Genomic DNA, 57671 nt, shown 5'->3' with positions numbered 1-57671 from the left:
CACCTTCAGAAATGGGTTCCAGTTGCTCACCGGATTTTTTGTAGAACGTATGTTCGGCGGGTTTTACATCCTCAAAATTCTTGGGGTTTCTTTTGGCCGAGTAGCGGGCCAGGTAGGTTTGGGAATTGTTTTTGCCGGATCGGAATTCAAAAGTGATCAGCAAAGCCTCTGATTGCAAGTTGAGCATGCTGTTTTTCTCACCACGGTCGGAAAGTCGCTCAGTACTGCCATAGAGGGCTAGGAGTATGGCTTCCAAAATAGAAGATTTACCACTGCCTACGGCGCCAAAAATTCCGAATAGACCCGCAGCAGTCAACTGGGTAAAATCTATCGTTTGTTTTTCCTTGTAAGAGTATAGGCCTTCTATGTCTAGTCGGAGGGGGATCATGATTTAACTTTTAAAAATGTGGTTGATGATTTTGATAGGTTTTGGCTTTTTGAGATTGATATTAATAGATATTGAGATATTAGGATATTGTTTTACATTATTAATCGCAATTTTTCTAGAGGGTAAATTCAGGTAAGGTCATGTGCTCTTCCTGAATAAATATCTATTAATATCCAATATCAACCAATATCAATTTCTTTCAGTTGACATTCTTAATTTGATTTCTGGGTTTTCCCATTGATTTATTCCTGACTGATGACTTCTTTGAAGAGATTGAGCAATTCCGGATTGGGTTCCAGCCCCTTTTCGCTTTGGTAGTACATCTTGAATAGGCTGAGCATGTCCTTTTCCAGGTCTTCGACTTTGAGACTAAGGTTTTCCTGTCCAAGAGGATTTTTGATCTGGGGGATCAGGTTGACTATTCCGTCATGGGCTTTCACCAGGGCTTTTCTGATGGAGGCATCGATGGCACTTTCAGTGACGTAGGTCAGTTCCACAAAGCAGTAAGGATTTTCTCCTAGCCATTCCAAAGCAGATTCCAGATTGTGGAAAGTTTTTCTGTAAAGCGGTCTTCCTTTCTTAAGTGCGATGGGGCGATAGTTCACAGCTTTTCCGGGTAGGGCTTCATTCAGTACTACTTGCTTTTCCTGGTCTGCTTCGCTAAAGGAGTAGGCAAGGGGAGAGGAGGAATAGACAATTGGGCAGGGTTCTTTTGCCACAGCATGGTAGCGGTGGAGGTGGCCCAAGGCTGCATATTGGATCTGTGAAGGGATATTTTGGGTATAAAGTGCTTGTGTGCCTCCGACATGAAGGATGGGCCTTTCGGATTCGGGTTCCACCTCTAATGCTTCGCCTTCTTTCGCAAAAAAGAAATGCCCGACAAAGAGGTTGACACCCTTGTCATCACAGTATTTGTTGGCGAGTAATTGCCATTTTGTAGCCAGGAGCTGCCTGAACTCCTGTTCCCGGTCTCCTTCTCCCAGGTAGGTTTTGAGCAGGAGTTCGTTGGCATAGGGTGCCAAAAGTATTCTCACAGGAAACTCATATTTGGGAAGTTTCAGCTCAACAAATCCAGTTTCGCTCTGCAGGATTTGTATGCCATTGTCAAGCCGTCCTGTTGGTATCAGGCTGTCATATTTTGAGTAGAAGAAAATGCCCATTTCCTTTGCCAGCGGGTCGGGGGCTTCGATAAACTGGGTGGAGTCATGGTTACCTGAAATGACAATAATTGGTCGCTGCCCATTGTTGGACAGTTTTTTGAGGGTTTTGTACAGGAGTTCGACCGCTTCATGGTTGGGGTTGAAGCTGTCAAAAATATCCCCTGCAAGAAGGACGAGGTCCACGTCTTCCTTTTCAGCAATATCCACGATTTCCTGGAGGACTTCCTTTTGTTCTTCCAATCGGGAATATTCCTGAAGTCTTTTGCCTAAGTGCCAGTCTGCGGTATGGAGTATTTTCATGTTTTAAAAATAAGTGTTTTTGATGGTTTAGCCACAAAGGCACGAAGGTATTATGTTTGAAAAATAGGCATAAGCTAGATTTCATATATTAAAGGAAGAATTTCAACCTTAACCTTTAAAATAAGAACGCTTATGCCATCTACTAAAGTTAGTAAAGATTCATTTAAGGGACAATCTATCTACATTGGTATTGATTGTCACCACAAAAGTTGGAAGGTAACATTACTCACCGACAAGTTTGAACTTAAGACGATGTCAAGGGATCCGGATCCTGCATCTCTGGTAACATATCTGGAAAATCATTATCCCGGAGCTGAATATAAGGCTGTCTATGAATCAGGATTCAATGGCTTTACTGTATGTAGAAAGTTAAGAAACCTTGGTGTTGACTGTCAAGTAGTCCATGCAATGGATGTGCCTTCCAGTCATAAGGACAGGCAGCAAAAATCTGATAAATCTGATAGCAGAAAGCTGGCCCAACTTCTCCGTTCCCATGGGTTTGAAGGAATAGACGTTCCGCCAATTCACATTGAAGTGGACAGAAAGCTTCTAAGACAGCATTTTTCCGTAACAAGAATGTTGACATCTGAAAAAAACAGAGTTAAAGCGACTCTTTTTCAGTTTGGTATTGAGATTCCTGAACGGTTTAGTAGCAGTCAGTCTCGTAGCTGGTCAAAAGTATTCATTGAATGGCTAAGATCAATACCTGAAATAGAGCCGAAACTGCAAAGTAGTATCAATAACCATATTGAAACAGGTTTATTGCTCAGGAAGCAGTTGTTAGAGATAACTAAACAGCTGAGAAGCCTTTCACAAACAGAGGAATATAAAGATGACTTCAGTCTTTTGACATCAGTACCTGGCATTGGTCCACTGGGAGCTATGAAAATCCTTCTTCAGGTATATAATATGAAAAGGTTTCAGACTATGGACAAACTATGTTGCTATGTAGGGCTAATTCCCAAAATGTATGGGTCAGGAGAAAAAATGATTACTGGTAAGTTGTCAAAAAGAGGAAGAAAAGATATTAAGATCATGCTTATTGAAGCTTCGTGGGTGGCGGTCAGGAAAGATCCGGCACTTACCGCAAGATTCAATAAACTGACAGAGCGGATGAACAAAAACAAGGCAATAATCAGGATAGCTAAAAACTTATTGAATAGAATCAGACACATCCTTACCCATAAAATCGAATATGAAATTGGGGTGGTAAGCTAGAATCTGAAATAAAGTCCTAAAGGAACTAAAACCTTGAAAATTTGGAGGGGGACAAAACGTTAGCTTGCGACTGCAGCACCTGAATAGGAAGACTGTTCCGCGAAGATTGCGTCCCCATCCTCTTTAAAATGAAAGATACATTGCGGCAAGCTATAAGTTTGACCGTTGATAGGAGATTGATTAAAGAGGTTACTGAATTGAATTAGGCATTATTAAAGTTGACGATAAACTAAACTGATTCTTTTCCCTTTTAAACACAAAGATAGTTTTGACCGCCCTGTAGTAAAGGCTAAAATGAACTTCGCTTCGCTACGGCCTTGACAACAGGACTATCAAAACTGGGATTGCATTTAAGAGGAAAAAGTACCAGAATGGAATAGTTATGTGAAATTTTAGCTCATTAGCTTGCTTTTCAACATAGGAGACGCTAAGGAACGGAGTCGAAAAGTTTTATGGAATTTTGGCCACAAAGCCAGGAAGGCACAAAGAGATTTTCAATTTAAATGCTTTTTTCTTCAAGGATTGATCTTAATGTTTCTTCTTCATTGAAATCTTCGGGGAATTTAATTTTTCTTGGTTTATTGCCTTCATTGTATTTTTGGTAATGACTATTTTTCAATGATATATCTTGTTGATTAAAAAAAACTTAGTGAAAACTTGCTTTTTAATTTCGGGGGGGGGTAAATTTAGTCTGAAAAGTTAAGGTATTCCGGATATAATACTCCCCAAAATTGAGACCAGAGGTTAAGTTAAAAAAAACTGTTTAAATTTAACCTTATGAACAAGCAAACAAGACGAAAGTTTTCTCCTGAGTTCAAGGCAAAAGTAGCCCTTGAAGCAATCAAGAATCAGTTTACATTGGCTGAATTGTCCAAGAAGTTCGATGTTAGCCCTGTGATTATATCCAAGTGGAAGGGTGAGTTTTTGGATAATATGTCAGCTGTATTTGAAAAGGAGCATTCAAAGAAAAAGGAAGAAGGCCCTGCCCTTGAGCAGCTCTATGCCCAGATCGGAGAGCTAAAAGTAGAGAATGACTTTTTAAAAAAAAGCTGCAAGAAACTGGGGATATGAAAGATCGGGCGACATTGATTTGTTCTGATTATAAGGGGCTGTCTATAAGGAGACAGTGTGAAGTATTGGAGGTTCCCCGAAGCAGTCTATATTACAAACCAAAAGGGGAAAACGAGGTCAATCTGAAACTTATGGGAATCATGGACAGGCATCTTACCGATCACCCTACTGAAGGCGTTGTGTCGATGGTCTATCTGTTGACAGGACTGGGCTTCGTTGTCGGCCCAAAGCGCATCAGGAGGCTTTTCAGGCTGATGGGCAGGGAAACCCTTTACAGGAGGAAGAACCTTACCAAATCCGGTTTGCGTGAATATATCAGGCCTTATCTTCTCAGGAACTTAAAGATTGAAAGACCCAACCAAGTGTGGGTAACCGATATCACCTACATTCCGATGCAGAAGGGGTTTATGTTCCTGACCGCAGTCATGGATGTTTACAGCAGAAGGATACTGTCATGGGGTATATCCAACAGTCAGGACGCCAAATGGTGTAAGCAGGTAATCGAAGAGGCCATCAGAGAATATGGTAAGCCAGAGATAGTCAATTCCGATCAGGGAAGCCAGTACACATCAGCCTTATGGATCAATTACCTTGAAGGGCTGGATATCAAAGTATCAATGGACGGAAAGGGAAGGGCTTTGGACAATGTATATATTGAAAGGTTCTGGAAGTCGATCAAGTATGATTACATCTATCTGAACCCAAGCGAGGACGGTTATGACCTGCTCAAAGGTGTCAAAAAGTATATTGAATATTACAACCAAAAGGTCCATCATACCACCAGGGAGAAGCCCGGGGAAAGGTATTTTGGGGCAACCCAAAAAGCAGCATAAAGCAAAAGTTAGTTGTCTTATTTCCCAAGGGTCCCCTTGGGAAATAGGACAACTAAGGATATATTAACAAATAAATAAATTAACTTAGCAACTGATACTTTTGGTCCAACAAATGGGGAGTATTATAGGAAGCATTACTTTTTGGGGAATGTGATCCTGCCCTGCATAGTGTGAAAGAGGGGAATTAATATTAAGAATTATGAAAAAATTATTTGCTATTATTGGTCTTTTAGGCATGACCTTTATGGTAGTTCCCAATTCATTAGACGCCTGTCAAGCAACGCATCGATGTGGTAATGGACAAACTATCACATGTAACGGAGATAGACGATGCTCCTCAGGTCCAGGGTATGTTAACTGTTACAATAACGATGGTTCTTTCAGTTCATCGACTTGTGGCTCAATTCATTAATCAAGTGTAATCAGGATTGGATTATTCCAATCCTGAGTTTTCATTGAATTCAAAATAATTTAGAAAAATTTTATGAGAAAGGTTTTTCTTCCGATTTTAATAGGATTATTTATACTTTCCTCTTGTGGGAATAAAGAAAAAAGTGAAAAACACCAAATTGAATATTTAAATCTAACTCCTATTGGGTTTTTTGATGAATTAAAACATGATATTTTTTTAACAGAAACTAAAATTACGGCTGATTCTACTGACTTGTTTTTATCTGTAGGACATCAAGGGCTATTGATTAGGACTGACTCTTTACTAAATCTCGTATCCCTTATAAGCGGGAAAGATAAATATCCTGATTTTGAATTTCCATCCAATATGATAATAAAGGGTGATACTATTATTGTTGAAGAACTGGCCTATCAGAGGTTGTTTTTATTAGATAAAAATGATTTTGATCTTATAGATATGATTAAATTCCCTTTTTTTAGTTTAGGTATTGGAATTGATATTTCCAATAATAATAATTTCCTAAAATCCGCAGGATTTTAGTTTGGAGATTTGAATCTGCTTGTTTGTGTTCATTTTTGGTCTAGTTCGGGAATTTCTTCCCTTTGATTGAAGAGTGTTCATAGTTTTGAGACAATGGATTTTAGGTTTGAGGATAAAATGGACGGTTTTTTTCCTCAATTTTAATGGAAAAGGCATACCTCTTCCCTGTAAATCTTTATTTTTTGAGCTCCTGAGGGGTTTTTATCTGAATTTAGTTCAAAATCGGCTTGTAATCCTTACTCGTGAACAGTTTGAGCACTTCTCTTCTTCCCGTTCTTATCCACTTGGCTGAAACAGTGATAAATCTGAAGATAAACTTCTTGAGCCTGTCGGTAGGCTTAAGCCAATCAACTTTTCTGGAATACTCTCCAATGATATAGGTGTAAAAATTGGCATACATAGCCGTCATAAGCATAAAGGAGGTATTCTCTGCAAGGAACGAACAGGGCAACTTAGACCAGCCAAAGTCATTGTTGAGTACATCAAACAAGCGTTCGCTTGCACCCCGGGCGTTATAAAACCTTACAACAGCTTCATTGGACGATGTATGTTCATTGGTCAGAATAGCCCTGTAAGTAAATGCATCTCCACTAAACACATCTGCCTGCCCGTCTTTACGCCTGATTCTGGTAATGACCAGCCTGTAAGACCTGTCTTTACCGAAAGGTTTGTAGTCGGATAGGTCAGTAACTTCCATTTCCTGTACACCCAAACGTATTTTCTGCCACTTCTCAGGGGCTATACTTCCAAGGATATTATCCAGTTTGGCACATCTGTTTGCCCGTATATAAAAGCTTTCGGTATGTGCTTCCAGTGTGCGGAGAACTTCTTCCTGATAGGATGCTGAATCGGCTCTGAACCTTCCGATACGGATATTTTCATTGGTAAGCTGCCCAAACATGCGTGTAAGTGTATCAGCCTGCAAATATTTGGCCTGACTGTTGCCATTTCTGCCCTCTACGTACACAGGAATGGCCTGTGAAAATTCAGGATGTGCTATGGAAGCTACACCTGGCTGATATCCATAGACGTGTTTATATGTCTTTTTTGAATCGTACTTTTCAGTTGGAATGACGGTGTTGTCATAATCGAGGTCGTAAGCAACACCTGACTTGAGTAATCCGGTCTTACAAGCTGATTTTAACAACAAGCTGTTGAGTTTTCCATTGATATTAAATTCATGGCTTACTCCACTGGACGGATTTATAAAGAGTTCTGTATCAACAGCAAGCTCTTTGATACCTCTCAGAATTGTATCGGCACTGCATACTGAAAATGAAGGGACCTGTTCAAGTGCGTCTCTCAAGTGAACATTGATATCTTCAGTACAGTCGCCACCATTAAAGAAAATAGCCATATGATTGGCGAAAATGTCACTGTATGAAAACCCTCCCCTTAAGGCTCTAACCCCCAATTGATTATCAATGAGTTCTGGGAGACCAGAATTTTTGAAAGAGTTAAAAACAAAATTAAAACCTCCGAAAGGTGTGATTTTTTCTGTCGAATTCGTAATTTTCATACCGCTTATCTAGTTTGAGTGGTATCATCTAAATAAGTGAAAAAAAACGAGCCGGAAAAGCCTGAATTGAATAAATTCAGCCACTTTTTCGGCTTTTTTTAAATCCGCCCTGCGGATTTAAGGAATTTACTCTATTCTTTTTTTCCGGAAAAAGACAAAACCGGATTAGCTTGGATAAATTTGAGAAATGGGCATGTAAAAACTAGTAAGGATTTTATTTCTCAAAAGAATAAATTTAGAATACATGACCAAATAAAGTTAGGTTGTTTTTGTGGAAACAATTCTCTTTGGTCTTTGGGTAGGTTTCTTCCAATTTTGGAAAAAATAGATGACCAAGGGTATGTGAAATATAGTTATGATTTGTTGAAATATGAGCCCTTAAAAAGGGCATATGATTCTCTTATGGTCAAAAGAGAAAAGATGCCCGATTTTGAGTCAAGTAATATATCTCAAAACATAATTACCAGTCTGGACTGCTTTGGTAATAAAATACTGGTAGGGTTTACTGATCTTATAGGTGAAAATAGGGTGAATGTTAGACATTTACTCCTTTTTTCTTCCGATAATAACGGAATTAACCTTGAAAAAATATTAAGTTTGAGGACAGGAAATGAAGATGAGAAGTTTCATTTTCAATCCGTGAAATACAATCCAAAGACCTCACTTTTATATGCTCAAGGTTTTGAATTGAATAGGGTTTATGTTTTTAAGGTAAAACTATAGAAGGCTTTATGACTTTTATTGATATTCAATAAGCTTTGAATATTATTTTTCACTTAGGAGACAAATAGTAAGTCAAGGCTATTCAAATTCAGACTTTTTCTTGAGGTTTTACTTCTTGTTTCCAACTAATTATACCGATCATTTTTACCGATCAATTCTTCCGATGCTATTGCAGGTATTGAAGGATCCATTAAATAAATTTTTCTTGCCTGATCAGTCTAATTTTATTGGAAATGACTAATTCAAAAAAGCTTAGTGAAAACTTGCTTTTTAATTTCGGGGGGGGGTAAATTTAGTCTAAAAGTTAAGGTACTCCGGAAGCTTTACTTTTTAGGGAAGGAATCCCCGCCCTATATGGTGTGAAAGGGGGGATTAAATTTTATAAATTATGAAAAAATTAATGAGTTTATTGATGGTTCTGTTTTTGGCGATTTCAGCTCCATTTTTCGCCTTTGCCTCTGGTGGTTGCAATGTAAATGTATGCCCTGGAGGTAGGGATATGTGCTGTACAGAAAAAAAATCAATTCTGTGGGGAGCTTATGAGTGGGAAGTAACTCACTATACAAACAGGAGCATACCTACGCAATAATTTTAGATTTTAACCACAAATGGCTGTCCCTGGGTTTCAGGGACAGTCGTTATTTAATTTGATCTAATATGGTTGGTAAAATTTATGTCTTTTTGGTTTGTTTTGTGGTTTTCATTCTAGCTTGTAGCAGAAAAGAGATTGATCCAAACAATTACCCTATAAATATTCAGAATGAAGATCTTATAGTCTTAAAAGAAAGGGATTTTCTTGATACCCTTAAACTAATTAACAGTTTTGTTTTCTTTGGGGAGCCTTTGGGTTTTTCAGTTGAAAGAGGAGAGATCTATGTTTTGGAACTTTTTTCAAAGGACTTTTATCGGCTTTCAGCCAATGGCGAGATTCTTGCAAAATATCCTATTGGAAATGGGGAGGGGCCTCATGAACTTATGAATCCTATTTATTTTTCTCATCAAAATGGTCAACTGGATATTTTGGATGCGGGTAACCTTACTGTAAAAAAATATCGGTTTGAAGACCAAAGTTTTAAATGGTTGGAAAATATAAGAGTAAAAAACAGGATTAATAAATTCTTGAAAATGGATGATGATGAATACTTGTATATAACAGATGGAAAAGAAGGTATAGAATTCCGTTCATTGGATAGGAATGAAAAAACAAAAAGTCTCGAATTTATCAATGATTTATTTTTTCCCATTGAAGTTGCCGGAATGCATTACGATGGGCGGATCAAAGCTTTTGATGATAAGGTTTATTATTTTCTGATGGGAAATTCCAAATTCCTATGTTTTACGAAGGAGAATCTGGATTTTATCGGTGAAATGATTCACAAGGTACCTAGAAGAAACATTCAGACGACTGGGAATATGTCAAGGGTGGTATCTTTTGAAACAGCCGTATTCGATTTTGATGTAGACAGTAAATATATTTATCTGCTTTCGGGGGTCCCGTATAAAAACTTGGGGAAAGATTCGTTTTCCTTGGATTTATATGACGCGACTAACGGTAAGTACCTTCATTCATATCATTAGCCATTCCATTCTGAGTCAGATGAGTATTTGCCCCAAGGAATACAAGTTGATGGAGAAATGATTTATGTACAATTTGAAGAAGGCGCCTTTGCTGTATTTGAAAAACCAAAGCATTAAGTCATGAGAATACCTTTTTTTTAGTAATAGTTTATCTGATAAGTTGTGAAGGTAAATTGCCAAACTATGTTGATGTTCAGGAGGATATAAAAAAGAGAAGTTTTGATTTTGGCGCTACGGGCTTATCTTCTCATACGATTTGGCCCCCCACTTATTATAATTTTGGTGATCACCATGTGATTGTTTACAACCCTTACCGGCATGGTCTTGATACCTTGAAAAAGGGAAAAGATTTTTTTTATTTGGTGAGAGGGATTGATTTGGAAAAAGAAGGACCTGGGGCAATTAATGATTTTGAGAGCTTTTTTTCTACGGATACTCATCAAGTATTTGTTTCAAACAATGCAGTGATTACAAAAAATGAAGGATCAAATCTTGCTTATTATAATATTCCAAAGATGATTGGACCATTAGTAAGTGGGCCTTTTGTCATTGGTCGGTTAACTGATAATTTGTTTGGAAGGATTCACAGCAGTTTTGATCAAGGAAATGACCTGTTATATTTTTTTGTATTTGATGGCGCGGATAATATACTGCTTTTATGTAAGCTCGATCTAACTATTGGAGTACTTGAACTGATTCCCCATCCGGTAGATGTCCAGGAACTTAAAAAATTTCAAATTTTAATTGACGATCAAGGAACTTACATCGCCAATCAAAGGCTCCCGTACATTCATGTAATCGACCAAGAATTGATTATTTCATTCAATTATTCCGCTGACTTTTACATTTTGAACAGCAATACAGGCAAATATGAGAAAATCAGTAACAGATCAGAATTGTTTCCAAGCAGCAAAACGGTTGACGTTCGTCTTGAAAATAATCCTGATATTTTGAAAGTTATGGAAGCTATGGATGAAATTTCAGCAGATGTAGAGTTTGGGGCAATTCAAAAATTTGGTAGTGAAGGTGGGTTTTGTAGGTTAGTGAGAGGTCCAGTAATCAATCAAGACTATTCCAATGCAGACTTTTTTCTTGAGATTTTTGATTCCAAATTACTGTCGTCCGAGAACTGAGGCAATATAAAAAATAAAATCCTAGAATAGTACAAAAATCAAAGATGGGCAGCCCTTTTGGAGCTTACCCATCTTTTTCATATTGTTGTTTCGACCAAGAACCAACAACGTGACACAATTTAAGCATAAATTTTTGTCTGGGCATCCTATTATCGCTCAACTCCTCTCTCTTATTCCCAAAGAGCTATTGAATCAGGTCGTTGAGGAAGAAAACTCGGATAGGTACTACAAGAAACTCAAAACAAGTGATCACTTCATCTGCATGTTTTATGCGGTGTTGACCAGAAACAGCAGTCTTAGAGAGGTCTGCAAAAACATCGGCCTGATCATAACCAAGCTTATTCCTTTTGGAATGAAGCAGCTACCTGCCAGGAGTACCCTTTCTGATGCAAACCGTAAACGCAGTTATCGTGTTTTTGAACAACTATACAAAGGGCTGTATTCATACTATAGGGCATCTTTGGTAGGAAATTGGCTCGATATCGGTGGAGAGGTCGACCTCAGCCGTGTTGAGGTTTTTGATTCCTCAACGGTCACGCTGTTCAAGGAAATCCTCAGAGGGGCCGGACGCAATCCCCTGAACGGAAAGAAAAAAGGTGGTGCCAAGATATTTGCCAAAATGAATCTGGCAGAAGGCGTTCCCAACTTCATATGTATCCGTTCTGCGGCCACAAATGAAAATATGTTTTTAAAAGTGATGGATCTGCCTGAGCACGGGATAGCTGTTTTCGACAAAGGATATAACCGCTATTCCTGCTTTGAAAAGTGGGACAGTTCAAACAGATATTTTGTGACCAGAAAAAAAGACAATGCAAGATATGAAGTGGTCAGTGAGTTTGACTGTACGCATGCCTTGGACATCATCAAGGACCAGATTATCTCACTGAGCTACAGGGAGAAGGGAGTTTCTCGGACAGTTGAAGCCAGACTGGTGGTTTATGCTGACCCTGAAAGCGGTGAAACGCTGGAGTTTATCACCAATCTTAAGGGATTGGATGCCCTAACCATAGCTCTTCTCTATAAGAACAGGTGGGTTATCGAAGTGCTTTTCAAGCAGATCAAGCAGAATTTTGAACTCAGATATTTTTTGTCGGACAGCGAGAACGGGATCAAAATCCAGATTTGGGTGGCATTGATACTCAACCTCCTGTTTACAGTTCTACATAAGCGGATAAAAGAGGCTGAAGACTTCTCGACCATGGTCATGGTAGCCGCAAAAAATCTTTGCTCCTACGTCAGTCTTGAAAAGTTCCTACTTTTTCCTGAAGCTTACTTTAAAAGTATATTTCAAAAAGACATCCAAAATGTACAAACCCAATTATTCCTTTCCGGATAGGGGGTGCTTTTTGACTTTCAACAAAAAACACCTCTAAAACTTCATTAGAGGACTTTATTTTAAATTTCTTATTTTAGTCGGACGACAGTAATTCCAAATGCAAAAAAATCCAAGAAATCCATTTAAACAGGTTGGCGCCTGATATGAGTCCTTTTTTTATCTCATTTCCTGATGGTTTATTTATCAAATCAAAAAACCAATCCAATGAAGAAAAATTGGATTATTATTTCATTCCTTCAGATATTTTGCGGGCTGATGATTTTTGATTTTGATTAAAAAAACTTAGTGGAAACTTGTTTTTAAATATGGTGTTTAGAAATCTTAATGTGCCAAGCCAGAGCAATCTACCTCATTCTTTTTTGTATACCTCAAAAAACATCTTGATTGACGATTTTTTCTGATTCATTTACAATTTAATAAATCCATAGTTTTTTCACTTGCTTTTTAATTTCGGGGGGGGGTAAATTTAGTCTGAAAAGTTAAGGTATTCCGGAAGCATTACTTTTTAGGGAATGTGATCCTGCCCTGCATGGTGCGAAAGGGGAGAATTAAATTTCAAAAATTATGAATAAATTATTTGTAGTCTTAGGGATAATGTTGGTGTTATTATTTTTACAATTTATAGTGCCTACAACCTCTGCTCAAAGTGACCAAAATAGAACTCCACAGACGGTTTATTGCCCAGAAACTGGAACTATGGTTACTGTATGTGTTGCCCATCAATGGCATGGATGTGGAAGTGTAAGAGGTTGTGTAGGAAGAAATACTTGATAAAATATTGAAGCCTTTCGAAGATAAATTATTATTAGTTTACCTTTGAAAGGTTTCTTTCTAAAATAAGAAAAGCCATGGAAAACATAAATGATGAAAAATTGATTGTTGAGTTTCCATTAAGTTGGAAATTTAAAAAAGCATTACTATTCATAATAGTTATTGTAGCCATGCTTATGGGTTGTAAGCAAAATAAAACAGGTATCCATGAAGAGGTTCGCAACATAGATTTAGATATCAGTTATAAGGGAAAATTATCCAAATTTTATGATGATATTGATTATTTTCTAATCAAGTCCTCACCTAATTTCCCCCTAATTAACCCTTATAAAACCATTGTTACGGATGCTCATTTTTTATTTTTGGATATATTTCAGAATTTTATTTTTATTTACAATAAAAATGGTGAAATCTCTGCTATCATAAAAGATTTAGGGGAAGGGCCGGATCAATTCCGAAGCATTGATGATTTTCAGGTAAAAGAGGAGTCCATATGGATAAAAGATGCAATTGGAAGAAAAACACTTGTTTATGATTTCGCCGGAAACCTCCTTGATGTAAAGAAAAATGATTTATTGCTAAGTGATATTTTTATTGGTAATGGTTTTGAATTGTATTATTCCCACAATGATCCGGAATTTGATGGTCGAATAATAAAAAATAAAAATGGAAAATATGAAGCATATGTTTCTATGGAAACATGGATGCAAAAAACTTTAATAAAGAGCCTAACAGGATTTATTAGTCACCCTAGGACTGGTACTGTTAGTTACCTCCTTCCGATGAGCTATCAATTAGTAGAATTTGATCCAAATGGTGATTTGGAGAATATGTACCGTTTTGATTTTGGCCAATATACTTTCAAACCTGAGCAACGAGAATTGCTGACTGATTTTGAAGAAAGGTCAAGATTTTTACAATCAACATCAATTGTTGATAATATTTTTTCAATACATCCTTTTGGAGATGGCTATATGATGTATGTGATGCAACAGTCTGGAGAAAAGCACTTCATTTGGTTAGATGAAAATAAAGAGCCTATTGCCCAATATAGGGAATTAGAAAATGATATAGACGGTCTTTTATTGAATATTCCTCCTTGGACATATTCTTCTACAGGAACTTATTTTCTTTTTTATCCCGGTAAATTTCTTGAGGCTTACAATTCATCCTTAATTAAAGGACAAATAGTCCAAAACTCAAATTTGCAAAATTTTGTAGAGAAAAACATGGGTGAATTGAAAGATGAAAATTTTGTTCTTGTAAGGCTTAGTCATGGAAAAAATTGAAATTGGTTTATTTAAGGAGAAAACACTTTTAGGTGGCAAGAAGATTCTTTCCCACTAGTGTCCGAGAAACGCTTTTAAAATAAGGGTAGATTCAATTGCTTGAACCTACCCTGTTTTGTGTACTTTGTGTTTACGACAACATAAATTATACATGGGTAAAAGGACACATTTCCGCCTCGGCGGACAAGTTATTTGGACAGCCGACTTCAAATGGAGGTTATCAAAAGGCTGTCTACATTCTAATAATGGAAGTTGTACGAAAGACTATTAAAAGAAAGTGGGTATTCTACAAGACGGTGGCTTTGTTCAGGATTAATAAGATCAGTTATTTTCATCTGATCAACTTCCTCAACGATCCTGAAAAAGAGTTAAAAGAAAGCATAAAAAATCAAGGTCAAACCTCTCTGTACCCAACGTAGGGGCTTACTTTTCAATCCAATCAGAAAAAGTGCTTATGTTTTTTCAATTCAAACAATTTTCACTAATTGCCGACTTTAGTCGGATGCTAGTGGACTTAATAAATGGAAACCATGAAAATGAAATCTTTGCTAATCATACTGTCTGTTTGTTATTTTATTTTCAGTTGTAGGTCCAGCGATGAGGGGATGGAGGTAGTGAATCCTGAAAAATCATTGAACCTTTCAGATTTGAATCTTGGGATTTCCTTTGTCCCATTGGATTTCGGAATACTGGGGGGTATTGGTGAAGTTACTAAGTTTTATTTCATCGATGAATTACTTTTTGTACTTGATTCCGAATTTACCAAAGGTATCCATGTTTTTGATCTTAATGGAAATTTGATCCGTTCCATTCAGTCCATTGAAAAGCTGACCATTTGGGATTTTATTGTGGATGAATCAAACAGGGAATTGGTTTTATTTACTCTGGGGAATAAGTTTGAAAGATTTACACTTGACGGCAATTTTATTAAATCATGGAAATCGGAAATGCCCATTAGCAAGATGATGAAATTGGAGGATGATAAACTTTTTTGTGATACGGGGATGGAATCCAATGCCAGGGACAAGATTTTTAACCTGGTGATTTTGGATCCATCAAATTTTAAAATCAAAGATTTTTTACTTCCCTTGGATGAGGAACCAATACTGGCCCAGGATAGGGTTAAAAATTATGCCTTGATTAATAACTCTGATTTTCTTTTCATCCCTCCCTTTGACTCAAAGATCTACCGGGTCGAAAAAGAAGGCAGTATCGAACCCTTCTTGTACTTTGATTTCATAGACAAGTTGATGAGCATACAAGAATTTAACCGTTTTTTGGGAGATCTTCCGGGTGACGTGACGACAGGAATTGATGGATTGGTATATTCAAATGATAAATTGTTTTTCCATTACCATTCAAATGGAGTCCCTAATTTCAGATTCTTTGATCTAAAAAGTCAAAACTTATATCAGTTGGAAGCTCCAAATGATTTTCCATCATTGTTTTTTCAGTTTTTCCTTATGGGCTATGTTTTGGAAAAAAATGATGGATTGTATGCTGTTATTGATTTGGACCATTTTAGGCCATTTTTGGACCAATCCACTGTGGAAATTCCTGATGATTTGAGAAAAATGCTTGAATCAGGCATTCTTTTTTCTTTGGTAAAAATAACTGTAGGTTAAAATGAAGTTGTTTTTAATTCTTTGCTTGTTTCAGATAAATGAATTGATTCATGGGCTAGTCAAAGACAAAGAAGGTAATCCCATTCCCAGTGTTTTGATCCAATCGGGAGGTAATTATTCTGTAAGCAACAACGCGGGAGAATTTAAAATTGAATTGTCTGAAGATAAACAGATTAATTTCCAATGTTTGGGTTTCCAGTCAAGATCAATTTTTGTAGAATCTTCTGTCGGTTTTTTAGATGTCGTTTTAACTACGGCAACATACCTACTTCCGGAAGTAGAAGTAGTTTATCTTAAACCGGAAGAAATATTTCAAAAAGCCAGGGATTTACTTTTCATTCAGTACCATGGATCTCCATCCTTAAGCAGGTATGAATTAGGGAATAGGGTGAAAATTTCAACACCTTCTGGCTCTTATTACTCAGACAGGTTTATCTTGTTTGATAGGTATTCGCCCCATGTCCGAAGATTGCCTGAATTCAGGATACTGGAATCTAAGGTATCAGAGCCGGAATTCTGGCAAGATCATCAGGAATTTATTTCAACTAATTTTTTTAGCTATGTCAATAGGTTTTTTTTCGAAGGAAGTCACTGGCCTGATTTCTTCTTGGATTGGAATTTTAGAAAATATAGCTATGAATTAATAGATGAAGATGAAAGACACTATCTGATACAAGTCACATCCAAAGGTAAAAAACTTCATGAAGATGGTAAACTTTGGATTGAAAAAGAAACCTTCCTAATAAATAAATGTAGCATTTGGTTGAACCAGTATGGGCATAAGGCTTACTATGCCAACTCAAATCTCAAAACCAAACCCACTATTGGTTTTTCAGCTCATCTTTTGTCCCAAGAACTTTTATTTGAGTTGGAACACTTGAACGGAAAACAAGTGATAAAAAATGTGGACTATTTTGTCCAAACCAAGTTGAATTTCAAGGATGACTCAGAATTTATCACCAACCAAACCACAAAATTGATTCTCAATAGGGTCCTGTCTCCGGAAACTTACAAAGAAGGAGATTTTCTAAAAGATTCAGAAGTACGTAATATTGACTCATTATTCTTTCAAAAAAATGCTAATCATTCTTTTCAAATAGAACTGAATAGGGATTGAGGGCAAAATGGTTTCCGGAATTTTAAAGATTTCAGATGAAATAGCCTTCCTTATGATAATAATTTGAAGGTTCATTTTTGGTTTTTATGTTACTTATTGCGCAATGGCAAATAAAGTCAATAAAAAATAAAAAAACTTAGTGAAAACTTGTTTTTTAATTTCGGGGGGGGGTAAATTTAGTCTGAAAAGTTAAGGTATTCCGGAAGCATTACTTTTTAGGGAATGTGATCCTGCCCTGCTTGGTGCGAAATGGAAAATAAATTTTTGAAATGATGAAAAAATTGGCAATGATAGTATTAGTAGTAGGGCTGAACTTTACATTAAGTTTCTTCTATTCAAAGAGTGGTGAGAAATTAGTTGCTCAAACAAATTATTCGAAGATGCCGACTCCTAAATGGTGTCCTGAGGCTTTAATGTATGCAACTGAGTGTTCAGCTTCTGGAATGGGATGTCAGATAGTTAGGTGCAAAAAAGCAGACACATGAAATCAACTTTTTGTGGTTTAGGAAAGGGAAATTACAGATCAAATATTTTTACGAAGTATCTGTTGTTAACACTGATTGTAATTTTTTTTCAAGGGTGTTATGGGAAGAGGTATGAAGATCGAAAAGATAAAAATTCGGAACCTATACCTAAATATATTGTAAATGTCCATGAAGAATATCCCATTGAAAGTTTATTTGAATTAAAGGAAATTATACCAATAAACATAGAAGAGAAAAATTTTCTTGTTGACATCTACAGGCTTCAAGTTTCAGAGGAAAATTTTTATTTATTGGACAAGGAATTTGGAACGTTGATAAAAACGTCAAATGATGGTTATCAAATTGCAAAAATAGGAAAATTTGGAAGTGGGCCTGATGAGTTGCCCGATATAGCTGATTTTTCATTAAGTGAAGCAAGTGGGGAATTGCTTCTGATTAGTATTGAAGAACGAAGCTTGGCATTTTTTGATTTGGAAGGAAATTTTAAAAGAAAAATTAAACTTAAAAATCAATCTGATATGCTTTCTGTTGATGGAAAGGGGAAAATCGGTATGTCTATAACCTACTTTAATGAAGAATTTTCAAATTTTGAGCTGTTGGATAGTGCAGGGAAAAGCATAAAGAGACTTTTTCCTTTTCCAAAAGATGTGTTTCCAATAATCCTCAAAAATATTTCAGGTCATATTACTAAGGGCTATGAGGGAGGGATTTTGTATCAAGAACCTGCAAATTCAGTGATTTACGAGATAAATCAGGATGAACATTTTCCCAAGTATCAATTCCTAAGTTCTCAACCAATTTGGCCACAAGATAAAAAACATCAATTAAATAGCTTTTTCGAAACCTTAGCCACTGGAGAACTTTCATTTCCAACTCGGTTTTTTGAGGAATCAGAAAACCATCTTTATTTTGGGTGGAACAAGAAAAAAAATAAAAATTCACAAAAAATAGTTGATTTCAGGGTAGGGGTTTTTGATAAACAAAATAACAGAACTTATCTAACAAGGGAAAGCCCTCTAACTTCTTTTTTATCCGGTCCCATGGCTGTGGAAGGCAATTCTGTTTATTTTATTATTCCATTATTTAAACTGCTCGATTTATCTGATGAGCCTGTATTAGAGAGTTACAAGACTGAAATAATCCAGTTAAAAAATAAATTTCAAGACATGGATTTTCCTATATTCAAGTCATAAATGCAACACTAAGGGTTTAAGGGAAGGAACCTAGGTTCCTTCCCTTAGGCTGAAAATATTAATTTAGTGTTGTCATGAATAAATTTAAACATCTCAGCCAGGAACAAAGGTACCAAATAGAGGCTTTATTTAGAAACGGAACTTCCCAGACCAAAATCGCTGCGATTATCGGTGTCAACAAAAGTACTGTATCCAGAGAACTTCAAAGAAATACCGGCAAGAGGGGCCGTTATAGCGGTGAATATAAGGCTGCAGTTGCCCAGAACCGTACAGACGAAAGACATAGACTCAAGAGAAAGCGAATCAAATTTACCGAGTCCCTTAAAGAAGAGGCCCGCAAATTCCTTGTTGTTGACAAATTGAGCCCAGAGCTAATATCGGTCACCTGGAAGAAACAAGGTAAAGAAGGGGTTTGTCATGAGACACTCTACAACTGGATATTTACTGCCAAAAAAAGTAGCCATTGGAGATACCGAAGGGACAGGGAGCTTTACAAGAATCTCCGGCATGGTAAAAGAAAGCGTAAGAGAGGTAATTACAGGCATACCAGAGGAATTATCAGGGAGAGAGTTCCAATTGACCAAAGGCCTCCTGTAGTTGAAAAAAGACAAAGGATAGGAGATATTGAAGTAGACCTTATGATGGGGAAAAACCACAAATCAGCTCTTTTGGTACTGGTGGACAGGGCAACCTTGGTTACTACCATAGAGAAACTTGATGGTAAAAATGCAGATATCATTGAACAGAAAATAGCAAAGAGAATACAGAGAATTGGTGCTTCGTTCTTCAAATCAATCACTTTCGATAATGATATGGCATTCGCAAACCATTATAAAATCAGAGATAAATTCAATATCCCAACATTCTTTACAAGACCATACACTTCACAGGATAAAGGAACAGTGGAAAACAGAATCGGACTTATCAGGGCTTTCCTGCCAAAGGGTACTGACCTCAATCAAATCTCTCGGGAACAGATCCAAAATATAGAAACCAAAATCAATAACAGGCCAATAAGAAAGTTTAATTATCTTAGTCCTATCGAATGTCTAATGAAAAAATTAGGCGTTGCATTTATGACTTGAACATGGCTTTCCAGTTATTTTAAAAATGAACCTAAAGATTCTATTGGAATCAGATTAGGGTTTTTTAGTTTAAAACTAAAAAGATTTTAGAAAAAGATTATTGATAATTGAATTCTAGTTAGTTAAATAAAAAATTATGAAAAGGATCAGTGTAATTTTGACAATTTGTGCTTTGAGTTTTACCTTAGGATTATCTAGTTCGAGGAGCTCAAATCTGGTCGTGGCTAGTAATTTTCTAAAAATGGCTGAGGCAAGGTTGTGTTTTGGAGACTTACGGTACTATACTCATTGTACTGGATGGGGGGCAGGATGCAATCCACACCGATGCGATGAAGGCAATCAATAAAAAAGGATAGATTTTTGTCAAATCTCTTAAATTAGATTCCGAAGATTTCATTTTGCCGATTTTCAAATAGAAACTTAGAAAATATGTTTTTGTATCTTTTAATTATTGCTTTATTTCTTAAGATGGGATTTTAGGTAACAAATAATAATTTTTAAATAAATGAATTGATTAATCAGTTGAAAAAGAGGTGGTTTAGGTTTTAATGTATGGTTTTATATCCCATTTATTTTCACTATCTTCAAACTTCTAATAAGCTTGATGGATTGTTAAAATTCATTAAATCCCGTAAACGGATTGTTTTTGGTACGTGAATTGCTTTTTCGTATGTTATGAAATTAATTGCACTGATATTAGTTGTAGTTGTTCAATTTGCCGCTTTTGCGGGAAGTAATGATTCTTTGCCGCCTGTGGAAGAACGTTTGAAAATCCAGGAAGGTGTAGCGAGTTTTTATGGCCGTAAGTTCCATTTAAGAAAAACAGCTAGCGGTGAAGTGTACAATATGGAAGAGTTGACCGCTGCGCATAAATACCTACCATTTGGGACCATGTTGAAAGTGACTAACCTTAAAAATGGGAAAGAAGTATGGTTGAAAGTCAATGACCGGCTTCCCCAGTCTTCCAAAAGGATTATCGATCTTTCCAAGGCTGCTGCGCAGGAACTGGATATGGTCAGAGACGGCATAGTCAAGGTGAGGGTGGAAGTTCCGGATGAAGAAACCATCATTTCCCTGATGGAACACTTTCAGGATGAAAAACCGGAAGACCTTAGACTTAGGCTTTATGAAAATCTAATAGTTTTCGAGAGGCCCTGTATTTTTTCTTTGAGTCCGAATTTCAGCTTGGAACCGACTCTACTGGCAATGAATTAAAAAAAATAATCACATAGTTTTTATATGATCATGGTAATTAAAGAAAAAACCTGGCTGTCTTTACAACCAGGTTTTTTTGATTTAATTGCCTTTTGATTTATCTGCCAAAAGCATAGCGGATGTTCAATCCAAATCCACCTGGCCTAAAATCAGTAACCTCCACAATGTCAACTCTTGGCCTCCAATCAAGACCTAGTACCAAAGGCACTTCTCTGAATTTGTATTCTAAACCAATTTCACCACTGACACCAAATATGAAGGGGTCTCCGATCAACAAGGAAGGACCCACACCTACATACCAGTGGAAAGCCTCAGCTCCCAAAGGCCTGTAAATAAAGTTCCAAAGTGCCTCCATACCTACACCTCTGTTGCCAAAAGCCAAATCAGCATGCACCCTGCTGTATTTGCCCAAGGCAAAAATACCGTCGATGGCTACATTGTTACCTAAAACATCTCCGAATCTCAAACCAACTTCCTGTGCCTTTGCCTGGTTCAAAGACATCATGATCAAAAAGAGAAGGGGTAATACCAATAGTTTTTTCATAGTTTCAAGTTTAAATTTTACAAAATCTGCTCAAAATTAAAATATTTATCCGAAATCAAATACGCAAAGTGTGTGCCGATTTTCCTTCTTTTTTTGTTGGAAATTTTCAAGAATAAAAATTGGACATCAGGTTGATGATTCCATATTCCTGCAAAAGTCATCCAAAAAAAATTAGTTTTGAAGATTTTTCATCAACTGCATTTGAATTTTAGTTAAAAACTTAGTTATTTAAGGATTCAAAACTTTGCTATAATGAAGACTCATAGATTTCAGTTTTTTTTGGCGATTGCCGCTTTGGTTTTTATTTCCTGTAAAGAAGAAGAAGGTAAAAGTCAGGATCAACCTTTGGAGTCCTTCCGCGCGGAAGTATCTGCCACTCCTGTGCGGGTGGCACAGGCGGAGCGGAAATCTTTTGATTACCTGATCAATGCTACAGGGAAAATGGAAGCCTTGGAGCAAATAAAAATCAATGCAGAGCGCTCCGGGATATTGGAACTGATGACGTTAAAGGAGGGAGATTTTGTGGAGAAAGGGAAAACTTTGGCCAGATTGGACCTCAGGGAAAGTCAGCTTAAGCTTGAAAAAGCAAAAATAGCCCTTAAAAATGCAGAGGTCAATTACCAATCCGAAGCGCTCAGTTTTTCGGAAGTATTTGAGGGAAATGACGAAAAACGGAAAAAAGAAATTGAAGATTATCTAAAAGTAAAAAGTGGGTTATATGCTGCAGAACTTGATCTCAGGGAAGCCGTAATGGACCTGGAGAAATCCACCATAAAAGCCCCTATTTCTGGAAGAATCGCCGATATAAAAGTTAAATCCGGTACTTTGGTGAATGCTGGGGACGAATTGTTTGAAATCATCAATACCGGACAGCTGGAAATCAAAGTGAAGGTTCTGGAATCTGATATCAACCTGATTTCAATCGGTCAAAAAGCTGAAATCTATCCGGTTGGAGGTGGTTTTCCGGATTTGACAGGTACAGTGAGAAGTATTAATCCCAAGGTGGATGAAAACGGCCTCGTACAAGTTTCGATTTTAATGAGTGCCACCAAAGGTCTGCTTCCCGGCATGAATGCACGTGCCATTATCCGTGCTCCCCAGAACAATTCCTTGGTTGTGCCCAAAGAAGCCCTCGTGTACCGTTCCAACCGTCCGGTTGTTTTCACCATAGAAAACAATGAATCCAAATGGAATTATGTGGAAGTAGGAAAGGACAATGGAAGGGAAGTGGAAGTACTTTCAGGAATTGAAGCGGGCATGATTGTTATTACCTCCAATAATCTGCAATTGGCCCATCAGGCACCTGTACAAATTATCAAAGAGTAATTGCCATGGTGAGATTTTTATTAGCCAGACCGATTGCTGTTTTTATGACCTTTTTGGCCTTGATGGTCTTCTCGGTAATTGTTTTCCGAACATTGCCTATTTCCCTTTTACCTCCCATTGATGTTCCACAAATCGTCATCAAGGTCAATTATCCCAATGCCTCTCCTGAAGCGATTGAGCAGAATGTGCTTTCCCCCATTCGGGAGAGCCTGATGACACTCAATGGCTTGGAGGATATGGACAGCAAGGCGGGTGCTGAAGTAGGGTCTGTACGCTTGGTTTTTGACTATGATACGCCCATGGACCTGGCTTACATAGAGGTCAACGAAAAAATTGACAGGCTCACCAATAGCTTGCCTTCCGATCTCAGCCGGCCCCAGGTCATTCGGGTAAATACCAATGATATTCCCGTTGTGCGTGTACAGGTCACTCCCAAAGCGGGTTTTGACTTCACAGAAGTCAGTCTTTTGACCGAAAATGTGCTCAAAAAGAGATTGGAGCAATTGGAGGGGGTGTCCTTGGTGGACATCAACGGCAAAAAAGAGCGGATCATCACAGTCAGCCCCGATAAAGCTGCCCTAAGGGCCTTGGGCATGTCAGAAGACCATGTGATCAATGCCATCCAATTTGGCAATGAAGAACTGCCGGGAATTTCTGTAGAAGATGGACAGTTCCGCTACTACCTTCGTCTGGCAACAAGGGTAGATAATCCTGCGGACATCATGAAGTTGCCGGTGACTGCCCCGGACGGTGTAACTGTTGATTTGGGCAGGGTAGCCAAGGTGCAATATGAGGTCAATGAAGTGATGGGGTATCACCTGTTTGGGAAAGAAGAAGGCTTGGTGATAACCGTGCACAAGCAGGCGGCGGCGAAGATGAATGAATTGTTGCCCAAGGTGTATGAAGCCATAGACATCTTTCGGGAGGATTACCCGCAGGTGGATTTTGCGCTGACACAGGACCAGTCGGTTCTCCTCAATGCAGGCATCAGTAACCTGCAGACTTCTTTGTTGTTTGGGGGGATTTTTGCTTTCGGGGTCCTGTTTATTTTCATGGGCAATTACCGGACGCCCATCATCATCGGTATTTCCCTACCTTCTTCCCTTCTGATCAGTTTCCTGGTATTTTATTTCTTTGGCTTATCCATCAATGTGATTTCACTTTCCGGCCTGGCCTTAGGTTTGGGGATGCTGATTGATAATTCCATCATAGTATTGGACAACATTACCCGAAAGAGAAAGGAGGGGTTGGCGCTCTTTGATGCTTGTGTTGAGGGGGTAAATGAAGTGATGTCCGCTTTGATCAGTTCGGTGTTGACCACCCTTGCCGTATTCGTGCCATTGGTTTTTTTGAGCGGAATTTCAGGGGCTTTGTTTTTTGACCAGGCAGTTTCGGTCGCGGCCTTCTTAGGTGTGTCCCTATTGGTGGCTTTTATTTTGCTGCCCATGTTGTATCATTTTTTCTTCCGAAAGCGGTCGGATGATGGATTGCCAGAAGAAGACAGTCGTTTTTTCAAAGCCGTATTGAAAGGATACAAAGGCCTTTATGTAAAGATATTTGCCAAAAGGGGTTTCAGTTTAGGGGTCTTTCTTGTTTTGATTCCGGCTGGTCTAGCATTGGCTTACTTACTTCAGATTCAGGGATTGCCTCCCATTGAGAAATTTGATGCAGTAGTGAAGATAGACTGGAATGAGCCTATTGGTGTAGCGCAGAACAAAAACCGGGTTTTGGCCCTCTTGGAAAGTATGCAAGGGGCTTATGAAAAGGCAGAGGCAGATATTGGAGTTAGACAGTTTATCCTTTTTGATGGGGAGAGCTCCTTGCAGGAAGCACATCTGTATTTCTTGTTTGAAACACAGGCAGCCAAAACTGAAGCAATGGCGCACTTGCAATCCATGCTCAGAACAGGTTATCCCAATGCCCGCATAGAAATTTCTGACGCTCCGAATGCTTTTGATCAGCTTTTTGCCTCCAATTTGCCCTTTTATGAAGTGAGATGGAAGGATTTGACGACAAAAAGACCGGTGGAAGAAGACCGAATGGATGCCTGGTTATTGGAATTTCCTGTCCCTGACATTGAACGGGGACCAAGCCTGCAAAAGGAGGCCTCTGTGGTATTCCGCTTGGATCCCTCCCGAATGGCTTTATATGGTATTCAGGCCAATGACCTTTTGGAGCAGGTCAAAAGGTTGTTCGGAGCATATACCATCACCGATATCAAAAGGTTTGGGGAAATCACGCCCATCAAACTCAGTGCGGAGCGCAGGGATTTTGAAGCGATCTTGAGGAATAATTCCATCAAGGGTAAAGATGGGACAGAATATGTGCTGAATAACTTTGTCCGTTTTGACTACGAAAATCAGTACAAGTTTGTCACAGCAGACAAAGGGGGCGTTTATCAGTCAGTCCTACTGACTTCTGCTGAACCCACAAAATACAATTCAGCTATTTTCAATTGGGGAGCAGACAGGAATTTGAGCGTATCCTTTTTCGGGCAGTTTTTCAAGGACAGAGAGACTATCCGTGAATTGATAGGGGTTTTGTTGGTGGCTGTATTGTTGTTGTACTTTATCCTTTCAGCCCAGTTTGAAAGTTTTGTACAGCCTTTGATTGTGATTTTCACCCTTCCCTTGGGTATAGCCGGGGCCTTTTTGGTGCTTTTGCTCACAGGAACAAGTTTGAATGTCATGTCGGCGATTGGTTTGGTAGTGATGTTGGGCATCATGGTCAATGATGCCATCTTAAAAATAGATACCATCAACCGGTTGAGAATCAAATATGCCTCTACACTCTCCGGTAAGGAGGCCTTGGACAGGGCCTTGTTTGAAGCGGGGGAAATCAGGTTGAAACCTATCTTGATGACTTCTGTAACAACTATTCTGGCTTTGTTGCCCGTGGTGTTCAGTTCAGGATTAGGAGCGGATTTGCAGCGGCCACTGGTTTTTTCAGTCATCGGTGGTCTGACGATAGGTACCTTTACGGCATTGTACTTTGTGCCTTTGGCGTATTGGTTTTTAGTTAGACACAAGAAATTAGACACAAGACTCAAGACATGATACATTGAAGTGCCATGTACTAAATACAATGTGCCAAGCAGGGAGATTTTAGGAGTTTTTGAAACATTGAGAAATTGAAGGATTTGAAGGATTTATTTAGATAGGTTGAAGTTGGCAGTCTGAAATCGAAATAAGTCTTATTTCTTGCTTCTTGTCTCTTGATTCTAACTTCTCGCCTCTCGCTTCTAATAGTCAAAAACAAAAATGTCACCATTCAGGATCATCATAGCGTTCATTGTACTCAGCATCATCGGCTTTGCCTTGGTGCCAAGGCTTTCTGTGGATCTTAATCCACGGGAGCGGGAACCGGTATTGACGGTGAGTTATGCTGTGCCAAGGTCCAGCCCTGAATTGGTGGAAAAACTGGCCACTTCCCCTTTGGAAGGGGCACTTTCCCAATTGGCTGACCTCAAAAAGATCAACTCTGTATCCAATTATGACAGGGGGGCCATAACCCTGCGTTTTGATAAAAAAACGGATATGGATTTCAAGAAATTTGAGGTGGCTTCCATCATCCGTCAAGTGTACCCCTCCTTGGATTCCAAGGTTTCCTACCCCTTGGTAACCCAGTCGGAGGAAAGGAGGACTGATCAGAAAACGCCTATCCTGACCTATTCAGTCAATGGTCCTTTTGCTTCTTTTGAGATCAAAAAAATTGCAGAGGATGTGCTCAAATCCACGCTCAACCGTTTTGAAGAAATCGAAGAAGTGACCATCCGCGGCGCCAATGATTTGCAGCTATTTGTCACCTATGACATTAAAAAGTTGCAGGCGCTTAAGATGAACAAACAGGACTTAGAGTCTGCCATAAGGGGAGCCTTTGGTAGGTCTTATCCCGGGGCAGTGCTGACCAATAGGGAAGAAACCCTCTTCATTCAGGTGGACCGTTCCCTGAATACCCTCAGCCAATTGGAAAACCTTCTCGTCACCACCCGTGATGGAAAGGAAGTTTTTTTGAAAGATATAGCCCAACTGACCTTGGAAGAGGCAGAAGCCACGTCTTACTACCGCATCAATGGCAATAATTCCGTTACCCTTTCCATTATCAACCGTGATGGGGTCAATAAGGTCCTCTTGGCCAAAAATATTAAAGCTGCCGTGGAACAGGCCAAGGACCTGCTGCCTGCAGGATTTGAGGTGCGTCTGGAAAATGACGATACGGAATTTCTGGAGAAGGAACTCAATAAGATTTACAAAAGATCCGGTCTTTCTATCCTGATTCTGATTGTGTTTATCTTTTTGATGAACAGGAACCTGCGTTACCTGAGTATTCTTTTCCTAGGTATAGTGGTGAATCTGAGTATTACCGGGATCATTTTATACTTGCTTCAAGTAGATATCCACCTGTATTCTTTGGCAGGATTGACCATTTCTTTTGGATTGATCGTGGATAATGCCATCATCATGATCGATCACCTCCATAAGCACAAAAACAGGAAGGTATTTCTTGCCTTGTTGGCTGCTTCTTTGACGACGATTGCGGCTTTGATGATCGTGTTTTTCTTGCCGGAGGAAGACCGTAAAAACCTCACTGAATTTTCTGTGGTAGTGGCCGTGATGCTGGCAGTATCTTTATTGGTAGCCTTGCTTTTTACCCCGGCCATGTACCAGTTGCTCTTTGGAGAGAAAGCTAAAAAAGGCAGGGTGCTTACCGTTCCTCAACTCAGAAAAAGGGTAAGAGGATTCCGTGCTTTCCAAAACGGAATTGGTTTTATTGCCAATTTCAGAAAGTCTTTTATTGTCCTGCTGATTTTGCTTTTTGGAACTCCCATATTCTTCTTGCCTAATAAATGGGAGGGTCAGGAATGGTACAATAAGACCATTGGCAGCACCTTGTATCAGGAAGATATCCGGCCTCATGTGGACAGGTACCTGGGCGGTTCTTTGAGGATGTTTGTCCGTGGAGTGTTTGAAAAATCTTCCTACCGGGAAGCGGAGAAAACCCGCTTATATGTCACTGCCAGGTTGCCTTTTGGCAATACCCTGGATCAGATGGATTTTATCATGCGGGAATTTGAGGGTTTCCTCAAAGGAGTTGAGGGTATTGATCAGTTTGTGACCTGGGTACAATCCGGGCAGTATGCCCAGATTGTGATTACTTTCAAAGAAGCCTATGAAAAATCAGCCTTACCTTACCAGTTGAAAGGAAGGCTATCGGTCAAGTCCACGGATTGGTCCGGCGCCAGATGGACGATTTTTGGGGTAGGGCAAGGTTTTTTTACCGGGGCTGGGGGAGAGGGAATTCCATCTTTCAGGGTCACGATGAAAGGGTATAATTATGATGAACTGGAAAGGCAATCTGAGATTTTGGCGGAAAAACTTTTGCGGCACCGAAGGATTCAGGAAGTCAATACCAATGAGCGGTTGAGTTGGAATGAACAAAAGACAGAGGAATATGTCCTTCGATTGGATCAGGGTAGTATGGCACTTGGGGGTACAAATCAATACCAGGTAATATCGGCCCTAAATGATGTTTCCAAGCCAACTTCGCCATCGGTGTATTTGACCATGGATGATAAAAACTTTGCCCTGGTAGTAAGAGAAAAGGATTCTGAAAAATACTCTAAATATGACCTCGAATCCAACAGTTTGATCACAGGAGAGGACCGTATTTTCAAAGTCAGTAATTTTGGTTCTTTGAGTAAGGAATCCACTACCAATGCCTTACATAAAGAAGACAGGCAATACATCCGGTTGGTTGCATTCGAATATATGGGGTCCGCCAAATTCGGCAATGAATACCTGGACGAGGTCCTGGAAGAAATGAAGGCCACGATGCCTATAGGTTACTCAGCCTCCAAGGAAACCTGGTCCTGGAATTGGGAAAAAGCCAAAAGGCAATACAGCTTGATTTTGGTGTTGATAGTAGGGATCTTCTTTATAACCTCGGTATTGTTTGAAAATCTCAAACAGCCTTTTTACATCATTTTGATAATCCCTATTTCCTTTATTGGACTGTTTTTGATTTTTTCCCTTTTTGATTTCTATTTTGATCAGGGCGGTTATGCTGCCTTCGTAATGTTGGGAGGCTTAGCGGTAAATGCAGCTATCTTTATTGTCAATGACCTGAATAACCGAAGGCAAGGGCTGTACAACAGGAATATACTCAAAGCAGTAGCGGGAAAGGCAGTTCCCATCATGTTGACGATATTATCTACCTGCTTTGGACTGATCCCTTTTATCATGGAAGGGCAGAATGAGATTTTTTGGTTTTCTTTGGCTATCGGAACTATCGGTGGATTGGTATTTAGTGTTGTAGGGGTGTTTTTGGCTTTGCCGGTGTTTTTGTGGAAGAAAAGGAGATGAGCGTTTTTTTTTTGATGGTGTTAGATTTATCTATTCTCGAAATTGCAAATTTCGAGAAGCGGGTTTATGAAATTAGGATTGTAATTCCATTTTAAATCTTCCTGAAATTGCAAATTTCGAGAAGCTGGGGAGCCCTTTCTAAACTTCGCTTTTTCCATTCTCCCTTCAATGCTGTCCTAAATAATTTACAAGACAGATGTTTAGCTGTGTTTCTGCAATTTCTATTGTGATTTTATCTGTAATCCGGAAATAGAACCCCCTGTTGGCTTTTTTGAGGAGGTTTTTCATGGTCTTCAAAGGGTTTGTCCAGCCACTTTTGCAGCTCTATTTTAACGAATATGTTCAGTCTGATAAATGCAACCAGATTGGACAGATGCCATCCGAATTTAGCGGTTGCCTTCATCACTTTTAGGAGCAGAATGGTGATCAGCGCGGTCCATATCTGGATCATCACGGCATTTTTCGATGTTCCGATAAAGGTTTTGATATGGAGTAACTGCTTGATGTCCCTGAAGAAGATCTCAATCTCCCATCGGCACCGGTAAAGATCACCGATTGTCTTTGCTGACCATTTGAAGTTATTGGTAATCAGTTCGACGGTCTGTCGGTTTTTTTCGTCCCATACAGCCACTCTTCTGAGTTTTCCGGGGTACTTCACTTTTGACTGCGGGTTTACCAGTTCAATTTCTTCGTCTATCAGTACTTCCTGTGCAGTATTTTCAGGGAGTCGACGTTCATTGATTGTGCTGAACTTAAGGTTATCCTTGTGCCTTATGACGAAAAAGACCCCCTTGCTGTCCCAAATGTTGAGCATCGGAAAGTCATTGTAATAGCGGTCCGCCACTATAACGGATCCTTTCTCCAAAGGAATATCATAAGCGCCTTTATTGTCTGCCATACTTCCTTCTGTAATATTCACATAAACAGGGAGTTTCCCGTCATAGTCCAGAAGCGTATGCATCTTTACAGCACCCTTTTTGGTCCTGAAGGTTGCCCAGTCAAACATCGAAAGGCAAAGACTTACCACCGTGGAGTCGAGCAGATAGACGGGAGCCTTGATCCGTAGTTTTACCCTGCTCAGGGACGCCTGCTGTCCTAAATGCTTCAGAAGCCCGTAATACAGCTCCTTGAACAGGTCAGAGTCCCTGCGCTTGTTCTGATAACTGATACTGGACTTGGATGGTGCCTTGGCAATCCCCAGATGGTTGAGGTTCCCCGTGGCCGAACGCAGGCCGTTTGAAATATCCCTTACAGAAGTACTTTTGGCAAAATGGCAAAAAAGCATGGAAACCAAATGCGTCCAGCTGTCAAAGCCTTTGCAGCCCTTGTCCGTTTGCTTCTCTTCAACCAGTTTCTTGAAAATTGAACGCTCGATTTTTTTAATAATCTGAGAAAACAATGTAATATTACTCATGGGAGGTTTATGTTTTTTGGTGCAAACCCAAAATAGCTATTTTGGGCAAAAAACCAGACCTCTCATATTTTATTTAGGACGGTATTGTTCTCCCTTTTTTGAAATTGGGATAAATTTCTCAACTCTTTATTTATATTTTGAAAATTCCTTACCTTTGCAGTCCGTTCGGGTGAACGGGGGTCCTGGCTTGAAAATCAGGGACTTTATTATTCACTAAAAAACCTCAATCCGATGACCCTAGGATTGTTGAAAATCAGGGTTAATCAATATTATGTCAAAACAAAAAGAGTTTAACTGGGACGATTTCGACACCAGAGGATTTGGTGAAGGCTATTCCAAAGACAAAAGAGCTGAAATGGAGGCTCTTTATGCAGGAACTTTGAATGAAATCACTGAAAAAGAAGTGATCAAAGGTACTGTTGTGGGAATCAATGATAAAGACGTTATCATCAACATCGGTTTCAAGTCTGATGGATTAGTTCCTGCCTCAGAATTCCGTGACCTTCCTGACCTTAAAATCGGAGATGAAGTTGAAGTCTTCATCGAAGAGCAGGAAAATGCATTGGGCCAGTTGGTGCTTTCCAGAAAGAAAGCCAGAATGGTACGTGCGTGGAGTGATATCGAAGACGCCCTGGCTAATGATAAAGTAATCGAAGGTCTGGTGAAAAGAAGAACCAAAGGTGGTCTTATCGTGGACATCTATGGTGTGGAAGCTTTCTTGCCGGGTTCTCAGATTGACGTGAAGCCTATCAGAGACTTTGATGTCTATGTAGGTAAAAAGATGGAAGTGAAAGTGGTAAAAATCAACCATACCAACGATAACGTAGTAGTTTCTCACAAAGTCTTGATCGAGAAGGATCTTGAGAAGCAAAAAGCTGAGATCCTGAATAACCTTGAGAAAGGTCAGGTATTGGAAGGCGTGATCAAAAACATGACCAATTTCGGTGTATTCATCGATTTGGGTGGTGTAGATGGTCTATTGCACATCACTGATATTTCTTGGGGTAGAATCAACCATCCTGAAGAGGTACTTCATCTGGATGATAAAGTTCAAGTTGTTGTGCTTGACTTTGATGACGACAAGAAGAGAATTTCTTTGGGTATGAAGCAGCTTACGCCTCATCCTTGGGATGCTCTTTCTGCTGAATTGGAAGTGGGATCTAGGGTTAAAGGCAAAATTGTTAACGTAGCTGACTACGGTGCTTTCTTGGAATTGGCTCCTGGAGTTGAAGGTTTGATCCACGTTTCTGAAATGAGCTGGTCCCAGCACTTGAGAAACCCAGCAGACTTCGTGAAAGTTGGTGACGAAATTGAAGCGGTAGTGTTGACTTTGGACAAGGACGAAAGAAAAATGTCATTGGGCATCAAGCAATTGACCGAAGATCCTTGGACTAAGGGCGACATGATGACCAAATATGCTGTAGGCACCAAGCACAAAGGTGTGGTAAGAAACTTGACCAACTTTGGTTTGTTCCTTGAATTGGAAGAAGGTATCGATGGATTGGTACACGTTTCTGACCTTTCTTGGACCAAGAAAATCAAGCATCCATCCGAGTTTGTGAAAGTAGGAGATGAATTGGATGTGGTTGTTTTGGAACTTGATGTAGAGAATAGAAGACTTGCTTTGGGTCATAAGCAGTTGGAAGAGAATCCTTGGGATACTTTTGAGACCGTGTTCCCAGTAGGTTCTGTTCACAAGTGTACTGTAGTTTCCAAAAACGACAAAGGTGCTGTTCTTGAATTGCCTTATGGTCTTGAAGGATTTGCTACCTCCAAAAACTTGGAAAAAGAAGACGGTTCTTCTGTAGAAGTTGGTGAAGCTTTGGACTTCAAAGTGACCGAGTTCTCCAAAGACGATAAGAGAATCGTACTTTCCCACACTGCTACTTTCAAAGAAGAAGCTAAGCCTGCTGCTGCGCCTAAAAAGGCTAAGAAAGCCGCTGCTGCCCCTGCTGATGCTCCTGCTGCTGCTGAGAAATCCACCCTTGGTGATATCGATGCTTTGGCGGAGTTGAAAGAGAAGATGGAAGGCGGAAAGAAATAAGAAGCTAGAAGCGAGAGTCTAGACTCGATTTTACATAATTTAGAAAGTGGCTGTCGGAAGGCAGCCACTTTTTTTAACCTTTGAGTTTTTTTTGAGACCTCTTTCTATCTTTCAAACTTTTCGGCTGTAATTGGCAATTCCCTAACCCTTGTTCCGGTACAATCAAATACAGCATTGGCTATGGCTGCTGCCACTGGTCCTTGGGCTGCTTCCCCTGCACCCAAAGGAGGTAGTTCAGGCCTGTTGATGACATATACTTCGACTTCAGGGATATCTTTGGCCCGGAGGATTGGATAACTGTTCCAATCTTTACTTAACCCAGATTGCAGCTTTTAGGGGTTAAAAAAGAAAATTTCGGGAAATTTTCTTTTTTTTAGCTCCGATTATCCGTACCCCCCTACGTGATTTTTTTTCTACGGGCTGTATAAGGCCATTTTTCGGTTTGTAGTACACAAGGGGTATTGCATCTTGGGGTTCAATACCAGTACTTTACACCATGTATTTCAAGTTCTCTTTACGTAAACATCCCGATACGGGAATACTCAGCGGATACTACCGGCTGGTGGAAAGTTACCGTAATGCGGACAACAGGGTGTGTCATCGCACTATCCTGAATATAGGTTTCATGGAGGATGCTGCACCCGAGCAGCTCAACAAAATACAGAAACACCTTACCGAGAAGTATGAGCAGAAGGCTTCTCTTTTTGACCTGGAGGAAGATCCAATCGTCAGACGCTATGTTGAAGACTTCTGGAATCGGATCGTATCTTCCAAGAAGCTGGATATCAAGTCGGAACAGCAGCTGTCACGGATGGTGGATATGGATACCATCCAGCACAGTAATGCCAGGGAAATAGGAGCTGAGAATATTGCTTTCCGGACATGGGAGAAGCTACAGCTTACACCTTTATTACTTTCGGCGGGATTCAGCGCCGAAGATGCCAGTCTTGCAGCCACACAGGTTGTATCCCGTGCGGTATACCCCGCTTCCGAACTCAAAACTGTCCGTTGGATAAAGGAAAACTCGGCAGTCTGTGAGCTTACGGGCTATGATATGGATAAAATAACCAAGGACAAGCTGTACAAAAGTGCGCTTGAGCTGTACAAAGTCAAAGATTCACTCGAAAAGCACCTTTCCAAACGTACCAATGAACTCTTTGATCTGCAGGATAAGATCATCCTTTATGACCTGACCAACACCTACTTTGAGGGAGAAAAGCCGAACAGTAAGCTGGCACAATACGGAAGGAGCAAGGAAAAAAGAAAAGATGCGAAACTTGTTGTGCTGGCACTGGTAGTGAATGTGGAAGGGTTTATCAAGTACTCCTCAATCCTGGAAGGAAACATAGCAGACTGCAACACACTTGCCGCAATGATTGAAAAGCTTTCCGTCCACACCTGTACAGGACCTGCGGTAGTGGTACTCGATGCGGGCATAGCCACCGAAGAAAACCTGCATCTTATCCGGAACAAAGGATACAGCTACCTCTGTGTAAGCAGGACAAAACTCAAGGATTATAGCTATGTGCCCGACAGGCTTACAACTCTGCTGGAAACAAAATCAAAGCAGAACATCAGACTCAGAGCCGTGTCCACAGAAAAAAACACAGACTATTATTTAGAAGTCAAAAGCCCTTCCAAAGAGAAGAAAGAGGAAGGTATGAAGCTACAGTTCGAAGAAAGGTTTGAACAGGAGCTGCAAAAAATACACCATGCCCTCAACAGCAAGGGAGGAGTCAAAAAAACCGATAAAGTCCACCAGCGCATCGGGAGGGCCAAAGAAAAGTATCCATCAGTCCAGTATTATTATGAGATCACTGTTGAAAGTGACCCTAAAACAGAACAGGCAACAGCAATGTCATGGAAGAAAAACCCGGAACGGGAGCAGGCAAAAACCGATAATCTGGGCGTCTATTTTTTACGGACAAACCTGAACGTGCAGGAGGAGTACATCATCTGGAATATCTATAACACTATCAGGGAAATAGAAAATGCCTTCCGTACCCTCAAAACCGACCTGGACCTCAGACCGATTTACCATAAAAATGATGATGCCGCCATGGCACATCTACATCTGGGAATCCTTGCATATTGGATAGTCAATACAGTAAGGTACCAGCTCAAACAGAATGGAATAAAAAGCTGCTGGCGTGAAATAGTAAGAGTAGGCAACACACAAAAGGTCATCACTACTTCAGGGAAAAACACCTATGACAAAATCATTACCACACGCAAGTGTACAGTTCCAAACAAAAACCTAAAAGAAATCTACGACATCCTTAAGGCCAAATATCAACCGTTTAAAAAAAGAAAATCCGTAGTACACAAACTTGAACTCAAAAAAACAGAAATACCCAAATTACAGCTACTTACAGGCGGATAGCTGCAATCTGGGTTAATATCCCATTTTTATCATACTTGACTGATTCCATTAAGGTCCAACTGGCAGATTGGATCATCCCCCCCTCGGTTTGGTTGATCAGTCCATCCGGATTGATGCATTGTCCGGCCTCAATCACACCGATCATTCTCTTCAATTTGAAAGCCTCTTTTTCATGGGCTTTTTCAACCTCGGCCATCACTGCAAAATAGGCTGCGGAGTTTTTGTATTTGGCAAAGGCAATTCCATACCCTTTGTTTCCTGTTCGCTCCAAGGCATTCCAATTGGTCTTTGATTTCAATTCCTCCAGAACAGCAATAGCCCTTTCATCTTTCAGGTTTTTGATCCGGAATATGAATGGGTCCATGCCAGAAGCCTCAGCCAGCTCATCTATAAATGACTCCAAAGCAAAAATATTGGCATAGGCTCCGAGCCCCCTGAGGGCAGAGGACCTTAATGGTCCATCATAATTGAAAAGCTGAAGCCTGACATCCTGTATATTATATAAAGGTGTAGCATTCCTGTAAGCTCCTCCGGAAAATCCTCCTTTTAAAAATGGGATTGGGTTTTCCAAATGCCGGGCAGAAACAAAATGGCCTGCTTCTCCCCGAGGTCGGGTGCTATGTGAATCAGACCATATTTTGCTGTCCCAGACCTGAATCAACCCTTCCTTCGAAACCCTGGCTTCCAGTTCCATGATCATTGCTGAACCATAAGGTTCCCATTGGTGCTCATCTTCCCGCATCCATTGTAAACGGACCGGCTTATCGGGATAATGTTTTGCTATGAGCGCAGCCTCTGCTGATACATCATCGGCTCCATTATGTCCATAGCAGCCCGACCCGGGAACTCCAATGCACCTGATTTTGTCGGCATCGATTTGAAAAAGATCTGCTAAGGTAGCCTGTAATGGATAGACACCCTGTGTAGGTGACCAGACAGTAAGTTGCTCATTTTCCCATTTTGCCAAGGCGCAGGAAGGACCTGCAGAACCGTGCATTTGGTAAGGTCGCTGATAGACCGATTTGATCCGGATAGGGGAGTTGGTCAGCTGCTTAGAAATATTCGGGGTTTGCTGAATGACTTCCGGCTTTTGGGCCCTGCTGCGCATGTCGGCAAATAGTCTGTCAGACAGCGGATTTATAGTTGGTTTTTTCCAGACTGTTACCTCTTTGAGTTTTTCCCAAGCCTTTACAGCCTGATATTCCCTTTCAGCAATGACAGCAATGAAACTTCCATCTATCACGACTTTGAGCACCCCTTGGAGGGATTTGACCGCTTCGGAGTCTATGGAGATAAGTTTTGCCTCATAGCTTGGAGGATGCAATACCCGGGTATGTACCATTCCGGGCAACCTCATATCATGGACGAAATGTGCATCTCCTTTGACCAAATGCAGGATATCTTTCCTGGGAATGGGTTTTCCTACATATTGGTGTTTCTGGAAGTCCAAAATCGGAGCTTTTCCGGTTATGGTTTTTTCATAATACGCACCATTAACCAAATCCCAATAGCTTGTTTTTTTCTTGTCAGGTGCGGTAATACAACCATCCTTCAGCACTAAGCTTTCATATGGTGTCTGCAGTTTTTCGGAAGCCAATTTCAAAAGAAAGAATTTTGCTTCCGCAGCTGCCTGCCTGATTGCCAGGCCACTCCCTTCAATGGAGTTGCTTCCTGAAGTATAGCCTTCGTTGGGAGTTTGTCCTGTATCTCCATTGATAATATGACACCTTTTGATATCCACTTCCAATTCATCCGCAGCTATTTGAATCAAAGTAGTCCTTATTCCCTGTCCCAATTCTTTTTTTCCTGTCAAAACAGTCACATGCCCTTCTGCATCCAGTCTTATCCAGGAGTCAATCAGGTCTTTTCCTGCATGGGGCCGAACAGGAATGCCATTGTAAGGCTCTGGTAAATTGGGGTCTTCCTTTGAGGGGCTGCAGTTGACCATTGGGAAGAGATTGAAACCTATCAGCAAATGTCCTGTGGTTCTCAAAAACGCTCTTCTATCCAAATTGAATACTTTCATCGCTTAAAATTTTGATCGGGAGTCTACGGCTTTTTTAACTGCCTTAATAAAACGGCTGTGCGTACCACATCTGCAAATCACTTTATGCAGAACATCCCTGATTTCCTCCTCACTCGGATTTGTTTTTTTTCTTAAGAGTTCCAATGCATTGATCAACATCCCATTCAAGCAATAACCACATTGGGCTGCCTGCTCGTCAAAAAATGATTGTTGTAAAGGGTGTAATTTTTCATCTTGTGCAAGTCCTTCGATAGTTTCTATTTTTTTTCCTTCAAAAGCTGAACAGGGAATCCTGCACGTATAATTGGCCTGTCCATCAGAAAGCACCATGCAAGAACCACATTGATGTAGGCCACAGCCAAATTTGGGACCATTTAAGCCAAATTCTTCCCTGAGAATGTACAAAAGGGGCTCTTCAGGATCTGCAAAAATTGTTTTTTCCCTTCCATTTACAGATAAAACAATTGATTTTGTCATCTTCAAGTCATTTTGATGATAGCTTAAGCTAACTAACAGATTCTAAAACAACAAGTAAAATAACATGAGAGGGCGCTACTTTTGTATAAACGGATTTGTCAACTAGGATGATTGAGAAAAAGGTGATCTAAGAAATAAAAAAAAAGCATCTCATTTTTGAGATGCTTGTGTGGAGGTCGCGAGCGGATTCGAACCGCTGTACAAGGTTTTGCAGACCTCTGCCTAGCCACTCGGCCACGCGACCCTTTCAGAATCGGAATGCAAATGTAGAGAATCTCTTCTTTTTTGCAAAAGCCAAACGAAAATTTATCTGCTTTTAATAAGTTGCCCTTATTTTCGCTATCAACAATTTTTATGCATTTTTTTTCCGTGTTCATCTTGGTGCGTGTAGACTAGTAGAAAACGCCAAATATTGTTTTATTTATAATGATTCTAAATTGAGGCAAAGCTATGAAATAATGTTGTAAAATACTGAAAAACAGGTTGTTGTATATTTGAAACCTTATTGCAAACATTTTTTGAAGCTCCTTCGTTCAAGTTTGAAAAATTGAATTGGGGTAGTACATTTGCAGTGTTTATCAAAAAACGTGCACCAAACTGTTTAATAAGTAATAAATATGTCGATCAAGCGCTCATTAACAAGTGTTCCGTTGAAGCTTAGCACCCTCATGATGCTATTCTTCCTCATGCTAGGGACACAGGTCTTTGCGGTTAATCCCGAAGTGTCAGATAGCGAAGAAGCAATTGCGGCCGGAAAATCAATTTTCAATGCCAATTGTAAAACCTGTCACAAACTAGACCAAAAAAATGTAGGTCCGGCCTTAAGAGGTGTGACCGACCGTAGATCCATTGACTGGACTAAAAAATTCATCCGTAATTCCCAAGCTTTGATTGCATCCGGTGATGCGCAGGCTGTGGCCATTTACAATGAATATAACCAGTTGGCTATGCCAAACCATGAGTTTCTATCAGATGATGATCTGATGAACTTATTGGCATATGTAGAATATGGTGATAAGGCAGACGCAACTGTGGCAGCTGCTGGCGGTGAAGGTGCTGCTGTAGCAGGTGGTGCTGGTATCCCAAGTGAATACCTGACCATCATCTTGGCGGTCTTGGTAATTGTATTGTTGTTGATCCTGATTGTATTGGGATTGATCATTTCAATTCTTACCAAATACCTCAAAACGCAGCCTCTTGATGAAGCGGATCAGGCATTCATCAATCAAAAAACAGATTTCAAAAAGATTTTCCGCTCTGATGCATTTGTTGTAATCATAACTGCATTGGTAGTGGCTTTCGTAGTGAAAACTGCTCTTGATGAGCTTTATACTATAGGTGTTCAGCAAGGCTACGCGCCTAAGCAGCCAATTGCATTCTCTCATCAGTTGCATGCTGGACAATTTGAAATCCCTTGTCAGTATTGTCATACTGGTGTTGAAATAGGAAAATCAGCCAATATTCCATCGGCTAACATTTGTATGAACTGTCATATGCATATTCAAAATGTAGGTGGAAAAGATGGCATTTCTCCTGAAATCGCTAAAATCTACGCTGCTGTGGATGAAAACAAACCTATTGAATGGGTAAGGGTCCACAATCTTCCTGATCTTTCTTACTTTAACCACGCACAGCACGTGGCTGTTGGTGGGGTAGAATGTCAGACCTGCCATGGTCCGATTGAGGAAATGGAAGTGGTTTATCAGCACAGTACGCTTACAATGGGATGGTGTATTGACTGTCACAGACAGACAAGTATCCGTACTGAAGGCAATGAGTACTATGATAAACTTGTACAGTTACACAGCGGCTCCAAGAATGCTTTGAAGGTGAAGGATATCGGAGGTTTGGAGTGTGCAAAATGCCACTATTAATTTAAATCAATTCAGAACTTACTTTTCTTGAATATACAATGAAAGAAAATAAAAAGACCTACTGGAAAGGGTTAGAAGAATTGACAAACGATGAATCGTTTGTTAGAAATGCCGAAAGAGAGTTTCCTGAGGGTCCATCTAATTTGGATGGTTCCTCCAGAAGAGACTTTCTGAAAGTAATGGGCTTCAGTTTGGCTGCAGCATCTTTGGCTGCCTGTGAGGCTCCGGTAAGAAAGGCTATCCCTTATGTAAATAAGCCTGTTGATATAAACCCATCTATTCCCAACTATTATGCATCCACTTTCGCTTCTGGCGGTGATTATGCGGCCGTAGTTGTGAAAACAAGAGAAGGTAGACCTATCAAAATCGATGGAAATGAGCTTTCTCCAATAACAAAAGGAGGAACCAATGCGATTGTGGAGGCTTCCGTTCTTTCTTTATATGACAAGCAAAGACTTAGCGGTCCATACATCAATGGTGAAAAGTCAGAGTGGACTACCCTTGATGCAGAAGTTAAATCCAAATTAGCTTCAGCAGGAACTGTAAAAGTTGTTACCAATACTATTATTTCGCCTTCTACTGAAAAGGCTTTAGCTGAATTTGCTGCTGCTTTTGGTGGTGCTGAAGTCGTCACCTATGATCCTGTTTCCAGCTACGGTATTACCAAAGCTGCTGAACTGACTTATGGTACTGCCATGTTGCCAACTTATGATTTCTCCAAAGCGAATGTGATTGTAAGTTTTGGTGCTGACTTTTTGGGAACTTGGATTTCTCCAATTGAATTTGCCAAGCAATATGCGCAGGGCAGAAAGATTACCAAAGAGAAGCCGGTAATGTCCCGTCACTTCCAGTTTGAATCCAATCTTTCTCTTGCCGGGGCCAATGCCGACTACAGAACCCCTATCAAACCTTCTCAGAGTGGTTTGGCTGTGCTGGCCTTATACAATGCTATCGCAAAGCAAGCTGGGGCTGCTACGGTAACAGCGCCTGCGGTTGAAATTGAATATCTGGATAAAGCTGCAAAGGAACTTTGGGCAAACAGAGGAAAATCCATCGTAGTTTCCGGTTCAAATGACCCGAATGTTCAGGTTGTAATCAATGCCATCAATGATCTGTTGGAAAACAATGGTGTAACTGTTGACTTCTCCAGACCATCTCACTTTAGAAAAGGTGATGATACAAAAATGAACCAATTTATTGCTGACCTTAAAGGTGGTCGTGTGGGTGCTGTTGTTTTCTACAACTGTAACCCTGTATATGACCATGCTAAAGGAGCGGAAATCGCTGAAGCCATTTCTAAAGCTAAAGTTTCGATTGCTACCAATGGTACCATGGATGAAACAGCTTCCTTGGTACAATATGTTGCTCCAGATCATCATTATCTAGAATCTTGGAATGATTTTAACCCAAGAAAAGGCGAGTACAGTTTATCACAACCTACTATTTCTCCTTTATTTAATACAAGACAGGCACAGGAATCTTTCTTGATTTGGGCTGGAAACAGTACGAATTATTATGATTTCTTGCAGGAGAATTGGAAGTCAAACTTATTTGTTACCCAGTCTGATATTTCTAATTTCCAGGAATTCTGGGATAGGTCATTGTTTAATGGTGTTTACTCTATCTCTTCAACTTCTACCGCAATCAGTGGTAATGCAGATGTAGCGGCTGCTGCTTCTGCTGTTGCCAAGGCCTATAAAGCTGATAATGCCGGAGTAGAACTTGCTGTTTATACAAAAGTCGGTATAGGTAATGGTACTCATTCCAATAACCCATGGTTGCAGGAAATGTCTGACCCGATTTCCAAAGCGACTTGGGATAACTACCTTACCGTTTCTCAAAAATGGGCCAATGAAAATGGTCTAAAGATGGTTGAGGGAGCGACCAGAAAAGCTAAAATCACTGTTGGGAACAAATCTCTGATTGTTCCTGTATTGGTTCAACCAGGTCAGGCACAGGGAACTGTTGGTCTTGCCCTAGGATACGGAAGAAGCAAAGCCGGTAGGGTTGCCAATGGTGTTGGTGTCAACGCCTATGAATTATTGGACAGCTCCAATGGATTTGTGAATTATGATATTACAGAAGGTGTTAGCGTAGAGCTTCTTTCTGATACCTACAGGATCGCTCAAACCCAAACCCATCAGACTTATATGGGTAGGGAATTTGTAATTCAGGAGGCTACCCTTTCTGAGTACAAACAGGATGCCAGCGCTGGCAGGTACAAACCACAAATTTATAAAGAAGGTCAATTTGTAAAGCCATCCAAAATTTCCCTGTGGAAAGGCCATCAATATAGCCAGCATCACTGGGGTCTCGCTATTGATATGAACTCCTGTATTGGTTGTGGAGCTTGTACTGTGGCTTGCCAAGTTGAAAATAACGTGGCGGTTGTAGGAAAGCAGGAAGTTCTCAATAGAAGAGAAATGGCCTGGATCAGGATTGACAGGTATTATTCCTCTCCCGAAGGAGCGAGCAGCAACAAAGAATTAGAGCAGGCTGCTGATAATCCTGAGGTTACCTTCCAGCCGATGATGTGCCAGCACTGTAACAACGCTCCTTGCGAGACGGTATGTCCGGTTGCTGCTACTACCCACTCTTCAGAAGGTCTTAACCAAATGACCTACAACAGATGTATCGGTACAAGGTATTGTGCCAACAACTGTCCGTACAAAGTCAGAAGGTTCAACTGGTTCAAATACCATGACAATAAAGAATTCGCAGCAGTGAACGTAGCCCAAAACGATGATTTGGGTAAAATGGTGCTGAATCCTGATGTAACCGTAAGGGCTAGAGGTGTTATCGAAAAATGCTCTATGTGTGTTCAGAGAATTCAGGCCGGTAAGCTTACTGCTAAGAAAGAGGGTAGAAAAGTACAGGATGGGGACATCAATACTGCATGTGCTACAGCTTGTCCTACCAATGCGATTGTATTCGGTGATATGAATGATCCAAACAGCAAGATCACTCAGATGCTCAAAATTCAGGAAGATACCACTTCTGCTATTAAAGAAGTAAATGAAGAAAGAGCATACCATGTCTTGGAAGAAATCAATGTGAGTCCAAACGTGTGGTATTTCACCAAAATCAGAAATAAGGATAAATCAGAAGCGTAAAAATTAATATAATAAGATATGCAGGTTACTTCATCCGTACGCGAGCCGCTAATTACAGGCGGAAAAACCTTAAAAGATGTTACCCATGATATCTCAAGACAAGTAGAGGGCAAGCCAAGTATGGCTTGGCTCCTCGCTCTTTTGGTTTCAGTGGGCGTGCTTGTCTTGGGAGGGCTTGCCCTAGTGGCCACCCTCTGGGAAGGTATCGGAATGTGGGGGCTCAATAAAACTATCGGTTGGGCTTGGGATATCACCAACTTCGTGTGGTGGGTCGGTATTGGTCACGCCGGTACTTTGATCTCTGCTGTACTTTTATTGTTCAGACAGAAATGGAGAATGGCTATTAACAGAGCTGCTGAAGCGATGACGATCTTCGCCGTTATCTGTGCCGCGATGTTCCCAATTATTCACATGGGCCGTCCTTGGTTGGGTGCCTATTGGGCACTTCCTCTACCAAATACCTTTGGCTCCTTGTGGGTAAACTTTAACTCACCTCTTTTGTGGGACGTATTTGCGATTTCGACTTATTTCTCTGTTTCTTTAGTATTCTGGTATATCGGTTTGATCCCTGATTTTGCTACGATTAGAGACAGGGCTACAGGAATCCGAAAAACCATCTATGGTGCTCTGGCCTTTGGTTGGGACGGAGCTGCAAAAACATGGAGCAGATATGAGTCAGTAGCACTTATTCTTGCAGGTTTGGCAACCCCCCTTGTACTTTCTGTACATACCATCGTATCCTTCGATTTTGCGACCTCAGTTATTCCAGGTTGGCATACTACTATCTTCCCTCCATACTTCGTTGCCGGCGCTATTTTCTCCGGTTTCGCCATGGTATTGACCTTGATGATCATCACCAGGAAAGTATTTAAGCTGGAAGATTACATTACCATTGTCCATATTGAATTGATGAACATAGTAATCATCATCACTGGATCCATTGTAGGTATTGCATACATTACTGAATTCTTCATCGCATGGTATTCTGGTGTAGCTGCTGAACAGTATGCATTCGTAAACAGAGCATTTGGCCCGTACTGGTGGGCTTATTGGTCCATGATGACCTGTAATGTGATTTCCCCACAGCTATTCTGGTTCAAGAAGATCAGAACCTCAATTGTAGCTACCTTCCTTTTGTCCATCGTGGTGAATATAGGGATGTGGTTTGAGCGTTTTGTAATCATTGTAACTTCTTTGCACAGAGACTTCTTGCCTTCTTCTTGGGCTATGTTCTCCCCAACTTGGGCAGATATCGGAGTTTATCTGTTTACATTCGGTTTGTTCTTTACCTTATTCTTGTTGTTTGCTAAGTTTTTCCCTGTGATCAACATGGCAGAGGTAAAATCTATTGTTAAATCTTCATCTGAAAAAGTAAATAAATAAGAGCATGGAAAGAGATAAAAACTTTGTCCTCGGTGTATATGACGATGAGGATGTATTGTTAGATGCAGTTTCCAAAGTGAGAGAAAGTGGTGTCAAAATCCACGAAGTTTACTCTCCCTTTCCAGTTCATGGTCTTGATGAGGCATTAGGTTATAAAAGAAGTAGATTACCTATAGCAGCTTTCCTTTTTGGTCTGCTTGGTACTTCTCTTGCATTGACCATGCAGTTTTACATGATGAGATTTGACTGGCCAATGATTATTGGTGGTAAAGACTATGCAGCTTTTCCAGACTTTATCCCTGTAACCTTTGAATTGACCGTGTTATTGGCGGCATTCGGTATGGTTGGTGTATTTATGGTGTCCAGTAATTTGAAGCCTTGGGGTCAGCCTAGAATCTTTGATTTGAGAATAACTGACGACAAGCATGTGATGGCCATTGATTTGGCGGCAAATGCTTCCTTAGGTGAAGATAAAATTGCTGAGGTACTGAAAAACTCTGGTGCTACAGAAGTCAATAAAAAAAGTTTTGAATAGGTAAATAGAAGTCATGAAAATAAAATATTCTATATACGTAATTGCTTTGGCAGGACTCTCCTTTGGATTGGCTTCCTGTGGTGCTTCCGGAGACCATCCCGGTTATGAATATGCTCCCCAAATGTACAACTCTGTTGCCTACGAGCCTTTGTCCCAAATCCAGAATGAACAAGAAGGTTCCTGGCTATCCAGCAGGGAAGATGGTAAAGGAGAATTCTTTAACAGTAATATCAATAACCCTCATGGTATGAATATGAGGGAACCTGTAGAAGGTACCGTTCCCAGAACAAAAGACGGATCATTGCCTTACAGACTGAAGGCTTTTGAATTGGAAGAGGCGGCAAAAAACCAAAATCCAATTGAATTGACTGATCAGGTTCTGGCAGAAGGTAAAGTCCTGTACACTCAGTATTGCTCTACTTGCCATGGTCAAAACGGTGAAGGAGATGGCAAAGCCGGAGAAAGGGTAGGCGGTGTTGCCAACCTTAAAGGAGGAGCATATATAGACCTTCCTGAAGGCCATATCTTCCATGTGATTATGAAAGGTAAAGGGAGAATGGGAGCTCATGGTTCTCAGATTTCTCAAGAGAGAATTTGGAAAATTGTTCACTATGTCAAACAAGAAATTCAGAAACAATAATCATGGCACATAGTACTACAAACTATAATTTGGATCAAAAATTCGAGTTCACAGCTACGCTGAAGAAGTCGATAATGACTGTTTTGGTAATCGGAGCTGTTATCCTTGCTGTTGGAATAATTACTGCTATGGTGGGTGGTGGCCATGATCATGCTGAGGAGGCTGGTGGACATGCATTCCATTGGTATCAAAGATTATTTGCTAACCTTTGGATAAATAATGTTTATTTCACTGGTATTGCCATTATTGGCGTATTCTTTTTTGCCCTGCAGTATGCAGCGCAGGCCGGATGGTCTACTGCTATCCTAAGAATTCCTCTTTCTTTTGGAAACTGGTTGCCAATCGCAGCAGGATTGATGATTCTAACTTTCTTTATCGCCAATCATGACCTTTTCCATTGGACTCATAGCTACTTATTTGATAAGAACAGTCCTGAATATGATAAAATCATTGATGGTAAAGGCGGTTTCTTCTATTGGCCAATGGAAAAAGGTACCTTTCCTATCTTTTTCATTCTCAGAATGTTTTTGTTCTTTGGGTTCTGGGTGTTTTTCTTCAATAAATTGAAATCCTTGGCATTTGAAGAGGACATCAAGGGAGGTACTGGTTACTGGAGAAAATTGAGAACTTGGTCCGCTTTGTTTATCGTGTTCTTTGCTGTTTCTTCTTCTGTAGCAGCATGGGATTGGGTAATGTCAATCGATACACATTGGTTCTCTACCATGTTTGGTTGGTATGTATTTGCTTCCTGGTTTGTGGCTGGTCTTTCTGCCATTACCTTAATAGTAGTATTTTTGAAGGACAAAGGTTATCTGGAAATGGTCAACCAAAACCATATCCATGACCTTGGTAAATTTGTATTTGCTTTCTCTGTATTCTGGACTTATATCTGGTTTTCACAGTTCCTTTTGATCTATTATGCCAACATCCCGGAAGAGTCAGTTTATTTTGTAGAGAGACTGCAAAGTGATGTGTATAGCCCGTTCATTTTTGTCAATCTAGTTTTAAACTTCTTCTTACCTTTCTTAGTTTTAATGACTAGAGATGCAAAAAGGCATGCGATCTTCCTTAAAGTTGTTTGTTCTATCATTATATTAGGACACTGGTTTGACTTCTTCTTGATGGTTCAGCCTGGTACTTTGGGACACAATGGTGGATTTGGTTTGATGGAAATAGGTATGTTATTGGTATATGGTGCTGCTTTCACTTTGGTAGCTTTAGGTGCCCTTGCCAAGAAACCGCTTATTGCGAAGAACCATCCTATGTTGGAAGAAAGTTATCATCATCATATTTAATTATCCGAAAAAGTTAACGTTATGTACGGATTCCTTATAGCTGTTGGTGTTCTGTTATTGTTGTCCATTATTTGGATGGTCTACAGAATACAGACTTTAGTTTCAGTTGTGAAAGGGAGTGACAAAAAAGTCGCAACCGGAAGCAACAAAGTAAACGCGATCATGTTTGTCCTGTTCCTTGTAGGAGCAACTGTCCTGTTGTTTTGGTATTCTATCAAAGAATTCGACAACTATAATCTTCCAGTTGCCTCTGAACACGGTGTAGTTACAGACCAATTGTTCTGGATTACTATGGCGGTGACGGGTATTGTTTTCATCATTACCCATATTCTCTTGTTTTGGTTTCCTTACAAATACCAATATAAGGAAGATAGAAAGGCCTCTTTCTATCCTGAAAACAACAAACTTGAGCTTATCTGGACAACTGTGCCTGCTGTAGTATTGGCGCTATTGGTTATCGGAGGTTGGAGAGCTTGGTCTGATATTACTGCTCCTGCACCTGAGAATTCTCATGTTGTAGAAATAATGGGCTATCAGTTTGCCTGGGAAGTAAGGTATCCTGGATTAGACAATACTTTGGGAGAGCATGATTACAGGTTAATCAATGCAAACAATATTTCAGGTGTGGATTTTTCAGATAAAAATGCGCTAGATGATTTCTCCTCTCCTGTTGTTGTTATCCCAAAAGGCGAGCCCGTTTTATTCAAAATCAGGGCAAGAGATGTTTTACATTCGGTGTTTGCTCCACATATGAGATTGAAAATGGACGCTGTTCCGGGAATGCCTACCAGATTTTGGTTTACGGCTACCAAAACTACCGAGGAAATGCGTGCGGAATTGAACGATCCTGAATTTATATATGAGATTGCATGTACAGAGATCTGCGGTAGAGGACACTTCTCTATGAAAAAAGAAATCAGGGTAGTTGAGCCTGAGGAGTATAGAAAATGGTTAGCTGATCAAAAGCCTTACATTGTCAATAACCCTGCTTTAGTGGCTGACCTTCCTGCGGAATTAAAAGAATTAGCTGAGATTACTATCAGCGAATACAAGTAATTAAATTATCATTTTATGGCAACAGCTCACACAGCTACACACAGTGCTACGGGCCATGATCATCATGATCATGAGCACCACGATAATTTTATCACCAAATACATCTTCACCACAGATCATAAAATGATCGGTAAGCAATTTTTGATTACCGGTATGTTCTGGGCGATTATTGGTGGTTTGTTATCATTGATATTCAGGTTGCAGTTAGGTTTCCCTGACATGAATTTAGAATGGTTGAGACCTATTCTAGGTGGGTGGATTACTCCTGATGGCGCTCTTGATCCGGAGTTTTACCTTGCTTTAGTTACAATGCACGGTACCATCATGGTATTTTTCGTGCTTACTGCAGGTCTGAGTGGAACATTCTCCAATTTCCTTATACCTCTTCAAATCGGAGCTAGGGACATGGCCTCTGGTTTTATGAACATGTTGTCTTACTGGTTGTTTTTTGTTTCCAGTGTGATCATGTTCATCTCCTTATTTATTGAGACAGGTCCTGCTTCTGGTGGGTGGGTAGTATATCCGCCACTTTCGGCTCTGGAACAGGCTATGCCAGGTTCGGGATTAGGAATGACTTTGTGGTTGGTCGCTATGACCTTCTTCATTGCATCCTCTTTGTTGGGGGGCATCAATTATATTACCACTGTCATTAACCTTAGGACTAAAGGTATGTCTTTCTCAAGACTTCCTTTGACTATCTGGGCTTTCTTCTTGACTGCAATTATTGGTTTGTTGTCTTTCCCGGTATTGTTCTCTGCAGCATTGCTTTTAGTATTTGACAGAAGTTTCGGTACAAGCTTTTACCTTTCAGACATCTATATAGGAGGTGAAGCTTTGCCAAATACTGGAGGTAGCCCTGTTCTTTATCAACATTTATTCTGGTTTTTAGGTCACCCTGAAGTGTACATTGTTTTGTTGCCAGCACTAGGTATAACTTCAGAAATTATTGCTACAAACTCCAGAAAGCCGATCTTCGGTTATAAAGCCATGATCATTTCTATGTTGGGTATTACCATCCTTTCATTCGTGGTATGGGCTCACCATATGTTCGTGTCGGGGATGAATCCTTTCTTGGGTTCTATCTTCATGTTCCTTACTTTAATCATTGCTATTCCTTCTGCAGTTAAAGTATTTAACTACCTGACAACATTATGGAGAGGTAACCTTGTGTTTACTCCAGCTATGTTGTTTTCCATTGGTTTGGTGTCCTTCTTTATTTCTGGCGGTCTTACTGGTATATTCTTAGGTAATTCTGCTATTGATATTCAGTTGCATGACACCTACTTTGTTGTAGCACATTTCCACTTGGTAATGGGTTCTGCTTCCTTCTTTGGGATGGTGGCAGGTATTTATCACTGGTTCCCTAAAATGTTTGGTAGAATGATGGATGCCAGATTGGGTTATGTTCACTTCTGGTTGACATTCATCGGGGTTTATATGGTGTTTTTCCCAATGCACTATATTGGTATTGCCGGATTCCCTAGAAGATATTACTCGTGGACTGGTTTTGAATTCTCCAATATGTACACTGATTTGAACATGTTTGTGTCTGCTGCGGCTATCATTACTTTCGCTGCTCAGTTTATCTTCTTGTTCAATTTCTTCTATTCAATGTATAGAGGTAGGGTCGCTTCTTTGAACCCATGGAGATCCAATACGCTTGAGTGGACTACACCATTACATCCTGGACATGGTAACTGGCCTGGAGAAATTCCAGCAGTTTACAGATGGCCTTATGATTATTCTAAGCCTGGTGCTAAAGAGGACTTTATTCCTCAGACAGTTCCTTTGTCTGCTACTCCTGAATCTAATCTGCCTCACGAGCAAGAATTAGTAAAACTGGAGAAGGAAATTATAGCGGATGAAGAAGCGGATTTGGTAGCCAATGAATCAAAGCATTCTTAAAAAAATAAGCAGCTTTCGCAGGATTTCGTTAATCACTGTGATAGCTGTTTATTTCCTAATATTAGTCGGAGGGATTGTCCGGAGTACCGGTTCAGGTATGGGATGTCCTGATTGGCCTAAATGTTTTGGGAGCTGGGTTCCACCAACACATGTGGATCAGCTCCCAAATGATTATCAAGAGATATACTTAGCAAAAAGAATTGCTAAAAACGAAAAGTTTGCAGCTCAATTGAATAAACTAGGGTTCGTTCAAAAAGCCGAGGAGGTAAAAAATGACCCTACTATCTTAATTGAGGAGGAGTTCAATCCGGTCAAGACTTGGATAGAATATGTAAACAGGTTGATCGGGGCTGTGATCGGCTTATTGGTATTGATCACTATGGTTCGTTCATTTCCGTTGTGGAGTTTGGATAAGTGGATTCCTTCCTTGTCTGTATTCAACCTTTTGCTTGTCTTGTTTCAGGCTTGGATAGGCTCTATTGTTGTATCAACCAATCTTCTGCCCTGGATGATAACTGTGCACATGGTGCTTGCTTTGCTTATCGTTTGCCTTTTGTTGTATATCCACTACCGTTCTTATAGGCTTGCCTATCCGGTAATATATAAGACTGAAAAGCCTAATGGTTTATTTAACATTATGCTTGTTGGTTTTATACTTATGCTGATTCAAATAGTACTTGGTACCCAAGTCAGGGAAGAAATTGATCATGTTGCCTTTCAAATGGGTAATCTTATGCGCGAAGAATGGGTTTCAATGCTGGGTATTCCTTTCCTTATTCACCGGTCCTATTCCTTGTTGCTATTGGGGATTCACTTGGTCTTTCTCTACAAGATTTATAAATATACCCTAAGGAAGGTCAGTTTATTCAAATGGTCACAGGTCTTGTTTGGGGTAATAGTATTTGAAATCATTACGGGGGTTGGTATGGCTTACTTTGCAATACCGGCATTTATTCAGCCCCTGCATTTATTATTTGGTTCATTGATTATCGGGATACAGTTTGTGATTCTCTTAATACTCAATGATCAGAAAAAATTAAGTCTTGAAAAAATCAGTTCATGAGAACTTTAAATAGCTACGAAGCATCTTTATTTGATATCCTTTCTTTGAGGGCAAAAGCTTACTATGAGCTTATCAAATTCAGATTGTCTGCATTGGTTACTTTCTCTGCAGCATTTGGCTTTATTCTTGGGGATTCAGGGACCTTTTTTTCTTGGTCTGGTTTCTTTGCTCTGGTAGCCGGAGGCTTTTTGATTACTGGCGCATCAGGTGCAGCCAATGAAATCATGGAAAGAGATCTTGATAAATTAATGAAAAGGACCCAAAACAGGCCTTTGCCATTAAATCAAATTTCTTTGAATGAAGCTTATTGGTTCACTTTCTTTATCGGTTTGCTTGGGGTCTCCATTCTTTGGTTCTTTACCAATCCTTTGACTACCGCTCTGGGGGTTTTAAGTATGGTGTTGTACATTTTTGTGTACACGCCTTTGAAACGAGTAGGCCCAATTGCCGTATTTATAGGAGCGATTCCTGGTGCTATGCCCCCATTATTGGGCTGGACCGCTGCGACGGGTTTTATTGGTCATGAAGCATTGATTTTGTTTGGTATCCAATTCATCTGGCAGTTCCCTCATTTCTGGGCCATTGCTTGGGTCAGTGATGAAGATTATAAAAGAGCCGGATTTAAATTGTTGCCTAGCGGTGGCAAGAAGGATCTAAATACTGCCATTCAGATCATGATCTATACCTTGTTCCTTCTTCCTTTGGGCTTGCTGCCAACCTATTTTGGGCTAACCGGCATCAATTCAGGAATTGTGGCGACGGTATGCGGGGTACTGTTCCTTGCTCAGACCTTCTCCTTGATGAGAGATTGTTCCAGGAAATCTGCTTTGAAGATTATGTTTGGATCGTTTCTTTATTTACCGATTGTCCAAATCGCATATATGTTGGATAAAATCTAATTATGGAAGAAAAATTTGCCTATATAGAGGGAGCTGAGCAACCCATCTCCATGCATCCGAAAAAGTTTGCCCTTTGGCTTTTTATCGTATCCGTGGTAATGATATTTGCTTCCCTGACGAGTGCATACATCGTTAGGCAGGCTGAAGGTAACTGGTTGGAGTTTGATTTGCCTTCCATATTTTGGTACACCTCGGGTATAATTGTGCTGAGCAGTTTCACCTTGCATTTTGCCTATATGGCTGCCAAAAAAGATGAACTTCAAAAATTGAAGATTGGAATGATCATTACAGTTCTTCTTGGACTGGCTTTTTTGGTGGGACAATGGTATAGTTGGGTAGCTTTGGTGGACAGAGATGTTTACTTTGTAGGCAATCCTGCTGGCTCTTTCCTGTATGTTTTCACCGGTTTGCATGCAATCCACTTGATCAGTGGTGTGATATTTCTAATTATTGTATTAATTTCGTCCTTCAGATATAAAGTCCATTCCAAAAATATGAATGCCATGGAAATGTGTGTTACCTACTGGCATTTTTTAGGAGGGCTTTGGCTTTATCTCTTTATGTTCTTATTATTGAATCATTAAACTTAAAATAAAGTTAAATCAAACAATATGTCAACGACTGCAACTGCTGTGGGCGTGAGCCCTAAAAGAGGAATCTGGGGAGGTGGTAACGAACCACTCAAAGCCAGTTATGGAAAACTGATGATGTGGTTTTTCTTACTCTCCGATATCTTTACTTTTGCTGCCTTTTTGATTGCATATGCTGCCATCAGGGTCAGTTATCCCGGATATGCAGGGCCTGAGGATACCTTTATTGGTTCTAACGAATATTGGCCAATTCCGGAATTGGTATTTGATGCCATACCGTTTTTCCATGGTGTTCATATTCCATTGGCTTTCGTAGGTCTGATGACCTTTATCCTTATCATGAGTTCTGTAACCATGGTATTGGCTGTGGAAGCAGGCCACAGAAATGACAGAAAAGATGTTGTTAAGTGGTTGCTTTGGACCATGCTTGGAGGGATTACCTTCTTAAGCTGTCAGGCATGGGAATGGACCCATTTTATCCATGGTACAGACGGAGGTTCTCAAATGACATTTGTTAATAAAATGGGTCAGGTAGTAACTGAGACTGTATATGGTGCCAATCTTTTCATCAATGAGTATGGTCCTGCTGCCTTTGCACAATTGTTCTTCTTTATTACCGGTTTTCATGGTTTCCACGTAACTATTGGTGTGTTCCTGTTGTTCTTGGCTTTCTATCAAACGGCAGTAGGAGTTTATGAAAGAAGGGGCCACTACGAAATGGTTGAAAAAATCGGATTGTATTGGCACTTTGTTGACTTGGTTTGGGTGTTCGTATTTACATTCTTCTATTTGATCTAAGGCTTAAAACGACAATAATATGGCTTCACACGAAAATAAATCCACGCTTGAGGTTATCCCAAGAAACGAGGAAAAAATAAAAAAGATTTGGAAGACAGCTTTCATCCTTTTGATTCTTACTTCCATTGAATTTGTATTTGCTTTCACGTTGGATAGGGGAATCCTTTTGTACTTAATCTTCATTGCTCTAACTATTTGGAAAGCAAAATATATCATGATGGAATTCATGCACTTGGGAGAAGAAGCTAAGCCACTGTTCTATTCCATTATCGTTCCATTGATCTTTCTTGTATGGCTAGTAATCGCTTTGATGAGAGAGGGAACTGATATTTTCCTTTTGAGGTGGTAATGCTTCCATAAAAGTTAAAAAAAATAGGTTGGGGAGTGAATCTTCAACCTAATTTTTTGTTTAGTAGTAAAGATAAATATGCGTACGATTAGATTACTTCAAGGGCTTGTTCTGATTTGTATTTTGATGATCCCGGTGCTCATTATTGTGTTTTTGAAGACATTTGGTACCAATCATTATGAAATACCAGTATTATTTCAGGACGGAGTGGAAAACCCTTTTCAAGAATGTGAGTTTAATGAGTCGGGACAGCATTACATTCCCGATTTTCGATTCACTACTCAGGATAATGGCCTGAGAGGTAGAGAGGAAATGGAAGGAAAGCTAACTATAGTGGATTTCTTTTTCACTTCTTGCCCCAGTATTTGCCCTGTAATGTCCACTGAGATGGAACGTGTAAACGATGCATTTCGGAACGAACCGGATGTACAGATTTATTCCATTTCCATTGATCCTGAATATGATACGCCGGAAGTGTTGAAAGATTATGCAGACCGGCACAATGCCATACAAGGGAAGTGGTTCTTTTTGACTGGAGATAAGGAAGAAATCTATAACCTGGCGCGTTGTGGATTCATTTTGCCTACCATTGATGGTCATGGGGAACCGGATGATTTTGTACATAGTGACAAATTCGTTCTTGTGGATGAACTTGGAAGGATCAGAGGGTATTACAGTGGTACCAATAGGGATGAAGTGGACCGTTTGATTTTAGAAACAAAAATATTGTTACATGGAAAATAATAGTTTGGCTCAACAGCCTGAAAGTAAAGGTGTTTTGAGGTTAATTACAGTAATTTCAATTGCTGTGCCTATCGTTGTAGCAGTGCTTCTCTTTATGCCCTCCAAAATTGAGGTGGCCAGTAATTGGGTGTATTTTCTACCTCATTTGAATGCGGTGATCAATACAGCTGCTACCCTGGCCCTGATAGCCGCATTGGTCTTCATTAAACAAAATAACATAGCCTATCACAGGGCATCCATGACTGTTGCTTTTGCTTTGGGAGCTGTTTTCCTGGTTTCATATGTTATTTATCATGCCAGTGCCGAAAGCACCGCATTTGGAGGTGAAGGATGGATCAGACCGGTTTATTATTTTATATTGATCAGCCATATTGTTCTGGCGGCTATTGCCTTGTTCCCTATTTTGCTTGCCTATTACTACGGGTATACAGATCAAAGGAGTAAACACCGGAAAATTGTTAAATTTGCTTATCCGATCTGGTTGTATGTAACCATCACAGGCGTACTGGTTTATCTGATGATCAGTCCTTACTACAATTTCTAACCCCCCTTATTGAAAGGGACGTTGAACTTATGATGAAGCTTATTAAACGGATATTGTTGACCCTGCTGATCGCCTTATTAAGTAATGTCAGTTTGATTTATGCGCAATGCGCCATGTGCAGGGCTACTGTAGAGAATAACGTGAGCAATGGGGAGACAACCATTGGGGCGGGACTTAATGCAGGCATCCTTTATTTATTTGCGATGCCTTATCTTATTGCCGCGGTAATAGGTTTCCTCTGGTATAGAGCAGCGAAAAAGCGAAAAGCAAAATTTGTTTTCCAGGGAGATAAATTCTGATAAAAGAAGGCAAAGTTGGTTATCCAACTTTGCTTTTTTACTTTTATCCTTCCTATGTTAAAGAGAAAAAGAACTATCCTTCTATTGGCAGTTTTGGGGATTGGCTTATTGCTTGCCCTCAACTTTTTTATTAGTGGGCAGGGTAGTTCTGACAAATACTTTTTATCAGTCAATCAAAAGGTCAATCAAATCCTTCAGGAATTTGATCAGGATTTTATCGATCTTTTGATGCAAAACCGACCCGAAGACCCCATTTCTTTTTCAAAAATGAGTATCAGCTCCAAACATCCTTACTACATTTTCGGGGAAAATGGGGAGTTGATTTATTGGTCAGATTTTACCTTTATCCCAGATTTTGAACTGGTTAGAGGTATGGCTAATCCTTATTACTATGAGGATAGGCAAGGGATTTATTTTTCCAAAGTCAGGAGATTCACAAGGAATGAAAAAGGGTTTTGGCTGGTTCAGCTGCATCCTTTTTTCTTCAAAAGGGAGATTCAGAATGAGTTCCTGCAGACAGGATTTAATAAAAAGTTTTTTGGGAATGACTTTTTGAGTTTGTCCCCCAGTAGAGAGGAGGGGTATTATGACCTTGAAAGCGATAAAGGAGAGTACCTGTTTTCTATTAAATTTGAACAGGGATACCAGCCTATTGAGCAAACCAATAATATTGCCATTTTGGTCTTTTTCTTTTCTCTCCTTTTGCTCATTTTGATTTTAGGCTATGGATTTGTCAAAACGATCTGGTTCAAGGGGAAGGAAAGTCTGGCCATTTTGTACACGGCAGGCACTTTATTTTCTATAAGGGGATTTATGCTCTTTTTTGACTTTCCTCAGGGTTATTTTGATTATGAATTATTCGACTCCAGCAAGTATGCTTCTTCCTGGTTCAACCCGAGTCTGGGGGATCTCTTGCTTAACGTTATTTGCCTTGCTGTAATCCTGGCGATGATTTTGGGGCTATTTAGGAAAGAAGGGTTTTTACTTAAGTTTAAAAAAGTACAGGAAAGATTCAGTAAATGGTTTTTTTATGTCTTGCTTTATACAGGGGCTCTATTACTGTTGGTCGCATTTTATGGGCTGTATATCGATATCCTGAGCAATTCCCAGTGGGAGCTCAATATTCTTAGCCTTCCCTCAATGGATTACCTGAAAGGAATCAGCTTGTTGATCATTTTCTTTGGTGCCGGAGCTTATGTGCTTTTCTCGATTTTAGGATTGAGTCTGGTACTGAACCATGGTATGGAAGAAAAGACCTATGCACTCAAAGTACTTGTCATTTTTGCTTCCCCTATCATTATTTTATTGGCATGGATCAATTGGGTCCATCTTTTGGCGTTTTTAGCCCATGTCATATTTCTTGTTTCCATCATCTCCTTCGATCTTCATAAGAATATTTTCAAGTTGGGATTAAATACCTTTTTGACCTTCTTCTTTGCTTGTCTGATTACAGCCATAATTGCGGGCATTGCTGTTCATGATGTGTATTTGAAAAAACAATTGCAGTCAAAAACCAGGTTTGGTACCCAGCAATTGATTGAAAATGATGTCATGGCTGAGTTTTTCCTATCGGATATCATGAACAGGATCCGTGAAGACCTTTTTATTAAAAATGCAATAACAGACCCTTTCCAGTCCAAGGAACCCATAGAGCGGAAGATAAGAAGGATTCATATGACACCTTACTTTGACCAATATGCACTTAAGGTGAAGGTGTTCAATGCTGCTGGAGATAATATTTTGATAAGAAATGATGAGGAAAACCTGGAGTCTGTGCGGTTCAGTTATGTTAAAAGTGATTATGCTACCTCTGTAAGGGACCTTTATTTTATTAAAGGGAATGAGGAAGGTGCCAGTAACCAGTACTTTGCTTTTATCCCGCTCTATAAGGATGACGTATTTATAGGTACTGTTTATTTGGAATTGAAGCAACTCAGAATTCTTCCGGGAGCGGTATTTCCCAAGCTTCTCATGGATAGGAATTATCTTGCCACACTGAATGACAAAAATTATAATTATGCACTTTTTCAGGATGGGGTGCTTCAATATGCTGTGGGGGTTTTTAATTATCGGGCAGCTGATTTTTATGAATTGCTTGATCTTCCCGGACTATATAAGTCCGGAATTTACAGGAAAAAATACCACCATTTAGGGGTGAAAAATGAGGACAAAGTCATCATAGTATCTTCCCCTCTTTATCCTGTTTATTACATCCTGGCAGATATTTCCTTGTTTTTCCTTTCCTTTATTCTGCTGACTTTAGTCAGTCTGTTGGTGTATGCGTTGATCAGGGGACTGAAAACCTTCGAATTCAATTATGCCACTAAGTTGCAGATGTACCTGAATTTTGCTTTCTTTTTCCCTATTCTGATCATATCCGCAATTATTTTAGGGCTTTTGACCAATTCTTATCAGGAAGAGCTTCACAGGCAGTATTTTCAGAAGGCGACTTTGATTAAAGATAACCTCGCTGCCATTATGGAAAAACAACTGGCCGGTGTAGCAGATAGGGATGATTTCTTTGAAGCTGTCAATAGTCTGTCCGGGACGACCAATCTGGAAATCAATGTCTATGAGAAGGAAGGATATCTTAAGGCAAGTTCTCAGCCCAATATTTTTGATAAACGCATCCTCACCAAATACATTAACCCCATGGCCATTGTGGAGGTAGTGGAAGGTCAAAACAACCTGGTGCTTTTACAGGAAAGGGTAGGCTCATTGAATTATAAGACGGTATATGCAGCGGTAAGGTCCACGGATGGACAGGAAATAAAAGCTATTGTGGCCATTCCGTTTTTTGAATCAGAAAGTGAGCTGGATTTATTGATCGCAGATGTGCTCAGTAACATCCTGAACATCTTCGTGCTGGTGTTCATCATGTTCCTTTTTGTCTCCTATTTTGTTTCCAGAAATCTGACCTTCCCATTCAAGCTTTTGACCCAAAAACTTAAAGCTACGGATCTGGATAATAACGAGCCTATGTATTGGCCGGCTAAGGATGAAATTGGACTTTTGGT

At 40.0% G+C, this 57671-nt stretch carries 45 protein-coding genes and 1 tRNA gene (2 of these 46 cut by a window edge); 38 read left to right on the top strand and 8 right to left on the bottom strand.

The genetic code is table 11. The annotated features are described in order from the left end of the window. Positions 1-388, bottom strand: partial view of an SbcC/MukB-like Walker B domain-containing protein gene (locus BC751_RS00455; RefSeq protein WP_130273829.1) — the beginning only. It extends 2645 nt beyond the left edge of the window; the window shows 388 of its 3033 coding nt (coding positions 1-388); its start codon is at positions 386-388; the stop codon falls past the left edge of the window. Positions 389-630: 242 nt separating this feature from the next. After that, entirely contained in the window at positions 631-1848 is a 1218-nt protein-coding gene (locus BC751_RS00450; RefSeq protein ID WP_130273828.1) for a metallophosphoesterase family protein, read from the bottom strand. A gap of 132 nt (positions 1849-1980) precedes the next feature. Between BC751_RS00450 and BC751_RS00445 the strand changes: the two genes are divergently transcribed. The 4 genes from BC751_RS00445 (at position 1981) to BC751_RS00430 (ending at position 5922) form a co-directional block, all read left to right on the top strand. Continuing rightward, positions 1981-3066 carry an IS110 family RNA-guided transposase gene (locus BC751_RS00445; RefSeq protein WP_130273827.1) on the top strand — a complete coding sequence of 362 codons (1086 nt, stop codon included), beginning with the start codon at positions 1981-1983 and terminating at the stop codon, positions 3064-3066. Between the two features lie 777 nt (positions 3067-3843). Next, positions 3844-4137, top strand: a complete 294-nt coding sequence (locus BC751_RS00440) for a transposase (RefSeq protein WP_130273826.1) — start codon at positions 3844-3846, stop codon at positions 4135-4137. Continuing rightward, positions 4134-4970 (top strand): IS3 family transposase, encoded by an 837-nt coding sequence (locus BC751_RS00435; RefSeq protein WP_130273825.1) that lies wholly within the window; start codon positions 4134-4136, stop codon positions 4968-4970. Before BC751_RS00440 ends, BC751_RS00435 begins: the two co-directional genes overlap by 4 nt. A gap of 484 nt (positions 4971-5454) precedes the next feature. Further along, positions 5455-5922, top strand: a complete 468-nt coding sequence (locus tag BC751_RS00430; RefSeq protein WP_130273824.1) for a hypothetical protein — start codon at positions 5455-5457, stop codon at positions 5920-5922. A 211-nt stretch (positions 5923-6133) separates the two neighbouring features. On the opposite strand, the gene BC751_RS00425 is transcribed toward BC751_RS00430, so the two are convergent. Continuing rightward, positions 6134-7441, bottom strand: a complete 1308-nt coding sequence (locus BC751_RS00425) for an IS1380 family transposase (RefSeq protein WP_130273823.1) — start codon at positions 7439-7441, stop codon at positions 6134-6136. A 180-nt stretch (positions 7442-7621) separates the two neighbouring features. Between BC751_RS00425 and BC751_RS00420 the strand changes: the two genes are divergently transcribed. The 12 genes from BC751_RS00420 (at position 7622) to BC751_RS00365 (ending at position 20991) form a co-directional block, all read left to right on the top strand. Further along, on the top strand, positions 7622-8164 hold the full coding sequence (locus BC751_RS00420; RefSeq protein ID WP_165389773.1) for a hypothetical protein: 543 nt from the start codon (positions 7622-7624) through the stop codon (positions 8162-8164). A 388-nt stretch (positions 8165-8552) separates the two neighbouring features. Next, positions 8553-8753 (top strand): hypothetical protein, encoded by a 201-nt coding sequence (locus BC751_RS00415; RefSeq protein ID WP_106566595.1) that lies wholly within the window; start codon positions 8553-8555, stop codon positions 8751-8753. A gap of 68 nt (positions 8754-8821) precedes the next feature. Next, complete coding sequence (locus BC751_RS00410; protein ID WP_130273821.1) at positions 8822-9742, top strand: hypothetical protein; 921 nt, start codon at positions 8822-8824, stop codon at positions 9740-9742. Positions 9743-10074: 332 nt separating this feature from the next. After that, the gene (locus tag BC751_RS00405) at positions 10075-10875 is read left to right on the top strand and encodes a DUF4221 family protein (protein WP_130273820.1); all 801 of its coding nucleotides are present in this window, start codon (positions 10075-10077) and stop codon (positions 10873-10875) included. 109 nt (positions 10876-10984) lie between these two features. Then, on the top strand, positions 10985-12211 hold the full coding sequence (locus BC751_RS00400; protein ID WP_130273774.1) for an IS4 family transposase: 1227 nt from the start codon (positions 10985-10987) through the stop codon (positions 12209-12211). Positions 12212-13059: 848 nt separating this feature from the next. Continuing rightward, positions 13060-14271, top strand: coding sequence for a 6-bladed beta-propeller (locus tag BC751_RS00395; protein ID WP_130273819.1), 1212 nt, complete (start codon positions 13060-13062; stop codon positions 14269-14271). Positions 14272-14807: 536 nt separating this feature from the next. Continuing rightward, a complete protein-coding gene (locus BC751_RS00390; RefSeq protein ID WP_165389772.1) occupies positions 14808-15896 on the top strand; it encodes a 6-bladed beta-propeller in 1089 nt (362 codons plus the stop codon). 1 nt (position 15897) lies between these two features. After that, positions 15898-17013, top strand: coding sequence for a peptidase associated/transthyretin-like domain-containing protein (locus BC751_RS00385; RefSeq protein WP_130273817.1), 1116 nt, complete (start codon positions 15898-15900; stop codon positions 17011-17013). Between the two features lie 269 nt (positions 17014-17282). Beyond that, positions 17283-17498 (top strand): hypothetical protein, encoded by a 216-nt coding sequence (locus BC751_RS00380; protein ID WP_130273816.1) that lies wholly within the window; start codon positions 17283-17285, stop codon positions 17496-17498. Continuing rightward, positions 17495-18691: a 6-bladed beta-propeller gene (locus BC751_RS00375; RefSeq protein ID WP_130273815.1), complete on the top strand. Its 1197-nt coding sequence runs from the start codon at positions 17495-17497 to the stop codon at positions 18689-18691. The genes BC751_RS00380 and BC751_RS00375 overlap by 4 nt, the downstream gene beginning before the upstream one ends. A gap of 74 nt (positions 18692-18765) precedes the next feature. Continuing rightward, the gene (locus BC751_RS00370) at positions 18766-19776 is read left to right on the top strand and encodes an IS30 family transposase (RefSeq protein ID WP_130273814.1); all 1011 of its coding nucleotides are present in this window, start codon (positions 18766-18768) and stop codon (positions 19774-19776) included. A gap of 675 nt (positions 19777-20451) precedes the next feature. Continuing rightward, a complete protein-coding gene (locus BC751_RS00365) occupies positions 20452-20991 on the top strand; it encodes a septal ring lytic transglycosylase RlpA family protein (protein ID WP_130273813.1) in 540 nt (179 codons plus the stop codon). Between the two features lie 97 nt (positions 20992-21088). On the opposite strand, the gene BC751_RS00360 is transcribed toward BC751_RS00365, so the two are convergent. Beyond that, entirely contained in the window at positions 21089-21535 is a 447-nt protein-coding gene (locus BC751_RS00360; protein WP_130273812.1) for an outer membrane insertion C- signal, read from the bottom strand. Positions 21536-21787: 252 nt separating this feature from the next. Here BC751_RS00360 and BC751_RS00355 point away from each other — a divergent pair, with 252 nt between their 5' ends. From BC751_RS00355 to BC751_RS00345, 3 genes are all read left to right on the top strand, one after another. Beyond that, positions 21788-22861: an efflux RND transporter periplasmic adaptor subunit gene (locus tag BC751_RS00355; protein WP_130273811.1), complete on the top strand. Its 1074-nt coding sequence runs from the start codon at positions 21788-21790 to the stop codon at positions 22859-22861. A gap of 5 nt (positions 22862-22866) precedes the next feature. After that, positions 22867-25917, top strand: a complete 3051-nt coding sequence (locus BC751_RS00350) for an efflux RND transporter permease subunit (protein ID WP_130273810.1) — start codon at positions 22867-22869, stop codon at positions 25915-25917. Positions 25918-26121: 204 nt separating this feature from the next. Continuing rightward, positions 26122-29223 (top strand): efflux RND transporter permease subunit, encoded by a 3102-nt coding sequence (locus tag BC751_RS00345; protein ID WP_130273809.1) that lies wholly within the window; start codon positions 26122-26124, stop codon positions 29221-29223. Between the two features lie 232 nt (positions 29224-29455). Here BC751_RS00345 and BC751_RS00340 read toward each other — a convergent pair whose 3' ends face one another. Continuing rightward, on the bottom strand, positions 29456-30637 hold the full coding sequence (locus BC751_RS00340; protein WP_130273808.1) for an IS4 family transposase: 1182 nt from the start codon (positions 30635-30637) through the stop codon (positions 29456-29458). A gap of 271 nt (positions 30638-30908) precedes the next feature. On the opposite strand from BC751_RS00340, the gene rpsA reads away from it, so the two are divergent. Together rpsA and BC751_RS00330 are read left to right on the top strand one after the other, a co-directional pair. Next, positions 30909-32681 (top strand): 30S ribosomal protein S1, encoded by a 1773-nt coding sequence (gene rpsA / locus BC751_RS00335; protein WP_130273807.1) that lies wholly within the window; start codon positions 30909-30911, stop codon positions 32679-32681. A 496-nt stretch (positions 32682-33177) separates the two neighbouring features. Beyond that, on the top strand, positions 33178-35064 hold the full coding sequence (locus tag BC751_RS00330) for an IS1634 family transposase (protein ID WP_242617319.1): 1887 nt from the start codon (positions 33178-33180) through the stop codon (positions 35062-35064). Here BC751_RS00330 and BC751_RS00325 read toward each other — a convergent pair. From BC751_RS00325 to BC751_RS00315, 3 genes are all read right to left on the bottom strand, one after another. Further along, complete coding sequence (locus BC751_RS00325; RefSeq protein WP_130273806.1) at positions 35051-37090, bottom strand: molybdopterin cofactor-binding domain-containing protein; 2040 nt, start codon at positions 37088-37090, stop codon at positions 35051-35053. The two genes, BC751_RS00330 and BC751_RS00325, sit on opposite strands and share 14 nt — an antisense overlap. A gap of 3 nt (positions 37091-37093) precedes the next feature. Further along, positions 37094-37567, bottom strand: coding sequence for a (2Fe-2S)-binding protein (locus BC751_RS00320; RefSeq protein ID WP_130273805.1), 474 nt, complete (start codon positions 37565-37567; stop codon positions 37094-37096). Between the two features lie 170 nt (positions 37568-37737). Then, positions 37738-37811: transfer RNA gene (locus BC751_RS00315), tRNA-Cys, on the bottom strand. A 373-nt stretch (positions 37812-38184) separates the two neighbouring features. Between BC751_RS00315 and BC751_RS00310 the strand changes: the two genes are divergently transcribed. From BC751_RS00310 to BC751_RS00230, 17 genes are all read left to right on the top strand, one after another. After that, positions 38185-39441, top strand: coding sequence for a c-type cytochrome (locus tag BC751_RS00310; RefSeq protein WP_130273804.1), 1257 nt, complete (start codon positions 38185-38187; stop codon positions 39439-39441). Positions 39442-39479: 38 nt separating this feature from the next. Beyond that, positions 39480-42554 (top strand): TAT-variant-translocated molybdopterin oxidoreductase, encoded by a 3075-nt coding sequence (locus BC751_RS00305; RefSeq protein WP_130273803.1) that lies wholly within the window; start codon positions 39480-39482, stop codon positions 42552-42554. 18 nt (positions 42555-42572) lie between these two features. After that, a complete protein-coding gene (gene nrfD, locus BC751_RS00300; protein WP_130273802.1) occupies positions 42573-43937 on the top strand; it encodes an NrfD/PsrC family molybdoenzyme membrane anchor subunit in 1365 nt (454 codons plus the stop codon). A gap of 4 nt (positions 43938-43941) precedes the next feature. Then, positions 43942-44472 carry a DUF3341 domain-containing protein gene (locus tag BC751_RS00295; protein WP_130273801.1) on the top strand — a complete coding sequence of 177 codons (531 nt, stop codon included), beginning with the start codon at positions 43942-43944 and terminating at the stop codon, positions 44470-44472. A 13-nt stretch (positions 44473-44485) separates the two neighbouring features. Beyond that, the gene (locus tag BC751_RS00290) at positions 44486-45112 is read left to right on the top strand and encodes a c-type cytochrome (RefSeq protein WP_130273800.1); all 627 of its coding nucleotides are present in this window, start codon (positions 44486-44488) and stop codon (positions 45110-45112) included. 2 nt (positions 45113-45114) lie between these two features. Continuing rightward, entirely contained in the window at positions 45115-46407 is a 1293-nt protein-coding gene (locus tag BC751_RS00285; RefSeq protein ID WP_130273799.1) for a quinol:cytochrome C oxidoreductase, read from the top strand. Between the two features lie 21 nt (positions 46408-46428). Next, positions 46429-47463 carry a cytochrome c oxidase subunit II gene (locus BC751_RS00280; RefSeq protein ID WP_130273798.1) on the top strand — a complete coding sequence of 345 codons (1035 nt, stop codon included), beginning with the start codon at positions 46429-46431 and terminating at the stop codon, positions 47461-47463. A gap of 15 nt (positions 47464-47478) precedes the next feature. Then, a complete protein-coding gene (locus BC751_RS00275; RefSeq protein WP_130273797.1) occupies positions 47479-49368 on the top strand; it encodes a cytochrome c oxidase subunit I in 1890 nt (629 codons plus the stop codon). Next, positions 49349-50431: a COX15/CtaA family protein gene (locus BC751_RS00270; protein WP_130273796.1), complete on the top strand. Its 1083-nt coding sequence runs from the start codon at positions 49349-49351 to the stop codon at positions 50429-50431. The genes BC751_RS00275 and BC751_RS00270 overlap by 20 nt, the downstream gene beginning before the upstream one ends. Beyond that, complete coding sequence (gene cyoE, locus BC751_RS00265) at positions 50428-51330, top strand: heme o synthase (protein WP_130273795.1); 903 nt, start codon at positions 50428-50430, stop codon at positions 51328-51330. The genes BC751_RS00270 and cyoE overlap by 4 nt, the downstream gene beginning before the upstream one ends. Positions 51331-51332: 2 nt before the next feature. Further along, on the top strand, positions 51333-51914 hold the full coding sequence (locus BC751_RS00260) for a cytochrome c oxidase subunit 3 (protein WP_130273794.1): 582 nt from the start codon (positions 51333-51335) through the stop codon (positions 51912-51914). A gap of 27 nt (positions 51915-51941) precedes the next feature. Next, positions 51942-52718, top strand: coding sequence for a cytochrome c oxidase subunit 3 (locus tag BC751_RS00255; RefSeq protein ID WP_130273793.1), 777 nt, complete (start codon positions 51942-51944; stop codon positions 52716-52718). Between the two features lie 19 nt (positions 52719-52737). Further along, entirely contained in the window at positions 52738-53067 is a 330-nt protein-coding gene (locus BC751_RS00250) for a cytochrome C oxidase subunit IV family protein (protein ID WP_130273792.1), read from the top strand. 78 nt (positions 53068-53145) lie between these two features. Beyond that, positions 53146-53811, top strand: coding sequence for an SCO family protein (locus BC751_RS00245; RefSeq protein ID WP_130273791.1), 666 nt, complete (start codon positions 53146-53148; stop codon positions 53809-53811). Further along, positions 53801-54355, top strand: coding sequence for a DUF420 domain-containing protein (locus BC751_RS00240; protein ID WP_130273790.1), 555 nt, complete (start codon positions 53801-53803; stop codon positions 54353-54355). Before BC751_RS00245 ends, BC751_RS00240 begins: the two co-directional genes overlap by 11 nt. Before the next feature lie 32 nt (positions 54356-54387). After that, entirely contained in the window at positions 54388-54654 is a 267-nt protein-coding gene (locus BC751_RS00235) for a hypothetical protein (RefSeq protein WP_423191589.1), read from the top strand. A 54-nt stretch (positions 54655-54708) separates the two neighbouring features. Then, positions 54709-57671: the 5' portion of a sensor histidine kinase gene (locus tag BC751_RS00230; protein WP_130273788.1), read on the top strand. 739 nt of this gene lie beyond the right edge of the window; the window shows 2963 of its 3702 coding nt (coding positions 1-2963); the start codon lies at positions 54709-54711; its stop codon lies off the right edge, out of view.

The sequence above is a fragment of the Cecembia calidifontis genome, assembly GCF_004216715.1.
Lineage (GTDB): Bacteria > Bacteroidota > Bacteroidia > Cytophagales > Cyclobacteriaceae > Cecembia_A > Cecembia_A calidifontis.
Note: the sequence above shows the minus strand (reverse complement) of the source record. Positions and strands in the feature narration are given on the sequence as shown.

Coding starts and splice junctions, on each gene's coding strand:
- BC751_RS00240 (WP_130273790.1), top strand. CDS start 53,801: ATGGAAAATAATAGTTTGGCTCAACAGCCTGAAAGTAAAGGTGTTTTG.
- rpsA (WP_130273807.1), top strand. CDS start 30,909: ATGTCAAAACAAAAAGAGTTTAACTGGGACGATTTCGACACCAGAGGA.
- BC751_RS00410 (WP_130273821.1), top strand. CDS start 8,822: ATGGTTGGTAAAATTTATGTCTTTTTGGTTTGTTTTGTGGTTTTCATT.
- BC751_RS00350 (WP_130273810.1), top strand. CDS start 22,867: ATGGTGAGATTTTTATTAGCCAGACCGATTGCTGTTTTTATGACCTTT.
- BC751_RS00385 (WP_130273817.1), top strand. CDS start 15,898: ATGAAGTTGTTTTTAATTCTTTGCTTGTTTCAGATAAATGAATTGATT.
- BC751_RS00235 (WP_423191589.1), top strand. CDS start 54,388: ATGAAGCTTATTAAACGGATATTGTTGACCCTGCTGATCGCCTTATTA.
- BC751_RS00430 (WP_130273824.1), top strand. CDS start 5,455: ATGAGAAAGGTTTTTCTTCCGATTTTAATAGGATTATTTATACTTTCC.
- BC751_RS00290 (WP_130273800.1), top strand. CDS start 44,486: ATGAAAATAAAATATTCTATATACGTAATTGCTTTGGCAGGACTCTCC.
- BC751_RS00295 (WP_130273801.1), top strand. CDS start 43,942: ATGGAAAGAGATAAAAACTTTGTCCTCGGTGTATATGACGATGAGGAT.
- BC751_RS00280 (WP_130273798.1), top strand. CDS start 46,429: ATGTACGGATTCCTTATAGCTGTTGGTGTTCTGTTATTGTTGTCCATT.
- BC751_RS00360 (WP_130273812.1), bottom strand. CDS start 21,535: ATGAAAAAACTATTGGTATTACCCCTTCTCTTTTTGATCATGATGTCT.
- BC751_RS00270 (WP_130273796.1), top strand. CDS start 49,349: ATGAATCAAAGCATTCTTAAAAAAATAAGCAGCTTTCGCAGGATTTCG.
- BC751_RS00310 (WP_130273804.1), top strand. CDS start 38,185: ATGTCGATCAAGCGCTCATTAACAAGTGTTCCGTTGAAGCTTAGCACC.
- BC751_RS00380 (WP_130273816.1), top strand. CDS start 17,283: ATGATGAAAAAATTGGCAATGATAGTATTAGTAGTAGGGCTGAACTTT.
- BC751_RS00390 (WP_165389772.1), top strand. CDS start 14,808: ATGAAATCTTTGCTAATCATACTGTCTGTTTGTTATTTTATTTTCAGT.
- BC751_RS00345 (WP_130273809.1), top strand. CDS start 26,122: ATGTCACCATTCAGGATCATCATAGCGTTCATTGTACTCAGCATCATC.
- BC751_RS00305 (WP_130273803.1), top strand. CDS start 39,480: ATGAAAGAAAATAAAAAGACCTACTGGAAAGGGTTAGAAGAATTGACA.
- BC751_RS00245 (WP_130273791.1), top strand. CDS start 53,146: ATGCGTACGATTAGATTACTTCAAGGGCTTGTTCTGATTTGTATTTTG.
- BC751_RS00415 (WP_106566595.1), top strand. CDS start 8,553: ATGAAAAAATTAATGAGTTTATTGATGGTTCTGTTTTTGGCGATTTCA.
- BC751_RS00365 (WP_130273813.1), top strand. CDS start 20,452: ATGAAATTAATTGCACTGATATTAGTTGTAGTTGTTCAATTTGCCGCT.
- BC751_RS00445 (WP_130273827.1), top strand. CDS start 1,981: ATGCCATCTACTAAAGTTAGTAAAGATTCATTTAAGGGACAATCTATC.
- BC751_RS00325 (WP_130273806.1), bottom strand. CDS start 37,090: ATGAAAGTATTCAATTTGGATAGAAGAGCGTTTTTGAGAACCACAGGA.
- BC751_RS00320 (WP_130273805.1), bottom strand. CDS start 37,567: ATGACAAAATCAATTGTTTTATCTGTAAATGGAAGGGAAAAAACAATT.
- cyoE (WP_130273795.1), top strand. CDS start 50,428: ATGAGAACTTTAAATAGCTACGAAGCATCTTTATTTGATATCCTTTCT.
- BC751_RS00450 (WP_130273828.1), bottom strand. CDS start 1,848: ATGAAAATACTCCATACCGCAGACTGGCACTTAGGCAAAAGACTTCAG.
- BC751_RS00250 (WP_130273792.1), top strand. CDS start 52,738: ATGGCTTCACACGAAAATAAATCCACGCTTGAGGTTATCCCAAGAAAC.
- BC751_RS00260 (WP_130273794.1), top strand. CDS start 51,333: ATGGAAGAAAAATTTGCCTATATAGAGGGAGCTGAGCAACCCATCTCC.
- BC751_RS00440 (WP_130273826.1), top strand. CDS start 3,844: ATGAACAAGCAAACAAGACGAAAGTTTTCTCCTGAGTTCAAGGCAAAA.
- BC751_RS00255 (WP_130273793.1), top strand. CDS start 51,942: ATGTCAACGACTGCAACTGCTGTGGGCGTGAGCCCTAAAAGAGGAATC.
- nrfD (WP_130273802.1), top strand. CDS start 42,573: ATGCAGGTTACTTCATCCGTACGCGAGCCGCTAATTACAGGCGGAAAA.
- BC751_RS00370 (WP_130273814.1), top strand. CDS start 18,766: ATGAATAAATTTAAACATCTCAGCCAGGAACAAAGGTACCAAATAGAG.
- BC751_RS00330 (WP_242617319.1), top strand. CDS start 33,178: ATGTATTTCAAGTTCTCTTTACGTAAACATCCCGATACGGGAATACTC.
- BC751_RS00375 (WP_130273815.1), top strand. CDS start 17,495: ATGAAATCAACTTTTTGTGGTTTAGGAAAGGGAAATTACAGATCAAAT.
- BC751_RS00435 (WP_130273825.1), top strand. CDS start 4,134: ATGAAAGATCGGGCGACATTGATTTGTTCTGATTATAAGGGGCTGTCT.
- BC751_RS00275 (WP_130273797.1), top strand. CDS start 47,479: ATGGCAACAGCTCACACAGCTACACACAGTGCTACGGGCCATGATCAT.
- BC751_RS00355 (WP_130273811.1), top strand. CDS start 21,788: ATGAAGACTCATAGATTTCAGTTTTTTTTGGCGATTGCCGCTTTGGTT.
- BC751_RS00395 (WP_130273819.1), top strand. CDS start 13,060: ATGGAAAACATAAATGATGAAAAATTGATTGTTGAGTTTCCATTAAGT.
- BC751_RS00340 (WP_130273808.1), bottom strand. CDS start 30,637: ATGAGTAATATTACATTGTTTTCTCAGATTATTAAAAAAATCGAGCGT.
- BC751_RS00285 (WP_130273799.1), top strand. CDS start 45,115: ATGGCACATAGTACTACAAACTATAATTTGGATCAAAAATTCGAGTTC.
- BC751_RS00425 (WP_130273823.1), bottom strand. CDS start 7,441: ATGAAAATTACGAATTCGACAGAAAAAATCACACCTTTCGGAGGTTTT.